Genomic DNA, 57,671 nt, shown 5'->3' with positions numbered 1-57,671 from the left:
CAGATGATATCCCTCGCGGTATCGCCGGCATGCCGGAGAATGTCAAAAAGTCCCGCCAGTATCCCTTTATGCTTGATACAGAAAGGAGCGTGCGTCATATTCCTCTGCTCGCTTCCCGTTTCCAGATAGTTGCGTACCGGATCCGTACCGCAATAGGCCTGATACACACAGAACGCGCAGGGAAACGTCGTTTCCAGGCATGCCCCCGCAGTCAGTTTCTTCAGGCGGGAACCGAAGATATCCTTGTACTTGTCGATCTTCACATTTCCCAGACAAAAATGCCGGTCTCCCATACGTGCAAGCATGCGCGCCTCGTCCGAAGGAAAGACCGATCCGTCGAAATCATAGATGACCCCGCTTATACCGGCCCCGGAAGGCGACTGAAGATCGACGAATCCCGTGGCAAAAGGCGACAGAATTCGCGAGAAAAGGAGTGTGGCAAAATGCTCCGGGAAAAATACCGTTTTATTGAGCTCCATGATATAGCGCAGCGCTTCCAGATAGTTTTCCACAAAACTTTCCATGGGATAACCAAGCGTCGCCGCATCCTCGGCGGCAAAACCGTAGGGATTGAGAGAACGAAGGAAAATTCCGTCCATGCCCAGCCGAACGTATTCATCCACAACGTCTTTCAAATGATGCAAGGAAAAGGAGGTGGTCGTCATCAACGCGCCCACTCTGTCCTTTCCCAGAATATCCCGGGCAAGCGTCAGCTTTTCCATAAATACATGGTAGGTCCCCCGCCCGTGCCTGTCTTTGCGGCATGCATCGTGGAGGAAAGCGTCTCCGTCCAGTGAGGTGGAAACGACAATGTCGTGATCCCGACAAAACTCAAGCTGTTCCCGAGTGGCGGCCGTAAGGTTGGTACACAGGACAAAGGAAACCTCTTTCCCCATCCGCCCGGCCATCTGTTCCGCATAAGCCACCGTAGATTCGACAACATCCCAGTGGAGAAGCGGCTCGCCCCCCTGAAATTCCAGCTTGGGATGCTTCGTCGGCGCTTGAAACATCATATCCACCGCTCTGAAGGCCGTTTCTCTGTCCATGTCATAACGAGAAGCCTCCTTTTCGGCGCAGGATACCTGACAGTAGGAACAGCGCTGATTACAGCGCAGCGTCGTTACCAGCATGTGCAACGTAGTGAAGTCGCGAAGAAAGGATTTCCGGGTACGGTACCGGGCTGCAATCTTCTGCAAAGCGGTATCAAGGTCCTCTTCCGCACAGAAAAGATGAGATTTCAACCTGCGGAAAAACTCATCTTCTTCCTGAAGCTCATGGTGAATGAAGCACTCAAAGACATGATCCGGAAGAAAAAGAAAATCGCCGCACTCGTTCACCAGAAGCATGTCATTCCGGTCCGTTCTGCAAAACTGAAAGGGAAGAAGCGTATATCGGGACATGACTACTTCACCGGAGAAAAGGCGTATTCGATAATCCTTTTCCTGAGATCGCCGAATTCTTTCTGCAGATCCAGCCTTACCTGATAATCGATGAGATCATTCATGAAGCTTCTCAGGATGTTTTCCTGCATGGGCTCTTCACGCTTGCCGCAGAGGGTGACGAGCACCTTGTCATCCTGATAAGGCACTACAGAAATATAATATTTTTCCGAATAGATATCAGATACCGTCAGGACACATTCACGGTTGAAGAAAAGCTTGTCCGCATACACGAACCCCTGACGCCCGTCTTCACTTACGGCAAACGGAATTTCCACGGTTGCCTCCCTCCGGCGTAGATTCCACAGCGAGTCGAAACGACAGAAAGCATCACACAGGCACACTTATTAACCTATCGCTTATTTTTCTAAGCTATAGGTTAATTTTTTTTTGAAGGCAATGGGCTAGCAAAGGTATATGAAGAAAAAGTCGGATGCCTTCGGGCCGGTGCTTCGCCGGATACGTCTGGAAAAACGCCTCACACAGGAAGAGCTGAGCGAAAGGCTCGGCGTTGCCGCGCCCTATGTCAGCATGCTTGAAAGCGGGCACAAATATCCCAATCTGGAAATGTTCTTCCGTATTGCTGAATCTCTCAGCGTGAGCCCATCCTCCATCATGGAGGAAATGGAAAGCCGAATCCGGCGCAACCTGTAAGACGGCACGACTGCAACATTTACCGTGAGTTCTTGGTGTACCTTTCCCGCCCGTTTCAACACCGGGAAATAAAAAGAATGTGTTCTCTTCCGCCACGGCGAGCCCCAACACCATTCTGCTCCAGATGAAAAAACAGCAGGGATAAGGGAACTGGCTCACCGACGGAACGTCAGAAGGTATTGCTTTCCCGATCCGCCGTCACAGGAAAACGTGAAGTCAGCCTATCGTATTCTGAGGAAGTCGCTTTCCGGTTCCGAAGCCGACTTTCTGGAGAAGCCCCGGCAGAACCGGAAACGGGTCGTCAAGTGAAAGGATTCTTTCTGCTTCCCGCAAAAAAATCAAAAAGACACGCCGCCCCGGAAAGCATTCCTCAGCAGGAGCCCCAGCCCTCATACCGGAGAACGGCACACGCGTAAAAACGCCGACTGCCCTCTGCCGCGGCTCCACCCGAACCCCATGTTCCGTAAAGCAGCCCCGCTTACGACGCCTTCTTTTCTCCTGTCTTTTCCGGCGCTTCCGCGAGGTCGGGGTGCAGTTCGCCCATGGTTTCATAAAGTCTTGCCAGGGCGATGAGGCAGTCGGCGCGGGTGGAGATTTCCGCAAGTTCCGCATCGGAAAGCGCGGACTGGGCGGTAAGCAGGTCGAGGTAGGAGCCGGACTGCAGCTCGTAACGCATTCTCGCATCGGCATAGGATTCCCGGGCGCTCGCCACGGCGCGCTGCGAAACCTTCACGGCGCGGTAGGCATCCTGCGTGGAGAGCAGGCTGGAACGCACGGCATAGGCGCAGTTGTTCACCGAGGAGCGTACCGCCGCCTCCAGCGCGGAAACCTGCCGTTTCGCCTGCTGGGTGAGGTACATGCGTCTGCCGCTGGAAAAGAGCGTCCAGTCGATGGAAAGGCCGATTTCCCCGTAGGAATAGTCCTTCTGCGTATAGCGGCTGCCCGCCGCGTCCAGGTGGCTGCCCGTGGTGGACCAGCCGAGCACGGCCGACACCTGCGGCCAGAACTGACTTTCGGTGATGCCCACGTCCTTCAGGGCGATTTCCACCGACTTTCTGGCCATGAGCAGGTCGGGCCGGTGATCCATGGCCTGCTGAAGGCACGCCTCCAGCGTGCGGCGGAAGGGGGCGACGTTGAGATCGCCCCTGTAGTCGGTGGGAGCGTCCGGCGGAAGGTCGAGCAGCGTATTCAGCCGCGTGAGCCACACGTCGCGCTCGTTTTCATACTGGATGAGCAGCGCCTCGGTCTGGGCAAGGTCGGTTTCGGCCTGAAGCACGTCCAGCCTCGGGCGCAGGCCGATATTCCACGCGGTCTTCGCCATGCTGAGCTGCATTTTCGCCCTTTCGAGAGAACGCTCGGTGCTGCGTATGCTCTCGATGGCCTTCAGATAGGTGACGAAGGCCTCCTGCACGTCGGCCGTGACGGCAAGGCGCTGCGCCTCGAGCTGCAGGGCCTGCTTCTCCTCCTCCAGCGCCGCCTTCTGATAGCTGTTCAGCAGATTGAAGCCCGTGAAAAGCGGCTGCGAGGCCGTCGCCGTCATGGTGGTCACGTTGGGCTCGTAGCGGGAGGGTCTGTCCTTGTTATACCGGGAATAACTGTAGGACACGCCGAGTTCCGGCCCGAAGGAACTGCGCGCCGCCTTGCGCGCGGATTCCGCGGCCTGCACGGTAAAACGGGCGTTCTCCACATCGGGGTTGTGCTCCAGGGCGCGCATCACCGCCCCTTCCATGGAGTAGCTTTCCCCGGCTTTGACGGACGGAGGCAAAAACAGTATAGAGACGAAAGCCGCACAGCATACGAAACGCCAGAACATGGGAGATCTCCTTGAAGGTTCCCTCCCTGTCTAGCCCAAAGGCGAGCGTCTGTCACTCCCCGGCCTGCCGAGGGCAGATTTTCGTTGCATGCGGGGCCGCTCGAGATTATGAACAGAGCGGCCCTCTTCCGCGTCGGCAGGGCATGTTTGCCGACAACTTCATCGGATATCCGGAGCACCCATGGATTACAACATTTTTTCCGTCTTCGCCAGCGCAAGCCTCATCGCCCAGATCATCATGATCATCCTCATTGCGCTCTCCATCCTGAGCTGGACCGTCATCATCAGCAAGATGGTCACCCTTTCCGCCGCCGAACGCAAGGCTACGGCGGGCATTTCCCGCTTCACCGACGCTCCCGACCTGCGCCAGGCCGTGCAGAGCCTCGGCGGCGATCCTTCCTCGCCCCTCTACGGCGTGGCTCAGCACGGCGTGCGCGAGTTCAACAACGGCAAGGAAGCCGGCGCCGACGAAGGCGTGGTGGTGGAAACCGTGCGCCGCGCCCTGAACCAGGGCGTGGGGCTGGAAATCGACCGCCTGCACAAGAACCTCTCCATCCTCGCCACGGCCGCCAACACCGCTCCCTTCATCGGTCTGTTCGGCACGGTGTGGGGCATCATGACCTCGTTCCACGCCATCGGCCAGATGAAGTCCGCCTCCCTCGCCACCGTGGCTCCCGGCATTTCCGAAGCCCTCATCGCCACGGCCATCGGTCTTGCCGTGGCCGTGCCCGCCACCATCGCCTACAACATGTTCCTCGGCAAGCTCGACAGCATCGAAACCCGCCTCATCAACTTCGCGGGCATCTTCCTGAACCGCGTGCAGCGCGAAGTCAACGTGCACCGCTCCCGCGGCAACGACAGGTAGGGCTGCGCCATGGCCAGAAAAAAAGGCTTTGTCTCGGAAATCAACGTGACGCCCTTCGTGGACGTCATGATGGTGCTGCTCATCATCTTCATGGTCACGGCGCCCATGATGGATTCCGGCCTCGACGTGGACCTCCCCCAGGCCAAGCAGGTGGATACGCTGCCCTCGGATTCCGAACACCTCGTGCTCACTGTGCGTGAGGACGGCACGCTCTTTCTGGACACCTATCAGGTGCAGCTCGAAGAGCTGGAAGAACGCCTTGCCGCCATCGTGAAGGAAAAAGACCGCGCCCGGAAAACGGAGCGGGGCGCATACAAAGCGGGGGAGCTCCCGCTCCCCCGGAAAGAAAACTACATCTGATCCGAGCTGTTCTTTTCTTCGGCTTCCAGATCGTCGGTATGCTTGAGTATCTCCNAACAGAAGAAATCCGAAGCCAAACAGCAGCCCAAGGCCGAGCCCAGGAAGGAAACGCCCAGGCGCGACAGCGGCAAGGACGCCCTGGCCGACGCTCTGGCCGATGTGCGCAAGCAGGCCCGTTCCAACAGCACGGGCAAGGGCGGCGGCACCGCGGCTTCCCGCGCGCTGGCCGATCTGGAAAAGCAGGTGGGCCGCACGGGCGTGGGCGGAGGCGGCGGCGAAGGCGACGGCCCGGGCGGCGGCGGCATCTACGACGTGTACGCCGCGCAGGTCATTCTTGCCGTACAGCCCAACTGGAGTATGCCCACCTACTCACGCAACAACATGGTGGTGCAGGTGCGCATCAAGCTCGACAAGCAGGGCCGCGTGCTCGACTGCCATATCGAACGCTCCTCCGGCAGGCCGGAATTCGACGCTTCGGCCATAAACGCCGTCATCCGCACCAAAACCCTGCCCCCGCCGCCTACTCCGGCACAGCAGGATCTGGTCATAAGCTTCAACTCCCAGCAGATGATGGGACGCTGAATACGGCAAAAGGCCTCTCCCGCCCTCTCCGGGCGGTGAGGCGCAACCATTCCGGGCAGCTTTCCGCTCATGCGGCAAACAGCCTTATGCCTCTTCTCGCGCCGGCTCCGGTCCTTCGACCGGGGCCGGCTCTGGAGTTTTCATGAACATGTCATCGCCCGTCTCTTCCCGCAGCGCATCCGCCGCCCCGGCGCGTCTTCCCCTTTTCCGTACCGCGGGGCTTGCGGCCGCGCTCGTTCTTCCGCTGTTCTCTGCCTCTCCCGCCTCCGCCACCGTCGCCACGGCAGACACCATAGGCGGCTATTCCACCCAGGTGCTTGCCCAGATTCTTCAGGTATGGCGGGAACCCATGGGAGCGCGCGGTACGGCCGTGCTTGAGCTGACCATCGATCCTTCCGGCTCTCTGGCCGGATGCGCGGTGAGCAAAAGCTCCGTCACCCCTGCGGCCGATGCGGCCCTCTGCGCCGCCGCCCAGAACGCCGCCCCCTACCCCTATGCGCCCTTCGGCGCGCAGGCCGTGGTGTCGCTGGCCGTATCCTACGGCGGCGGAAACGCCGCAGGCAGCGCGGAAGCTCCGCAGAACTATGCCGAAATGCTGCGCCAGTCCATTTCTCCGCGCATCATCATCCCTCAGGGGCTTTCCGGCACATGGACAACCGTGGTACGCATAGACGTATGGGCCGACGGCTCCATCAAGGACTGCCGCATCACCCGTTCTTCCGGCAATGCTCAGGCCGATGCTGCCGTGATGGCGGCGGTGCAGAGCCCCGGAGCCATTACGCCGCCCCCCACCCATGCGGAACAGAGCGTTTCCCTCTCCTTCACTCTCAGCGTGCGCTGAGTACCTCCCGCGAGGAAAAAACATGCGCAGGTCACCACGTTTCTCACTGTTTTTTGCAGCTCTTCTCTTCCTTTCCCTTCTGGCTGAGCCCTGCCTGAACCGGGCCGCCTTCGCCGCCGACAATGCCGTGCAGGAGCAGAACGCGCCCATGCCCGACGCCAAGGAGCAGAAGGAACAGGCGGAAGCCGCCGCCAAGGCCAGAGCCGAAAGCGAGGCCCAGGCTGCGGCCAAGGCCAAGCAGGAAGAAGAGGCCCGCGCCGCCGAAGCCGCAAAAAGCGTGCAGGAAGCGTGGGAAGCGCTGCTTGCCTCCCACAACGCCCAGCTTGCGGGCATCATCGAACATTCGCAGACGCTGAAGGACGGCCTCTCCGATCTTTCCGCGAGCACCAAGCAGAGCATTTCCCAACTGGAACAGGAATTCCAGAAGCTCGACGCCCTTTCCCAGGTGCAGGGCAGCATGCCTTCCGACCTCACGGTACTCACGGAACGGCTGCACCGCATCAAGGACCGCATCCAGTCGCTCATTCTGCCCCTGCAGAACACCCAGAAGGATCTGGAAAAGGAAAAGCAGTCCCTCGCGCTGCTCGACAAGTCCCTTTCCGGCCAGAGCGACCTGGACAGCAAGATTTCCTCGCGCCTCAAGGAGGCCGACAGGAACATCACAAGGCTGCAGAAAAGCTACGACACCATCATCGCCCCGGCCCTCGAACTCATAAACGAGGTGCAGGCGCGCGTCGACGAACTCATGAAGGACATGCCCACGCTCTGGAACAACTACTACTTCCAGACGTCCGGCCACCTCTACGATCTGGTGGGCCTCGGCAGAGACTTCCGCAACCTGGGTTCCCTGCGCGAACTGTATTCCCTGCGCCTCACCACGGAGCTGCCGAGCTCCATGGACGCCCTGATCACGGTGCTTCTGCGCTTCGGCACCTCGCTCTTCTTCTTCGCGCTGCTCGGCATGGCCTTCCTGCGCACCGCCCACAGAAGACTGCCCGAGCAGATGCACGGCGGGGTGAACCGCATCATGCGCAACAGCGCCATCTGGATAGCCCTCGGCATCTCCATACACCTTTCCGCATGGGGCGACGGCAGGCTTTACCAGATGGTGGCCACCCTCGGCACCATGTGCCTGTGCTGGGGCCAGATGCTGCTTGCCTGGGACCTGTATGAGTTCGAAACCCCGGAAAGACCGCGCCTTTCCCCGCTGTGGCCCATGTTCCCGCCGCTCATCATCGGTATGGTGCTGCTCAACTTCGACCCGTTCCCCCTGTTCATCTGCGTGGTGTGGTTCATCGTGCAGGCCGTGGATCTGTGGAAGACGCGCCGCCTTCCCCTGCCCGCCCAGCCCCTGCCCCGCGCCATCATGCGGCTCTATACGGTGCAGCTGTGGATCACGCTTACCATCAGCCTGCTGGGCTTCTCGCGCCTTTCCATTCTCATCAGCATGTGCTTCACCTCCATTACGGTGACCATCATGCTCTGCGTGTCCATCTTCAAGGTGGAACACCTCATTGAATCCTATCTGCCCAAGGAAGGCACCATCGCCGTCATGGCCAGCCTCGCCATGGCCCTCATCATGCCCGTGGTGCTGCTCGCCTCCGTCATGGCGGCCATGGTGTGGATACTGGCCTATCCCGGCGGCTACTTCCTGCTCCAGCACATGGCCACGCTGGGCTTCAACATCGGCGACGTTTCCCTGAACGCCATGCAGATACTCAGCATCTTCATCGCGTTCTACCTCACCCGCGCCCTGCTTGCGGTGGGCAACACCTTCATGGCCGGTATGCAGACGCAGATATCGCGCATCTCCGTTTCCCTGCTGGCCCCCATTCAGGCCGTGTACAAATGCCTGCTCTGGGCGCTGTTCGGCCTGTACGCCCTGAGGGCGCTGGGCTTCAATCTCTCCAGCCTCTCCATGATCGCCGGCGGCCTTTCCGTGGGTATCGGTATCGGCCTCCAGAACATGGTACAGAACTTCACGAGCGGCATTTCCGTCATCTTCGGCCAGACCATACGCGAAGGCGACGTGGTGGAAGTGGGCGCCGTCACCGGCGTGGTGAAGAAAATCAACATCCGTTCCACCATGGTGGAAACCTTCGACAACGCCATCATCTTCATTCCCAATTCCAGCTTCCTGAACGGCACCTTCACCAACTGGACGCACAACAACCGCCGCGTGCGCAAGGAAATAGCCGTGGGCGTGGCCTACGGTTCCGACGTGCGCCACTGCCTCGACCTCATGCTGAAGATCGCCCGGGAAAATCAGAAGGTGCTCTTCTACCCCGAACCCACGGCCTTCTTCACCAACTTCGGGGCAAGCTCGCTGGATCTCGTGCTGCGCTTCTGGGTGCGCGAGTACAACGACGCCACCTCCGTGACTTCCGACATCCGTGTGAAGGTCAACGAGGCCTTTGCCGCGGAAGGCATAGAAATATCCTTCCCGCAGCTCGACGTGCACCTGAAAACCGATGAAGATACTCCCCTTCCTCCCGTTCTTGCCGGAGAAGAACGGCGCAGGGACGAGGAAAATCCCGAAACCGGCGTGAAGGCATAACGCCGCAACACGTTCCGTACCGGCCATGAGCCGAAAGAAAGCCCCCGCCCGGAAAAGGACGGGGGCTTTCCGGGTTAAATCCCCGGGTCGCCTTCATGAATGCCCATCGGTTCCCGCAGGCAGCAAGGCATGTATGCCGGAAAAAGAGACTCCGCCGCGGATGCCCCTTTCCGGGAAGAAGGCGACGTATGAAAGCCCCGGGCTTTCCAGAGCAGAAAGAACGCTGAAGCCTTACGGCAAAGGCACCTGTACGGAAAGCGCCGCGAAGAGTGCTCCCCCCCCCAAAAAAAGCGGAGCGTGCACCTGAAGCAGAGGAAAAACGCCGGGTATTCCGCAAACAATGCCTGCCGCAGCATCGCCGTTCCGCCCGCACGGGCAAGAGCTGAACACCGTGGCCCGCGCCGACAGCAAGGCCGCCCCCGGCCTGCTGCTTCGGAGCGCCCCTGCAAAGCACCGCCAAAAAAGACGGCCCGTACCTTCTGCCGGCATGAACGAAGGCTCCGTCCGCACGGGAGACAGGGCAGCGCAGAAATCCTTTCCGGCGGGCGACATTCGCCGGCCGCGTTCATTCGGAAAACACGGTCACCCGGTCGCGTCCGTTTCTTTTGGAAGAATAAAGAGCCTTGTCCGCCTGCGCCATCAGCGCATCCAGCGTCGTCGTTTCCCCCAGGCAGCGGCAGGCCACGCCCACGCTGACGGTCAGCACTCCGCCCGGAGCGCCGGGATTGTCTATGCCCGCATCACGAATGCTCTCCCGGACTCTCCCGGCGATGAGCACGGCCGCTTCGGGATCAGCGCCGGGAACGAGCGCGACGAACTCCTCCCCACCGTAACGGAAAACGGCGTCGGAATGTCTGTGCAGGCTGCCTTTCGCAACCGACGCCACCTGTTGCAGGCATCGATCCCCTTCCAGATGCCCGAACGCATCGTTGTACTTCTTGAAAAAATCAATATCGAACATGATGACCGCCAGAGGAAGCCCGGGCATGTCGGACTTTTTTCTCTCCTCCAGCGCCCAGCGGTTTCCTATGCCGGTAAGCGCATCCTTCAGGGAAAGCCTGGCGTATTCGTCGCGCTCTTCCATAAGCAGGCTGGTACGCATACTGAGCCGTTCCATGGCGCTGCGCAGCAGCGGGAGCATGTCCATGATCTGCTGGATTTCCCTGATCCTCGCCGGAGACAGCTCCCCTGTTTTTCTTCCCTGCCGCAGGTCGCGCAGAAAATTCGCCATGCTGAGGAGGGGCTTCAGGATATTGTGCCTGATCAGAATGCAGATTCCCAGAAGCAGCCCGAAGGCGACGCCTCCTATCAGAACAAACTGCAGGCGGACACGGGAAACCGTCGCCCCCACATTCATCATGTCGGAAGAGATCTTCAGCATCTCTCTTGTTACCGCATAGTCCGACAGGGCGCTCAGACCGTCCTTCAGGCGTTCTTTGACGGCGAAGGCCCGCGCGTCCAGCTCGCGGATGTTCCGCCTGTTTGCCGACACCGACTCCTGATCTTCACGAAGCGCACGGCAGTCGGGTTCAAAGGATTCCGCACAGAGTCCGTCGAAAAACGGCCACTCCCCGTCTTCCGAAACGGCGCCGGAACGGGTGCTCCCGGACTCGGTCGGGGGAGGAAGGACAAGCTCCCGCCCCGCCCGTACCGAAAGCCGCCCCAGCGTTCTTTCCAGATGAAGTTCCGCCCGGTGCAGCTCCTTTTCGGCCTGAAGAATACCTTCCTTCAAATCGAGAAGAAGGAAAATATCGGGCTGGAGCTGAAGCACCTTCTCATGAAACTCGGCGCTCTGCTCAAAAACGGCCTCAGCCATGAGCGCCTGGGCCACGACCTGCGCCTTGCGCACCACGTCCGACCTGCCGGAAGTGTATATGAGTTCCAGCTGCTGGCGCAGCGTCTCGATATTGACAAGAATTCTCTGCTTGTCGATAAGCTGGGGAAGATATTGATTTTTCGTCAGTTCGGAAATGTTTTCTATGCGGTAGAACGCACCGTACACATACAGAAATGATACCGACAGAGAAAACACGATGACCAGGCATGCCAAAAATACGGCTCGATGCAGGCTTATTCTGCGATACTTCCCGGCCATGACGCTTTCAATAGATGCTGAAGGGGAAATACTTGCGCGCGATACGGCTGTATTCGCCGCTGAGCCTTATATCATTGAGGAAGGCATTGACGTCTCGCAGCAGCTGCGCGTCGTCCTTTCTCACTCCTATGCACGCATTGTTCGTCGGGCTGTCCAGCTCCAGCGGCAGGGCCTGCATGGAGTAGGTCGAACCTTCCCTGCTCAGAAGAAAGTCGTACGCCGCGAGCCCGTCGATGATGACGACATCCACTTCCCCCGCCTTCAGGGCGTCGATCATGCTCAGATGATCGGGATATTCACAGAGCACGGCCACATCTTTCCACATTTTTTCGGCAAGCGACCGCTGCGCGGTTCCGCTCTGCGTGCCGAGCTTCTTTCCCCGCATCCATTCCTTCGTCACCGACACCTCGCGTCCGGTAATGTATATGGAACGGGAATGATAGTAACTGTCGCTGAAGTTCATATAGCGCAGCCTGTCGGGCTTCACCGCCAGTCCGGCCACGGCGATATCCAGACGCCCCTGCTCCATGGCGTCAAGAATATCCTGAAAGGCCATAGGAAGAATGACGCATTCGCGCTTCATGTTCCTGCAGAGGGCGGTAGCGATATCGAAATCGAAGCCGGAAACATTTCCCTGTTCATCCACCATGCAGAACGGGGGATAATCACGCTCCATGCCCACTCTGAGCGGAGGACGCTCCGCGTTTTCCGCCCGGGCGGCCGTTCCCTCAAAGAAAAAAAACGATATGAGCACGACTGCCGCGACGACGCGAAACCCCTCGGCAATGCGCAACATGGTTCTCCTCCACGGACCATCTTCTTTCTGCTGCCGGCGCGGTCTTCCGGCACGACGGCATGAACCTGTACGGGCGCTCCCATGACGCCCGCCCCGTCTCCCGCAGAAAAACCGCGACTCCTGCACGGCCTGAACGCCGCCCCCGGCCTGCCCCGGCCGCGCTCTGAAAAGCGCACCGGCAGAGCCCGGGAAACGCCGCAACGTCGGCCGATTTCCCTCCGCCTTCCGCCGGGCATCGCAGAACGGCGACCGTCGCGGCCCGGAGCGCGGAAGAGCGCCGGGCGCATACCCGGAAAAGGCGCGCATATTTTCCCCATGACGGAAAGACTTGTCAAGCCGCTGCGACGCGGAAGCCTTGTCGTACCGCCCACATGCGGAGTACGCCGTTCTCCTCCCGGGCACGCGCCTCCCCTGCCCGGGTTGCCTGCCGCACGGGGCAGAAAGCGCATTCTCCCTCCCGGAAAGCCCTTCCCTGCCGCGCTCGCTCCCGCACGGGGGGGCAAAAGAGCCGGGCGCCCGAAATTCTTCCGGGCAGCCTTCGTCAGATGGGAAAACTCCGTGCCGGAAAAGGCCAAAAGCTACTTCTGCAGGAGGCTCCGTGCATAGGCATGTATGCCGTTGGCAAGGCCCTGGGCCAGCCTCTGCCGGTGCTTGCTGCTTTTCAGGCGCGAGGCCTCGCTCTTGTTGGTGCAGTAGCCAATTTCCACCAGCACGCTGGGCATGGAAGAGCCCACCAGCACGAAGAACGGCGCGCCCTTCACCCCGCCGTTGCGGGTGCTTACGCCGTTCTTTTTCAGGTAGCTCAGCGTGGACTTCTGAATATTCTCCGCAAGGCGGCGCGATTCGCTTGTGCGCGCACCGGTGAGAATTTCGGTAAGAATCTTGTCCATGTCGCCGAGGCGGCCACTGTCTGCGTTTTCCACCATGGCCAGGCGGCTGGCGGAACTTGTCCGCGCAAAGTCGAGGATATAGGTTTCCAGCCCGCTGATGGAGGTGTTTTCCGCCGCGTTCACATGGATGGATATGAACAGATCGCCCTTGTTGCGGCGGCTGAAGTTCACGCGGTCCGCCAGCGATATGCCCTTGTTGCCGCTGCGCGTGAGCAATACCTTGTAGCCCAGCTTTTCCAGAATCTTTTCCAGGCGCTGCGCCACGTCCAGATTCACGTCGCGTTCCACCACGCCGTTGTGCATGGCCCCGGGGTCGCGCCCGCCGTGCCCCGGATCGATGATGATGGTGCGAACCGAAAGCCCGAGCTGCGCGGCAAGCATGTGCGAACCAGCCTTGCCCGGCCTGGTCACCTTTGCAGGCGCTTTTCCGCCTGAAGAACTGCTTGAGACGGAAGCCTTTTTCCCGTCCATCTGCTCGCGGTATTCCGCCGCTATTTTGGCATGATCGGCCCGGGAGTAGCGGCGGGCGATGTGCTCGAGGTGTACGCGGGCCTTTTTCTGATCCTTCAAAAGCTCGTTGTACACCACGGCGGCGCGGAAGAGCGCGTCGTCGGCAAGGGCGCTGTAGGGAAACTTCCTGGCCGACTGTTCGTACACGGAAGCGGCCTTTTTCGCATCCACCGACGAACCGGTAACCTTGGCCTTCTCCTCCAGAGCCACGCCGCAGCGGAACAGCGCCGCCACGCGCAGGTTCCACTTGGGGTTGTTGTCGTACACCTCGCGGAAGGCATCGGCACAGGCCTGCCAGGAATTGGCCCCCGGGTTGCCTTCCTTCAAGCGGGCAAGCTGCGCCTTGGCCCTTTCATAGTCTGGCGGATTGGCGGCAGACGCCGGAGCCGACATACAGAAAAAAAGGCAGAAGACAAGACAGATCAGGGCGGGAAGGCTGTGTTTCTGAAGCATGATTCAATCCACGGTCGACCGCATCCGCCGGCCGACTCCACATCCGGCGGACAGGGACAAAAGCGCCCCGGGTTGAAAAAAAGGACTTCATCGGCCGAAAGGCCCGTCAGCGCCTGCGCCCTGCGGGAGGCTCAAACCATGACGAATGGCGGATGCAGCTTTGCCGGAATTTTTCCCATTGTTCAGCACACCCCCTCTCCTGTCAATGGAAAAACAGCTTTTGTAACAAAAAGCATGTTCCGCCCAAAAGGCGATACCGTTCCCTACTCCGCCCAGGCGCGAAAAAAGGCCGGAATGAAAAAAGGAACGGAAAAAACGCGCTTTTTTGCACAAAGTGGAACATTTTCGACATGTTGCCGGAAAAACCTTACGCCGCAGCTGTTTTCGGGAAAGGCTCTTTGGCGCTTCCGTTCCTTTCTATGATTTTTTTGATCCAAAAAGGTGATTTTTTTATGAATTAATTAAATGAATCCATATTTAAATAGATTTTACTTTAATTATTATTGACTTTTTGTTTTTAATTGTGAAAAAGTGAGCTAGCTGTTTCTACGCACATTCAACATGGAGGAGAATGCCATGCGTAAACTCGTCGCCTTTCTGGCCGGCACGGCCCTTGCTGCGGGCCTCTGTGCCGCTCCCGCCACGTCTTCGGCCTACGAAGCCATCTGCGGCCCCCTGGGCGTGCTTCACTACCAGAAGGAAAAGTCCTACGGCGGTTTTGTGCTCTACACCAACCACCTGGGCGGCACCAAAACCTACCTCATCGACCTTGAGGGCAACGTGGTGCACGAATGGAATCACGGCCGCCAGGCCTTCATGGCCGAGCTTCTGCCCAACGGGCACCTGCTGCGCGCCGAACAGGGCCCCGGCTCTCCGGTGACCTTCGGCGGCTGGCACGGCAGCCTGCGCGAATACGACTGGGACGGCAATGTGGTATGGGAATACACCATACGCGACGAGAACAAGGTCGCCCATCACGGCTTCGACCGCCTGCCCAACGGCAACACCGCCATGCTTGTATGGGAAAAGATGAGCTGGGATGAAATGATCGCCAAGGGCCGCGACCCCAAGGACCCGACCATCTACAAGGACGGCTTCAAGTACCCCGACGGCAAGGTGCTGGAAGGCGTGTGGCCCGACGCCATCATCGAAGTGGACCCCAGCGGCAAAGTCGTGTGGGAATTCCATGTGAAGGACAATATCGGCACGGGCAAGGACCAGTGGGACCCGAACTATCATCTGCCCTTCGGCTATATGCCCGCCTACTTCGCCGGGCCCGACTGGACGCACTGGAACTCCATCCGCTACAACCCCGAGACCGACCAGTATCTGGTGAACTCCCGCGACTGGGGTGAAATGTACATCATCGACAGAAAGACCAAGAAGATGGTCTGGCGCTGGGGCAACCCCTACGCCTACGGCGCGGGCACCAAGGAACAGGGCTACGCCCGCGACGGCGACCAGATTCTCTTCGGTTCCCACGACTGCAACTGGCTGCCCAACGGCAACCTGAGCATCTTCGACAACGGCACCATGCGCCCCAGCGGCAACCACAGCGCCGCCTATGAAATAGAACGCGACGGCACCTTCAACGGCGGCAAGATCGTGTGGTCGTTCAAGACCAAGGACCCGAACAGCTTCTATTCCGACTACCAGAGCGCCGCGCAGAAGCTCCCCAACGGCAACTGGCAGATCACGGCCACCAACAACGGCCATGTGTTCGAAGTGACGCCCGAGGGCGAAGTGGTGTGGGAATTCGTGAACCCCATGTCCGGCGACGAGCCCTACTGCGTGAGAAAGGACAACAATCCCTGGACGCAGATTCACCGCGCCTTCCGCTATGCGGCCGATTCCCCGCAGCTCAAGGGCCGCGACTTGAAGCCCATCCGCAAGCTCGCGCCTTCCTGCCCCGACTGGAAGAGCCTGCTTGAATACAAGCCTTCCCCCAACGGCGGCAGACCTCCGAAGGTGGAAAACGCTCCTACCTCCGACCAGAAGGGTTATGACTACGCTCTGCCCAAGAAGTAAGGCATAATCCCCTGCCGGGCGGCCGTGCGTGGCCGCCCCCTTCCCCGGCCGCTCCGCAAGGAGCGGCCTTATGTTTATCTCCAAAGCACACGCCCCGGAACGGCCTCTCCCGGAATAACCGGAAGCGTGCCCCTGCGAAATCTCCCTCCCCTGAGCCTACGCAGGCTCCCGCAGGAAAGCGATTTGCGCCCCGCGGCCTGCCCCTTCCGCGCCGGCCCGTGTGCGGGAGGCCCGCAGAATACGGCCGGGCAAAAGCAGGCATGGACGCAGCCGCACGGGGCCGTTCCCGGGGAATTTCGTATCGTCGGCAAAAGGCGATGCTGCGCCCTGCAGAAAAATTTTTATTTTTTGTAATTTTTTTGTTGACAGGGGCAGCCTTCTTTTATACAAGACGTCTGTTCCTACCGCGCGGGAGTAACTCAGTGGTAGAGTGCAACCTTGCCAAGGTTGAAGTCGCGGGTTCAAATCCCGTCTCCCGCTCCATATAGATATGAAGGCCCGTCATACGACGGGCCTTTTCTTTTTCTCTGCATACAACACATTTCCTGCGTGCAGGCGCAGCATGCCATGTTGCGTCTTATCCGGCGGCATTCTCCGCCCGCCCCTTCCTTCGCCGCTTCCCGGAGAAACGCTCCCCCTCTTCTCTCATTCATCTGCCGCTGCAGAAGAGTACCGCCGGAAGCGCTCCCTCTATGCTCCACGCCCTTCTGCCGCAGAATCTGTACGAAAAGGCCTTAAACAAAAAAAGCCGGAGGGAACTCCCCCCGGCTTCGGAAAAAAACGGATCAGTCGTCCTTCGCGCATTCGGAACGGAAGGAGGCCTCCTCCTGCTTCACCAGCTTGAAAAGCACGGGGCTGAGCAGCAGGATGGCGATAAGGTTGGGAATGGCCATGAGCGCGTTGCAGGTATCGGCCAGCAGCCATACCAGATCGAGCTTGATGAGTATGCCCACGGGAATGGCGATGCAGTACACCACACGGAAGGGAAGCTGCGCCCTGTCGCCGAAGAAGTAGATGGCGCAGCGTTCGCCGTACACGCACCAGCTCATGGCGGTGGTGAAGGCGAAGAGGGAAAGGCACACCGTCACCACGATGCCGCCTACGCCGGGCAGCACGCTTTCAAAGGCGGCGGAAGTCACGGCCGCGCCTTCCTGCCCGTTGCTCCACAGGCCCGTGACCAGCAGTGCGAAGGCCGTGAGGCTGCACACCACGATGGTGTCGATGAAGGTATCGAGCATGCCGATGGTGGCCTGCGTCATGGGGGAACGGGTGGAAGCCGCGGCATGAGCCATGGGGGCCGTGCCGAGACCGGCTTCGTTGGAGAAGATGCCGCGCGCCATGCCCATGCGTATGGCCATCATGATGGAAGCGCCCGCCGCGCCGCCCTGGGCCGCCGTGGGCGTGAATGCCTCGCGCAGAACCATGGCGAAAATGCCGGGCACTTCGCTTATATGCATGACGATGACCAGCAGCGCCATGGCCGCATAGCAAAGGGCCATGACGGGAACGATCTTGCCCGCCACGGCGGCGATGCGCTTCACCCCGCCGAGCAGCACCAGACCGGAAAGCAGAAGAAGAACCACGGCGGAAACTTCAAAGGGAATGCCGAAGCTCGCCTTCAGCACGCCGCCTATGGCGTTGCTCTGCACCATGGCGCCCGTGCCTATGCAGGCCACGATGCCGAAAAGCGCAAACGCGCTTCCCAACCACATCCAGCGGCGCCCCAGGCCGTTTTTAATGAAGAACATGGCTCCGCCCACCCAGTTGCCTGCCGGGGTACGTTCCCGGAAGTGCACGGCAAGCAGCACTTCGCTGAACTTGGTGGCCATACCCACAAGGGCCGTCATCCACATCCAGAACAGCGCGCCGGGGCCGCCCATGTAAATGGCCGTGGCCACGCCCACGATGTTGCCGGTGCCTATGTCGCCGGCAAGGGCCGTCATGAGCGCATTGAAGGGAGAAATCTCCCCGTGCTCCGAATCCTGCCTGCGTCCGGCCCAGGCATGGTGCAGCCCCCGGGCGAAGTTGCGTATGGTGAAGAAACGCAGCCCGATGGTGAGATACAGGCCGGTGCCGAAAAGGAGCACCAGCATACAGGGGCCCCAGACGAAGTTGTTGATGAGCGTGAGCCATTCCATGATGCGATACCTTTATGAAGAAAAGCTATAATTCCTTACGATACCGCATAACAATACAAACAGCAAGGCAAACAAAAAAAACCACAAGCGGGAGAAAGAAAGGAAAAACACAGAGCTCTTTCTCTACGACAGCCCCCTTGGACTGGAAAGTACCCCTCAGCCTCTTCCCGATGCCCGGAGATGTTCCGCCAGGGAAAGCCGCTCTCTCCATACAAAAACCGCCCCTTCCCGCCGAAGTAAGCGGGAAGGGGCGGTTTTGATGCCATTACGGCATATTGTTCAGCGAGGAAGGATCAATCTCTTTCAAACAGGTCACGGGTATAGACTTTATCCATGCAGTCCTTCACTTCCTCAGCCATGCGGTTGACCACGATCACATCGGACATGGACTTGAAGGCCTCGAGGTCGTGAATGACGGCGAAATCCTGAAAGACATCCTGACTCAGCGTAGGTTCGTAAATAACAACCTCCACGCCTTCATCGCGCAGCCTGTTCATAACATCCTGAATGGCCGACTGACGGAAATTGTCGCTGCCCGCCTTCATGGTCAGGCGGTAAATACCGACCTTGCGAGGCCTGCGGGCAAGAATCTGATGGGCGATAAAGTCCTTGCGCGTACTATTGGCTGCCACGATGGCGGCAATGATGTCGTTGGGAGTACCCTTATAGTTGGCCAGAAGCTGGCGCGTATCCTTGGGCAGACAGTAACCGCCGTAACCGAAGGAAGGGTTGTTGTAGTGGGAGCCTATGCGCGGGTCCAGCCCCACACCCCTGATGATCTGCCGCGTATCCAGACCATGCAGTTCGGCATAAGTATCAAGCTCGTTGAAGAACGCCACGCGCAGCGCAAGGTAGGTGTTGGCAAAGAGCTTGATGGATTCCGCCTCCGTGGCGTTCACCATGAGGGTGGGGATATCCTTGTCCATGGCCCCTTCCTGAAGCAGCGCGGCAAAGCGCTCCGCACGGGCACGAAGGTCGGCGGAGCATTCCCGGGGAGTCCCCACTATGATGCGGGAGGGGTGCAGATTATCGTAAAGCGCCCTGCCCTCACGCAGGAACTCCGGCGAGAAAATAAGGTTCGGCAGGCCGGGCCACGCCTTGCGCAGCCCTTCCAGATACCCTACAGGCACCGTGGACTTGATGACCACCGTGGCGGTGGGGTTGACCTTTTCCACCAGCCGGAGCACCGCGTCGATGGAAGATGTATCGAAATGGTTCTGCTCCACATCATAGTTGGTGGGCGTGGCAATGATGATGACTTCCGCATCGCGATAAGCGGATTCCCCATCCGTAGTGGCGGAAAGGTTCAGCGGCCTTTCCGCAAGGAATTCCTCAATTTCCTTATCCACGATGGGGGATTTCTTTCTGTTGATGAGTTCCACCTTGGAAGGAACGATATCCACGGCCTTCACACTGTTATGCTGAGCAAGCAGTACGGCCAAGCTCAAACCGACGTAGCCGGTTCCGGCAACAGCAATGTTCATACATTAACTCCAGATTCAAAAATTTCTATTCTGTCAATAGAAAGAACTCTATTTTGTGTTGCTCCATGAATTCCAGAAAAAATACAAAACTGAAGATCACTAGCCTCTCCCTTTATTTTTAAACAAATATCTATTATATTATTAATATTATAAATATCAGATATAATAAAATCATGTAATGTTGGAGAATAAACACCAATAGTTATTTCTTTATCTTTTGAATTTAAATTAATACCATGAATAGATATTTTATATTTTTTATTACACTTCAAAAGAACTTTATAACAACAATATTTATCAATACCTGAATCAATTTTAATATTATTAATAAACTGAGTTGATTGTGTAATAAAATTATCATCATTAATATATTCTATAGATAATACATTATCTGTTTGATATTTATAGTACCAAAATTCATTAAACAATAAAAATAGCGATTTATAATCTTCTATATTTGAATTACTATTTGCAAGCTTTATAATAAAGTCTATAACATAAAATAATACTCGATCTTCAAAACTAGTATGTGGAAATTTTCCATTTGCCTCATAAATATACATATAAATATTATTAAATTTAGATATTCCTAATCTAGGTTTAATATTCAATTTATCACATACATAACTAAGATGATCTCTGTAATCCCACTTTGATTTACAATTTTCAATAAATATATATTTTACAGTGTCATTTCCCAACATATTTAATATATTATTTCTATTAAATATATCATTTTTATGCAAATCTATACCAGTTTTTTCAAAAAAATCTTTTATATTATCATGATTATATTCAAAATTATATTGCCCATTGATAGATACAGCTGTACAATTTCCAAATTTTGTAGCAACATCTAAAGCAGCCGTACCACCACCAGACCCACCATAAAAAACAACATTCTCATGATTTATTTTTAATATATTAACTATTTTTTCTATTAATAATGATGTATAGTATCTAAAATCATTACTTTTATCTCCATAAAACCACCCCAAAAGAAGATCTTCATATTTAAAATACATAGGATCTTCTAATGAAATCCATGATGCATTTGTAAGATTATAAAATGACCATCTATTATATATAGGAATATCTCTTTTTTTACCCCCAGAACTAGTTCGTGCCCCATCTAAAACGACGAAAAGTTTTTTTTCTGAACCTTTATGAAAGAAAAATTGAAATTTAGCATTACATATCTCTGTTGTATAAATTCCAGTTTTTAAATCTTTAATATCTTCAAAATTAATATAAACACTTTTTTGATTAATAATATTTTTATCAACATAAGATCTTTTTAATCTTCTATTTACAACATGCCTTACAAATTTTGACGAGTATAATATATCTTTCTCATGTAAAAAAATTTCCCTAATTGTAATATTTCCATTCATAAAATTCCCTCATAACACATTATACAATTACATCATAAAAAAAATAACACTTTATTCACTAATAATATTATTTATTATTTTATTATTATAGTATCCAATTAAATTTTTAATATTAATATCGTTACCATATATTTTATTCCTTTCCCAAAGTGTATTATTTTCAATTTGTGTATTTTCAATATACTGTGGATTATTAAGACCAGGAGCACACCAGTGAATTTTTGTTCCTTTTATTACAGCCATTGCCCAGAACCATAAATCATCACCATCCGGACAAAGTTTAGTAAACAATTCCTTTTTACATATATCTTCATAAAACATATTCTTTGTATATAAACATCCACCTAATCCAGTCTGCAGTATTAAAAATGATGCTTTCGAATCATCTTTTATTAATCTAAACTTTGAATACTCACTAAATTTATTATTTTCAAAAACCATACGTCTAGCTCTCAAACATTGAACAGATAAAGGATCATTATAATATCCTGTTAATAATATTCTTATCCAATTTTTTGGATATATCACATCATCATCACCAGTTATTATAATATCATTGGGGAAATCTTTTAATGCAGGTATTAACTTTTTATATGATCTAATATCATCACACCATCTCACTTCAAATATATCATTAATTTTAGATATAAGTTTTTCAGGAAGAGACGCTTCTTTCATAGGAAATTGAGATTCTGCCAAATATAAAACTATCTTTTTTGGTGGAATATCTTGACTAAGAATCGAATCAATAGTTTGATATACAGTATTTATTCGCGCCGGATATGACGTTAATGACACAATTGGTCTATTGATATCATCAAGAACAATATTAGGAAACTGATTATAAACATAATTTATATAATTTATTTTCTCCAAATTTGTCTCAAATTTTGACAAATTAGACTTAGTATCTTTGTAAAATCTATTAATAACAGAATTAATCCATTTATTTTTTATTTCTTTATTTTTATCTGAATATAATATTCTTGTTATAATCCTACTATATACATCTGTTAATTTATAATATGACGCATCTTTTTTCTTATTAATAATAGAATTATGATTTTCTCTATAATAGTATATAGATTTATCAGTAGTAACTATATTTTTTGCAAAAAATAATGATAATACTGTAATATAATTATCTGTACCCATTGTATGTATTTCTGGAAATAATATAAGATATTTATTTAAAAATTCTCTTTTATATATCTTATTCCACGTTACTCCAGTTGTATTAATTATATTAATTTTTTGATCATCTCCAATTTTTTTATTTATTGAAAATCCCATATTTTTATGTTTTATACTTTTTGAAGGAAATCTAACTACATTATTAGTCATAGCAATATCTGCATCTTTTATTCTTGCAATTCTATACAATGAACCAAAGTAGTTATCTGAAATATAATCATCAGCATCAACAAATCCAATATATTTTCCTTTTGCTATAGAAATAGCTAAATTTCTTGTAGTTGCACATCCAAGATTTGCACTATTTTTCAAAATAATTATTCTATTATCTTGTTTTGCATACTTTTCAACAATAGATATAGAATTATCAGAAGAAAAATCATCAACAAAAATAAACTCTAAATTTTTATTTTTTTGATTAATTAAGCTTTTCAGACATGTTTCTATATATTTTGAAACATTAAAAACAGGAATAATTACAGAAACATCAATATTTACATCTTTTTTTATATTATTCATTATTTTATACTCCTCATACCCTTGCTTCTCTGTCACATTTTTTTTTCCTATATCTTTAAAAAAAAGATATGGATGTTTAAAAAGTTTTTTAACCTTACGATTCAACATAATCCCCTCCATAATTAATTGTTTTCTCACCTATACAAAAAAGCCTCTTCAATTTTATAAAAAATAAATTAACTAATACATTTATATTTTAAAATAATATACACCATCTTTAATATCTTTATATAAAATTTCACTCTATATATTTTAAATTTGTGTCTATATCTTTCTTGATTGATTATTTCAAAATTTATAGAATAATATATTTTTATAAATAATATAAATAAATCAAATCTGTTTATTTTATCAATAAAAAAATAAATATTTTTTACTAACTCATAATATAAATAATTATAACTATATTTTTTTGAAGTAATTAGCAGTTTATTAACACCGCATAAATGATCATGTAACTTACTATAATCCCATATTATATCTTTATGTCCTTTTCTATAAAAATAAACATTTTTACTTATAGCATAAAAGCTTTTAGCAAATGTCATACAACAAACAAAAAAAACCGAATCTTGAAATCTTTTATAATTACAAAAAATAATATTATTATCATTTAAAAATTTTCTATTATATATAAACCTATAAAATCCACCCTCATATTGATAATCTTTATACATATAAAGACTATCCCTATTAAACATCTGATAAGATATCTGTTTAATTCTTATAGAGCCATCAGAATTAATATATAAAAGTGAGCCACCACAAATATTAACATTTTGTTCCACAGCCTTACGGTACAGCGTTTCCAGTACATCATTCGAAGGATACAGATCGTCGCTGTCCATAAAGGCGATGTATTCCCCACGGGCTACAGCCATGGCCCGGTTTCTGGCAGGGCCTGCACCTGTGGATGAGGGTTGATGCATCACCGTGATTCTGGCATCGCGCGAGGCGTATTCTTCGGCTACAGCTCCGCTTCCGTCAGTGGAGGCGTCATCCACAATGAGCACTTCGATATTCCGCAGGCTCTGGGAAAGAACGCTGTCCAGGCATTCCCGGAAGTATTTCCCGCTGTTCCACACGGGAATAATCACGCTGACCGCTGGATGTTCCATGGCTACAGCCCCACAGCCACCTTGGTGGCCACGGCAATCTGGTAGAGTATCTGCGTGATGCCCTTGGCCAGTTCCAGATTCTTGGTATCCACACGGGGCATGACCAGAATGCGGTCCCCGGCATGCACGCCCAGTTCCGCAATGGGGCCCACCTCCCCGTTCATGCGCGCAACAAGAATGTTGTCCTCATCCGCACGGTCGGTAAGACCGCCCGCGCTCTTCACATAGTCTTCCGCCTTCATGGCGGCATCGAAGGTCACGGCCTTGGGCAGAAGCACCTCGCCGGATACCTGCACCACGTCGCTCTTCTGCGGAATGACCACTTCGTCGCCATCTTCCAGCAGAAGGTCGCGCACCTGTCCGCCCCGGCTCACCACCACCACGCCGTCGGGCGTGAGGCTTGCCGCACGGCGGATGAAGTCCTGCACCAGTTCCGCCTCGCGCACGCGGATCTCGGCTTCCTCCGCCGTGGCGGACGTGGCCGTCAGCGCGGAACGCTCCAGGCGGTGCAGGGAATCTTCCAGTATGGTCTTCTGCTGGCGCGCCACGCTCTGGCGGCGCACATACACGGCGGAAACGTCGGCAAGGGCCGGGTCCACCTCCACATAGGCAAGCAGGGCCCGCAGCGTGGTGCTGTTCTTTACCGGGAAGCGCGATGCCCCGCGTATGGCTCCGCTCACCGAGGCCATGATGGTGCGGCCACGCGTATCGGCCACGAATTCCACGCTGTCCCCGTCCGCAAGGCGCATGGAGGAAAATTCCTGCATGGTCATGTATTCATTGAAGGGCCTGCCGCCCCGGATGCCCGTAACGCTCACATGCGTGGCGCTGGAAAGCGGGCTGCCGTAGGCGATGAGCTGCGAACCCGTGGCCTGCCCCCTGAACTCATACCGGGCTTCCTGCCGCAGCATGCCGCAGGCCGCCACACTCACCCCGCGTTCTCCCACAAGGATGACGTCGCCTTCCTTCAACCGGATGTCGGGCATGTTGCCGTTGAGGGCGAAATCATAAAGATCAAGACTCGCCACCACCTTGTTGCCGCGCTTCACCTGCACGTTGCGGAAGGTGCCGCGGTTCGGCGTAATGCCCCCTGCCCTGTCGAGGTACGACATCACGGAATCCACGGGGCTGCCCGCATAGCGGCCCGGCTGGTTTACAAAGCCCGTCACATACACGGCCACGGGCTGGGAACTCTGGAGGTTGACGTAGATGTTCACGTTGTCGGTGAATACCGAGGCAAGGCGCGAGCGCACCGCCCCCTGCAAAGCGGACTGCTTGAGCCCGGCCACACGCACAGGCCCCACTTCCGGCAGAAAGATGTTGCCCTGCTGGTCCACGGGCAGCACGTCGTCATAGGTTTTCGCGCCCCATACGCGCACCATGATGCGGTCGCCGGGCAGGATGACATAGTCGCCGTTCATGCCGTCGCTGTAGGTGCCCGCAAAATTTCCCCGGAACAGATTGGCCCCGAAGGGAGCAAGCAGTGCGGAAGCCGAAGGCGCAAGCCCTCCCTGCGCCCAGGCGGGCGGCGCGTCCATCACCGTGGGGGTGGACTGCTTTTCCCGGTAAGGAGCCGAAGCGTCGAACACCGGATAGCCCCCGGGCGTGGACTGGGAAACCACATTCATGCCGTTTCTGGCCGAGGCAGGCAGCCCGCCCTGCATGGGCGTGCCCGATGCCATGGAAGAGCCGCCGTACTGCGCCGCCCCGCTGTAGTTCTGGAGCGGATTCTCCGCTGCAAAAACAGGCTGAGCACAGAGCGTGCAGAGCGAAAATAGTATGCCGGCGTGGTATATCGCTTTCATATTAAAATCCCGCATGTTCTCGGATGGACGCCCATACCAGCGACACGATGCCCAGAAGGAGCAGCAGCGCCGCAAACACATAGAGCGTGAAAAGGAAGGGCCGGGGGTACAGAGACTCGTCCGGCAGCGTGGGCTGCTGATACGCCACCACATAGCGCGACTGCGCCATCTGCTGGATGCGCGCCTGCTCCAGGGAGGTCATGGCAGAAACAAGCTGCTTCTGGGCAAATTCCGCCTCTATGGTCAGGTCTTCGTACTCGGCCACAAGGGAGTTCAGGTTGCCCTGCACGGTGCTCTGCCCGGCCACGCGCAGCTTTTCTTCCCCAAGCTGCTTTTCCACCGCAGCAAGGCGCTGGTTCAGCGACTTCAGAAGCGGAGCTTCCGCGTTCATGTACGATTTTGCTTCCGATATCTGGGTGCGGAGCGTCGTGGCCTCGGCTTCCAGCCGCGTCACCAGTTCCTGAAGACCGGCCGCCGTGCTCTTGGGGTCGATGAGATTGTGGGTATCGCGGAATTCCCGCATGGCGCTCTGCGCATGGCGCACACGCTCTTCCGCACGGCTCACTTCCTCGCGCGCAAGTTCCACCGCATCGTGGCGTGCCCGCTCGTTCATGGCGTTCACCAGCGCCTCGCTCCGCTTTAAAATGGCCTGCGTGAGCTTCTGCGCCATCTCCGGCGTGTAGGCCTTCACTTCCAGAGAAATGATGCCCGTATCCACATTGAGCTGCGGCAGTACCGCCCAGCGCCAGTAGCGGGTCAGTTCGTCCTGCGTGGGGTGCTGCCACAGGCGGGAAATCACATCGTATTCCCGATCGCTGTAATGGCTTACCAGCCCCAGTTCCCGGTCGATATCCTGAGCAAGGTCAAGGCTCTGAATATAGTCGTTGATGATGTAGGCATCGTTCCCCGTGGAGCCGGAAGTCCTCAAAAACATGGACGCTATATCCGCCCCTCCCGATACGGAAGCATCTGCGCTGCGTATGGCAAAGCTCGCATGCGACACATACATGGGCGAGGCCAGCATGAGAAAATAGAAAAAGGCCAGCACCGTAGGCAGCACCAGCGCCGTGATGAAGGCACGTTTCTTCATCCAGCGGCGCAGTCTGCGCCACAGCGTTTTGGCGTACTGCCGGGTAAGGGCCACATTATTTTTTTCCACGGCACATCCCTTCATAAACCGACAGCGCCTCGTCCAGCGTGTCGAAAAAAATCAGCTTGCCGCCCTTTAAAATGGCGGCGTTGTCGCAGTTCGCCCGTATGACGGAGGTGCTGTGCGCCACCACCAGCAGCGTGGAGTGGGCCTTTCTTTCCTGAAAAACCCTTTCGCTCTTGGCGCGGAAGGAGGCGTCGCCCACGGCGTAGCCTTCGTCGATAAGGTAGAAATCAAAACCGATGGCCATGCTCAGCCCGAAGGCCAGCTTTGCTTTCATGCCCGAGGAATAGGTGCGGATGGGCATGTCCATGTAGGGGCCGAGTTCGGAAAAATCCTCTACGAAATCAGTCACCTGTTTGATATTCGCCCCGTAGATGCGGCAGGTGAAGCGCATGTTCTCCCGCCCGGTGAGGCTGCCGTGGAAGCCCCCGGAAAAGCCTATGGGCCAGGAAACACGGCTGGTGCGCTTGACCCGCCCCTTGTCCGGCGATTCCGCCCCGCATATCACGCGCATGAGCGTGGACTTGCCCGCCCCGTTCAGGCCGAGAATGCCCATGTTCACACCTTCGCGGAAAATGTGGGACACATTGTCCAGTACCACCTTGCGGCCGTGCGGCAGGCCGTAGCTTTTGCACACGTGAGAAAGCTCGATCATACCAGCCGCCTCCGCACATAGCGTTCCATGAGAAAGCCGAGGCACAGGCATGTTACGGTCACGGACAACAGGTATTCAGGACTGTAGGAAATGGTGCTGTACCCGCGGGAAAGGCATACCCTGCCCCATTCGATGATCTGAATCAGAGGATTGTACCAGAGATACCGCAGCACATAGGAAGGCAGCATGGTGGCGGAATAGAACAGGCCAGAGGCAAAAAAGAGAATACGCATGACCATGGGCACGATTTTTTCCAGCGTGGGGTACAGCACTGCCAGAGAGGCACAGAGCATCCCCATACCGAGGCCCAGAAGCGGCGTAAGCAGAAGAAGAAACAGCAGACCCCCGAAATCGGTAAGGTAGAACGGCATGCCGCAGAGCATGCCGATGGTAATGAGGAGCAGTGCGGCCACCACTTCCGTGGCCCAGACGATGACGGCGCGGGAAAGCATGAGATCCACGGGCGTGACCTGCGGAAAGGTCAGCAGCGCCCTGTTTCCGGCTACGGCATTCATGCACTTGTTCAGAATCCCGCTGAACATATTAAAAAGACCGAACCCTACCAGCATGAACATGAGGATGTGCATGCCGTGCGGAGCCTTGGCCCCGGCAAGGTAGCGCATGCCCCAGAACATGCCTATTCCCCACATGGTCTGTATGAGCGCCCACAGGTAGCCCAGGCGGGATGTACCGTAGATGGTATGCACCTCGCGCATCATCAGGGCATAGATGACGCGACCCTGCACGGTAAGCGCGCTGTCCATGGCTTATCTCTGCACGTTTTCAAAAATCGGCTCGGCCGTTGTCCAGCCCGAAGCATCCCTGCATACGGCGATACGGTGGGTGATGCCCCCGGCGCGAACCGCCGCCCTTCTGCACGTCTGTCCGAGGCCGGACGTGTAGGAAGATTCCAGCATCACCCGGCTGTCCATGCCGAAAGGCGTGGGCATGAGCGCCTCTTCTCCCACCTGCATACGGGAAAGCGCCAGCGCAAAGGCATCCCCGGAAGGCGCCGCCGCTTCCGCGGGCGCAGAAGGCACGGAAGGCTGCTTCTGCACGCAGCCCGAAGCAAGGGCACAGACAAGAAACGACGCTGCAAGGCACGCAAAGACCTTTCCGCCTGCGCGGAGGCTGCCCGGAACAAGGCGAACAATCATTGGAAGGCCCCCTGCGAAGGATCGGCCTGACCGCCCTGCATCTGCGACTGAAGAAGAAAAGCCTCGGAGGAATAGTGCCCCAGGTGGCTGCGTACATCCTTGTATGTTGCCCCGTTCTGAAGCAGCGAGTGCACGAAGATATGACGAAGGTCGTTCAGGCGCAGGGTGGGACGCCCCAGCTCGCGGCGAAGCTTGTCCCAGAAGGCGAACACCGTGACCACCCTCTCCCCCGTGGCGGGGCGGAAGAAAAGCCACGGCACATCGGCACGCACGGGCAGTTCGGCAATGAGCCTCACCGCCGCCTCGCTGAGCGGCAGGCGGCGCACGACTTCGGAGCCCCGGCGTACGGCAAGGCTGCGCCCGGGAAGGTCCACATCTTCCCGGCGGGCATAGAGAATTTCCGACTTGGAAGCCCCGGTCAGAAGCAGAAGGTGAATGGCCCGCGCCGCAACATTGTTCCGGTACTGATTGAGAAGAGCGATGAGGCGCTGCTTTTCCGAAGCGGAAAGCACCTCCGGGCAGCGCGGCGCGCTGCGGCGGCACACGGCATGGCGGAATGCCTCGTCGCTTGCCAGCACATGCCAGCGTACGGCGCAGTTCAGAATATACTTCACCAGCCAGAACAGCCGGTAACAGGTATTATGCGAAAGCCCGGCGGCAAGGAGTTTCTCCTTCCAATGGTAGAGCTTCTCTTCATTAATATCCTCAAGCCGGCATTCCCCCAGGTAGGGCAGAATATGCCGGTGCACATACCTCACATCCGTCTGCCAGCTGCGCTTGTGTTCCCTGATGTAGGGAACATACCTGGTATGAATGAATTCGCTCAGCACCACACGCCCCGCTGTTTCGTGCAAGAATTGCAGTTTTTTTCAAGGGGAAACGTACAAGTCCCCCCTATTAACAGAAGATATGACAGCAGGGAGTGTTTTATTTATATATTTCAGCATATTATCTACATCAAACTTCCTGCTCTCCCGCTATAAACTGACAACACGAGAAAAATCTGCGCGGCCGCCTTGAATAGTATTATTTTTTTTATAAGAAAAAATAACATGTTAGTGATAGATCTCTCTTTTTCACCCTTGTCAGAATTCTGATATTTGCTATCGTACGTTCATATCTTCTGTTGTGAAAACAAAAGGATGTAGAAAAGGCGGTGCTCAAAGCTCTGAGCACCGCCTTTTTTGTTCGCCCATACCGGGAAGATAAACACTTTTTACTCTCGCAAACCGGGCATGACATTCTCTTCCTCATGGTTCATCTTCCGCCCCTGGAGAGAACGCTTTACCGCCATTCCGGTTCCGTCCGCTTTTGCTTCTCCTCACCGGAAGGAAAACATGCGCCGCGGCAGGCAGGGAAACAGGGTAAAAAAAAGCCCCCGCCGGAAAACGACGGGGGCCGGAATGCCGTGACGGGGCCTTACATGGCGGGCGTCATCTTATAGCGATAGATTTCATGCACTTCTTCCTTATAACCGGGATACATGCCCTTGGTCATGCCGAGCACGATGCGCGCGCCGCGGTTCTGATGCACCAGAAGGTCGCCGGTGGAAGGATCGACACAAAGGCCTTCGATTTCACCCTGCCGGATGGCCTCGGTAAAGGTCTTTTCCAAAATGACGGGAGCGTAGGTATTGGAGGAAATATCCACGCGATAGAGGTGGTCGGGTTCGTTGTCGTCGGCCGTGCCGTCATCCGCGGTAAGGAAGAGGGAGCCTTCGTAATAGAATATGCCCTGCACCCACTGAGGCACGGGCTGCAGATGCACCTTGCGCAGATAGTTGCCGTCCAGATCGTATTCATAGAGGTAACGGCCGGATTCCTCGCCCACCCAGGAGCACATCCACACGGAGCCCTTCACAGGGTCCACCGTGATGCCGGAAGTTTCCAGCTGGCCGGAAGCCTCGTTGAAGGGGAATGCGCGTTTGAACTTGAGGGTATTGGCGTCGTACACGGAAACCTGAATATCCTTGCCCACGCCGTCCATGAAGTTTTCCACACCGCAGTAAATTTCGCCGTTGTACACGTCGATGTCGCCGAGGTGGTTCACTGCCTTGGTGTAGCCGGTTTCAAAGGGCTTGTCGTTCTTCAGGACGAGCTTGCCGTCCATGTCGTATTTGTACAGCGCCTTGCTGCAGCTGACGTAAATGTACTTGCCGTCGCAGGCTACGCCCTGACGTCCGTCGACCTTCATCACGTCCTTCAGTTCATAGGTGTACTTGGGAGACATGTCGGGTTCGGGAAGAGCCTGGGCCTGTCCGCAAACTCCCAGCAACATGGCGCCTGCCGCCGCAAAAGCGAAGAACTTGTTCATATACCCTCCTCAGGGTTGACAACCGCCTCCGAAATGGAGACTTCAAGGCGACGTTAGAACAAAGCGCCCTCTTCCGCAACAGCGGAACGCCTGCGGGAAAGAAAATCGACACGCAAAACTGCATACTTTTTTCCGCCGATGCCTGCGGCACAACGAAAAAAGTTTTTTCCGTCCTCCCTCCATGCAGAAGGAAACTTTTCTCTTCCCTGCAAAAAGCCCCGAAACGGACGCTTCCATACTGCGGGGACCCGGCCTTCTCCATGCCGAAGGCCATTAACGAAAAAACGCCCTGTGACTGCTCACAAGGCGTTGATTTCTTTCTGGCGTCCCCAGGCGGATAAATTTTACATAATAACATACTGAAATAAAAATAGGTTATTATAAAAATCTTGTATAATACCTATAAAAGTACCCCCATTTTTAAAGATTGTAAAACTTCTCTTTAGCGAACATGGATAGGCTACTATTTATACTCCGTAAACCCGCCAAGCAGTGCCTTCATTGAGATTGGACGGTATTTCTTGAAGCTCTCCTCATCAACATAGACGAAGTCAAATCTGGTCTTGCTCTGTGCCACATTTATATCTTCACACCACTGTTTCAGGCGAGCCATTTTTTCCGGCACGTCCAAGTCTTCCCGACCCTTGGTTTCTACAATCACTATGTCTGTAGGCGACAGCTTGACAAAAAAATCTGGAATGTAGTTACTGATGCTACCGTCCGCCCGGACGTAATCCAGCCGAAAGTTTACCGCCAAATAGTTTTTGGCATAGGAGATAACATCTGGGCAGCTTTCCAAAAAGTCGGCAAAAAGAAGCTCAAGGTGACTGTCGCCTATTATGCGATTAAAGACGCTCTTTTGCGCTGGACGGTAATCCTGCTCCTTCACCATAAAAGGACGGGTATTGCGCAGCTTGATGGTATCCCGTATTTCGGCAGAACCTCTGTCGCGTACAGTAAGCGCGTTGATGGCTTTTTTGAAGGTATCAATAATGGTTCGGGAAGCTTCAATCTCTGATAGATTGCGCAGTGTGTTGGCGGATTCCAAGTCCACACTTTGGGTAAACAGTTCATCTCTCACAAATGCCTTGACCTTACCATAAAGCACGTCATAGCCGCTGAACAGACGCAACTCTCCCATAATCGTCTTAGCAAAGAAGCCGATGACACTACTGAAATCAGCTACTCCCGCGCTGTTCAGAATAGTTTTGTGCGTAATCTCACCTGTCGTTATATCCTTGAAAATAATTTCCCGTTGCTCTTCCTCGCTGAACTGTCTGTATTCCAGCTTGTTGTTACCCAAAGCCTTGATGTCCAGCTCTTCCAGATTTTTGTATTCCCGGTAAATTCTAGGCGTCAAAACAGGAATTTCCATATCTAGCGCGTCAATATCCTTTTTGAGATTTTCCCGATCAACTTCTATAACCAGCGGGGCCTTAGCTCCCGTACCGCCGCCCATTGGTTTTCGTTCAAGCTCAACACCTTCAAGCTGGATAGACTCCACAAAGTCCATGAACGCGTCCGTGCCGACAACGCTGACCTGTTCCCTCAGCCCACCAAAGTACATTTTGCGCAGGCCGCGCCCCAGAGTCTGCTCTGGCAAAATATTGCTTTTAGCGGAATAGGCGCGCAAGCCGACAATTGTGGTGACATTGCGCACGTCCCACCCCTCCTTGAGCATGAGGACGGAAACAATGGCTTTATAAGGACTGCTGGAGTCGTCAATTTCATTGGAAAGGCGACGCAGTCGCTCTAACTCTTCCTTTGCCCTGCCGGAACTAGCTTCGGAAATTTCTCCGTTGTTCTTGGTGTGAATGACCAGAACCGCGCCTTTCAATTCCAAATAGCGGCTTTCCAAATATTCTGCCACTTCATCGCAGTTTCTAGTGTCATCGGTCATCACAAAAAGGATGCCCTTCTTGCCAACCTTTTCGTGTTCTTTATACGCCTTACGCCATTCAACCACGCCAAGGTCGAGATAATCGGCATACTTCTCGGTAAACTTCGCACTTTGCTTTTCTTCCAGCTTAGCGCGGCTGGGAGCGTCCGGCAGAACAGGATGCTTAACTACATTTTGATAAATGGCTTCAACCAGTGGATAATCCACCACTGTCTGCACAAAGATTGCGCCGTTGTTGTGTTTGGGCGTAGCGGTCACATCCAGCTGCAAACTGAGCGCGGCCCCTTTCTGCAACAAATTGTTGTGAATATCCTGAATTGATTTGAACCAGGCCAGAGATGGGTCATGGATATGATGGGCCTCATCATTGATAATCATTAATTCGCCAATACTCCGGACAATGCCCCTTAGGTCGACCTTTGAGTCATTGGTTGCGCCTGTTGGTTTCCTGCCAAGAAAATAGTCCTTGCTATTCTCGTCGTTGGCGGACGGCAAGGAATCATTGCCGCAATACACGCGATGAATGTTGGTCAGGAAGATGTTGCCCACTGAATGAGTGATATTGACTTCATCCTGCTTGTGCAGGGTGAGCTGAAAATCGTCCCGCCAGTTATGCCCCTCATAGCCATTATCCGGCAATGTAGGGTCTTCAAAAAAAATGCGCAGTCCCTGAAAATCCTTGTAAATGCGATCCAGCACGATAATATTCGGCGCAATAATCAGAAAGTTGCGGGACAACCCGGAATCCAGCTCATACAGCTTGTGGAAAAAGCTCCAGACCAAAGCCAAGCTCATCACTTTGGTCTTGCCGCTGCCTGTGGCCATTTTGATAACCAGCCGCAGCCAGTTTTCGTCAAACATACCAGCCGAAACAAGGCCGGTGCTATCAAAACGCATCAGGTCGAACTTTTCCCGCACTCCCCGGACATCATACAGAAAAATAATGGTTTCCAGTGCTTCCCGCTGGGCGAAGAAATATTGAAACTCCGCCATATTGCCATCGCTGCGCGGCAGCAGATGCGGCGTGCAGAACCACCAATTAAGCAAACTGCGGCTAGTATCGCTGGCACCGACATAGCCGGAATCCCGAAAAGTCTTGACCTCGCGGCGCAGCTTGTCCACCAGAGGAGGAATGAGTTTTTCCATGCCGCAGGTTCGCAGGTTTTCATCTGCCGGAAACCAGCGCAACTCTGGCTCAAGAATGGCGTAGGGAGATTCCGGGAATTTTGGATGTAAGGCCATTAGTTCCCTCACTGAATGTTGACGGCGAGTATGGTCATGGTGTCATTGCCAAAAATATCCACAACCTTGACCGCAATCTTGTATTGACCTGGCTTTGCATACTGGTGCGGCGCACTGATCAGCTCTAGCGTCCTGTCCTTTGCTGTGCGGAAGGTCTGCCACTCGTTTTCAAAGATATAGTCGCCCGTCCAGATTTCCTCATTTTCTCCAGTCTCCGGGTTGAGTTGCTGGATAATTTCCCGCTTGCTTTCAAAATCAAAATCCACAGACCAGTAATCAATCCAGTCCGTCCATTTTTGGGTCAGCAGCTCCCGGCTGACGATGCCGTTCCTGTCTTTGCTGACCTTGATGATTTGTCCCTGTTCCATCACAATTTTGCTGGCGTTGTTCTTGAGAACGGTCTCTGCCTGCCGGGTGGAATCCTGCGAATAAAACACGGAAAAATCCGTCAGCTTGACCGCCACATCATTCTTGTTTTTTGCATTGTAAAGTACTTTAGCCTCAATAAAGGCTACATCATGGAAAATAACCTGATCCCTTTCCACGGCCCGCTTGTCAAACACTGTAGCTGGAATATACTTTGGCACAAGGTCAATGCCGTGGCTTCTGGCGTTATCCAGAATATTGGGGAACAGCCCCATTTCGAATTCAAAGCCCAGCACATCCACTTTGGTTATCTTCAGGGTACGGCATTCCAAGAAGACTTCCTCCACAAATAGCCGGGTAACCGGCATATTGACCGGGCCGACAACTACCATGCGCCCATTCTTTTTGCCGTGGAATGTATTGAAACCACTGACCCTCTCCGCATGGTAGGCATTGAGGATAAGTTCAAGAAAGGCGGTCTCCCTAGCCTTAAGCTGCTGCCGCTTTTCCTCTTCCCGCAGATTTTCATTGACGCCGATATAGTGCTGGCGTTCATACTTACCTAGGTTGAGTATTTCAAAGGCGCGATAATTTTTGCCGTCTTTCTTGAGCTGGCGCTGCACGCCGATCATTCTTTTACGGGTAGTGTGGATGGCGAATTTGCCGAGGTCCGCAGCAATCCACTTACGCCCCAATTTTTCCGCTACAGCGGCAGTTGTGCCTGAGCCACAGAAAAAATCCGCCACAAGGTCACCTTCGTTGGAAGAGGCTTTGATGATACGTTCAAGAAGGGCTTCAGGCTTTTGAGTAGGATAATTCACATTTTCTTGAGTATAACCTAGTGTATTTCCAGGAATATCTGTCCATATATTTGAAAGTTGAGCCCCAATTTTTTCTCTCTCTTTGAGATAATATTTTTCTCGTATACTTTTACCAAAGACTAAACGATTATCATTTTCTAATTCCTTCATCCTTTTTTGATTAAAACGCCATCCTTTTGTAGGTCTTTTCCATATTTTTCCATGATTATCAATATAATCATAATTTAACTCTGGACAAATTTTAGATGGATTTATTATAGGTTGAGTTGAATAAGGACCTCTACCATCATTATCATCTTTATTAAATGTTTCTATATATTGTGTAGATAATGGACCAAAACATCCATTAAAAATTATATTATCACTTTTTTGACTCCATAGAATATGATCTGAATTTTTAGGAAAATTTTCATAAGATGTTTTACCTGCAGTAGTTCTCTGCCAAATTATTTCATTTTTAAAATTATCTCTTCCAAATAATTCATATAAAATAAATTTTATATGACTATTTAATCTTTGATCACAATGTACATAAATACTTCCATCGTCAGCAAGTAAATCACGCATCAAAATTAATCGTTCATAAATCATGCTGATAAAACTATCAGCTCCAAGGCCCCAAGTATCGCGATATGCAATTTCCTCCAATATGCCAGGCTGCTTAGTAAAAGTATCCTCACCGATTTCTATGTCCATAGAAAAATCCGCGCCGACATCAAATGGCGGATCAATATAAATGAGCTTTAAGCCGCCCTGTTTTTCTATTTCTTGCCGCAATGGGCCATTTTTCAGGGAAGAGAGAATGAGCTTGTTATCGCCCCAGATCAGTTTGTTGGTCCAGCCTTTGAGCTGACGCCCCCTCATATCAAATAAGGGATTATCAACGAATTTCAGCCTCTGCGTTGAAGTTCCCTGCTCAAGCGCATGCTCATCCGATCTTGGCTCGTCCACCTGTTCAATGGTCTGGAATGGCAACACAACATTGCAAACCTCGTTGGTCTTACCGTTCCAAACAAGCTCAACCTGCCGGTTATCTTCAAAAAGCAAAAAACGATATTTTTCGGGTAAGGGCTTATCCGCTTCAAGATAGCGATTAATTTCCTGTCGTTCCTGCGAAGTCAGTCGGGGCATAGGATATTCCTTGCAAAAAGTAGCTTGCAAGGGTGGCGATAAAGTGTACTTGGCCGCCAAGGAAACTTCTGCTGTCTGTGACAGTCCAAAATAACGTTGACTAAGCTGTTTTTACCGTCTAAAAAAGAGTGCTAGAAGTAAAAAAAACGGGTGGCGGCCAAGTACACTTTATCGACATATTATGGACATTTTTTTTTGAATGACTCTGCACGAATGCGGAATGTGGAACGAGCCATGCCGGAACGTTTTGCCGCTTCCGATGTCGAGATGGCCCCCTCTGTCCATAAGGTATATGTTTCCGGAAAATTTGGGGGAAGCGGTCGTGGCGCGTGCCCGAACCGCACGCCGCTTTGCTTGGCTGCCGCAATTCCCTGAGCCTGTCTGCTGCGAATATTCTCCCGTTCATTTTGAGCCACAAAGGAAAGTACTTGCAAAACAAGGTCGGCAATGAAGGTGCCGAGCAGATTTTTGTCGCGCCGTGTGTCCAGCAGTGGCATATCCAGCACAAAGATGTCTACGCGCTTTTCCTTGGTAATTATCCGCCACTGTTCCAGAATCTCCTCGTAATTTCTGCCAAGCCTGTCAATGCTTGTAATACATAGCTGGTCACCCGGCCTGAACTTTTTTAGCATAGCCTGATATTGTGGACGCTGAAAATCCTTGCCCGACAGTTTATCCATGAAAATGCGGTCTGACGGGATGGCTTGCCGCTCAAGGGCGATGCGCTGACGGCTCTCGTTCTGATCTGTACTGGATACGCGAATATATCCGTAAGTTTCTGCCATAAGATTTTCTCCTTTCAGTGGATTTATGTTCATAGTTCATCATCGGGTATATCAGGAGCAATGAAGCTGGAGCGTTGTTCGCGTTTCGGAGGATGCGGGGGTGTGTCTTGCATCTTTGACTTTCGCCCTTCCCGTTGCCGTCTGGCTTCGGTCAGATACTTGGTCAGAGTTTGGGGCTTCACATCAATGCCTTTTTCGTGCAGACGTTCGACAATCTCCTGTGTGTCGAAGCCACGCTTTCTCATCCGCTCCAGTGTCGGGGCCAGAACGAAGACGGCTTCTTTGACGGACATGACTCTGTTCCCCTCCAGTGTGACGGAAGCGGGTTTGAGAGTGGCGAATTCCTGTCTGATTTCCTTCAACTGAGTCGCGGTAATGGTCATGGTGCTTTTCCTGTGGTTCGCCGGGGCCATGCCCCGGATTGGTGTTTTGTCTTTCCGGTCGAGCGGGACGCTCGCCCACGCTTCACGCAAGTGAAGCATAGTGGGCTATATCTTCGGCCTGTGCGAAGATTTCTCCCCGACGCCTTACCTCATCCTCATGCCGCGAGCGGTCATCGCCTGCCGACGCTCCCTGTCCCGCGCCTCCTGCTCCTGCCGCTGCCGCTCATCTTCCTGCTGCCGCTGAAGCTGTTCGGCCCGCCTGCGTTCCACGAACTCGATATGCAGCGGCCGGATTTCCGGCAGACGCAGAAATTCCCGATAGCCTGCCATAATTCTCCTCATTTTCTTCAACTGTTTCTCCAGCTCCTCTTTTTCCTCACTGCTTTGTTTTCTGTGGGCCGTGTATCCCGCTTCAAGCCGCGTCAGCTTTCCGCGAAGGGTATCCACTTCCCGTTGCAGAATTTCCTTCTCTGTCTGGACAAGGTGTTTGACGGCAAGCGCCTTTTTCAGTTCTTCAATGAGGGAAGAGGCTTTTTTCAGCACGGACGGATAATTGAAAAGTGAGGCTTTCGGCAGGGAATGCTCATCCCGAAGGACTTTTTCCGCCTCCTCGGCCTGCCGCTCATATGCTTCGATGCTCTTTTTCAATTCCTCTTCGCGTTGCCCCAGAATCCCAAGTGACTGCAAGGAATCACGCATCAAGGCAGCAGCTTCCTGCGCCAGCCGTGCCAGTTCCTCTTTCTGCTGTTTGAACTCGCGGGTATTCAGATGCTTTTTGGCGGAATCGGGCGTCTGCTCCACGCCTCGTTCAATGGCAAAACCTCGGCTTTGCAGATAGGCGGGAAGTTCTGATTGCAGTTTCCGCAGACTCTGGCGCGTATAGATTTTGTTGGCGTTGAGTCTCCCGTCCTGCGTGACCGGCACATGGAAAAAGTGCATATGCGGTGTCTTTTCATCCATGTGAACCATTGCGGAAACGACATTCTCCGCGCCCACAAACTCCGTGAGAAAGGCTTTGCTCTCCTCAAAGAAACGCCTTGTTTCCTCCGGCGTGAGGCCATCAAAAAACGCCTTGTCCGAGGTAACGATAAGCCCGCACATGCGCACGGCGTCCTTTCTTACAGCCTTGACCAGCAGAAGGTCGTCAATGCGATTCTGAATGGCCTCGGCATAGTTCGACGAGGCGGCTTCGTGCAGCTCGTAGTTCGCCGCGCTTCTGTCGTAGTCAATATCGGGGTTGCTGTGGCTCTCCCGCTCCCGTCGGTTGTGGCTCTGGATGCCGCGTATGGCCTCCTTCTTGAATTTGTCCATGTGGAGTACGAGATAGGACATGGCAATACTTCCTTGTATCAATGGATGTCCCGTTCTTTCTGTGACAGGAATGCGGGACACTTTTTCAGTTTACGCGGGACAAGAATTGAAAATCTGTTCGGATTTGGCTGGACTTCATGGGATGACAGATATGATGAATATTGCAGGTGTCCCGCTGTACCGCTGCCTAAGCACCGGTACAGCGGGACACCAGGAAAATGGTCAAGCGAGACCTTCCAGTTTTCTTTTCAATCTGTGGACAGACGATTTTGATTTTCCCATTTCCTCGGCGCAGTCACGAATGCTGTATCCCTCGCCGAGCAGCCTTTTCAATTCCTCCAGTTCCACATCTTCAATGTCCCGAACCCGCCAATGCAGGGCATTGCCTTCGGTAATCAGGTTGGCCTCAAAGGGTTTGGCGTCATCGCCCAATATGCCCCGCGCCTTGGTCAGGTGAACTTCAAAACGTGCGCCTTCGGCCATGCTGTATTCCCTGGGCCTGCGCAGACTGATCACCGTGTCCATAATGTCTTCTCTGGCGCTGGTGCCGCGCTGGTCGCCGGATTTTCCGGCATGATGGATAAGCAGGACGGTCATCCCTCTGCGGCGTAATTCCAGCAACCACGCCTGCATGGTCTGCCAGGACTGAGACTCGTTTTCCTTTCCGGTGCGGCACAGGGTTGCGATGTTGTCCAGCACAACCATGTCCACGTCTTTCAGAAAAGGCTCAATCATAGTCTGCCCACTGGCGGTAGACAAATCCGGCATGGGACAGGGTTGCAGGTCCGGTGTGATGAGCGCCATGTTTTTCAACGTATGCGGAGGAACGGACATCCCGCTGACAAGCGCTGCAAGACGACTCTGCATGGATGTGGCAGGCATTTCCCCGTCCACATACAGCGTTCGTTTAGGCATCGGCGCACGCCAGTTGAACACCGCACCGCCGGAAGCCACGGCAACGGCTATGCTCAGGGCCGCAAACGTCTTGCCGATGCCGCGCGGAGCATACAGGATGCCTATCCCTTGAACCGGAAGAATGGGGGATAAAAGATACCCCCGTTCAGGTATGGACATGGAAAGAAACTCCCCCATGTCCAGAGAAATCAGAGACGGACGGGCAGCTGTATGCATGGCCTCTTCCACCTGACGGAGAACTTCCTCCAGCCCCTCACTTTGATGCAGGTCGTTGAAGTCTTTCCCCTCGCCGGTGGTAAACTTGGGCAGGGCCAATCGAGCCTGTGCTGCTTGAGCAGCTTCCTGCCCTTTACTGCGGCCTGCTTCATCATTGTCGCCACAAATGAGGATGGAAGCCTCCGGGAATCTGTGTCTCACAAGATTGGCCACGACAGGCAGGTTATTGGCTGAGAACGTCACATATACGGTACAGTTGACGGCTAGATGGATGCTTGCTCCCGTAGCATAACCTTCGCAAAAGGCTAGAGGCTTTTCCGACTTGCCGGGAATAATGAAATGTCCTCCCTGTACTTTGCCGCCCATGAGAAAGCGCTTTGTCCCGTCCGGGGCGATATATTGCAGGCTTTGTAAGGTTCCCGATATATCCCTGACGGGAAGGAGCAGCAGACCGCTCCGGGTCTGACGTATGTCCCCAAGCGCGGGAACGCCTTTACGCCGTAAATATGTGTGTTCCGACGAGCAGGGAAAAGATGCATCCAAAACGCCCTGGGCCTGCTTCGCTGCCGTTTCATACCGGCGGGCACATTCTTCCTCTCGTTGATAACGAATGTTGCGTTGCCGTTTCTGCCATGCTTCCTTTTCAGCCGGGGAGAACGTTCTCTGATCCATTTCAGTAAACGTCCCCTGGTCTCCGCTCTCCCAGTTGCACCACCAGAGCGTGGCAGGAGGGTCAACATGCGCGATGTATGCGCCGTTCTGTTTATGCGGCCTGGTCCGGGTGGGACAACGATGCAGTTTTCCGTCCGCTTCGATGTCGGACGGAATCAAGCCCTTGTCGGTCAGGATGTCCCGAAAATTTTGCAGGGGATTACTCATGCTCTTCCCCCTGCCTGCCAAGACTTTCGATGAACGCGGCAATATCTTCTGCTCTCCAAACCGTGGTTCTGGGACCAAGTTTCACGGGTTTGGGATAACGCCCGGTCCGACAGCCTTCCCACCAGGCGCTCTTGCTTATGGGTATCATGCTGAGAACCTGAGGAAGACGCAAAAGGCCGTGAGCGGGGATGGACGGTTGATGCTGTTTCATAAAAATCTCCTGAACCTGTTTGGATTTCAGGAGACTCTGGCATACGTCCAAAGATTCCCGTGAGGGAATCGGACGGGAAAAGAACGGGAACTTCTCAAAAAGACGGGAAAACAGCAGACTGGTCACGCCTTGATTATGGTGTATGTCTCCGCTTCCCTGAGGAGCATATCCATCAAATTGCGATAGGATTTGTCGTCCCTGTACTCTTTGCCCGCAAGCAAACGTCCCACATGAGTCTTTCTGCCCTGCGGAGTTTTGTGACTGGTCTCGGATTTTTGGGGACCACACCAGTACAGGAGAACATAAGCGATGACTGAAAGAGGATACTTTTCTTTCATGGCGTCACGGACGGCGGCGTCCGGCCTTCCTTCCCAGAAGGCTCCGGGAATACGGAAAATAAGTTTTTCATCCTGCGGTGACCTTTCACACAGGGGAACTGCCGCCCCTTTGTCGGCAACGGACGATTCCGGCGAAGCTGTCTGTAAAACGGCCTCCACAAGGGCACGGGTGATGCCTTTCACTTCCTGGCGTAAGGGATAATAACGGAGATATCTGATAGCAACGTCCCTATCCACCATTATGGTATCGGCAAAGATATGCGCGATGAAGTGATAACTTGAGGCAGGAATGGAGAATATCGGCTTCTCAAAGAGAGGCGAGTCCGGTGAATACTGCGCGAAGAAGTCTTCTGTTTTCAGTCTCTCCAGACTGCTGAACAGAAATTCTCGTGCCTCGGGAAAGACAGACGCCGTATCTTCAAAGGATTCTTCAAGAATAACATTCAGTCCATATCGCAGGGAGTTAAGAGGAACAAGTGTTGATATCTCTCTGAAAAATTCCATCACATCAAAGCCAAGCAGATATGTCTGAATGCCCATATCCGGTTCCGGCACTGAAGGAAATTCCGGTATCTGCGTTCCATATGCGGCGTGATTGCCAGCAATAAATGCCTGCCAGCAGGATTCATACGTTGTACGCCATAATTCCAGTGGCTGAACGGCGTCAGGCCAGAGTGCCTGAACAAGCATTTCACCTTCTCTGGCTGTCAGGCCATACGCCTGCCGTACTCTGCCTATGGTAATGTTCTGCCGGTCTGTCATGGAGGAAAGGATACCCTGTCGCCCAAAAATGGACAATAAAAAACAGCGGCAGGGATAGTCATGTACCTTCCGTGCCGCTGTTGACTGGAAACAGGCGTTATCAGCTATACCACGCCCGGATTATATCCATGTCGTCATAGCCGTATTGTCTCATACGTTCCTTTTCTTCCTCGCTCCAGCCGGTGTCGTTGCTCGTCACCTGCGTCTCGTCTTCTATTTTCCCGATGGAGATACAAACATCACGGTCGGTCATGGTGTCCTCTTTCATGCTTCCTCCCTGATTCTTTTCTGTTGTGTGTTGCGTAATCCGTCCAGGTAGTCAGCCCATGCCTGCATCATCTTTCGACGCTCAGGCAGATATTCCGCGTAATTGTATGCCGCCCGCACTTCGTCCTGCTCGCCGTGAGCAAGCTGCCGCTCAATCCAGTCCCGGTTATAGCCGAGTTCATTGAGCAGTGTGGAAGCGATGGAACGGAAACCATGTACGCTCATCTCGTGTTTCTGATAACCCATACGCCGGAGCGCATTGAGCATGGTCGCATCGGAAATGGACCGTGCTTCTGTGCGGATAGAAGGGAAGAGGTATTTCCCTTCCCCGGAGCATTTCTGAAGTTCCCGAAGAATGGACATCGCCTGCCGGGACAGGGGCACAAGATGCTGACGGCGCATTTTCATGCGTTCCGCAGGGATGCGCCATTCCCCGGCCTCAAGGTCGAATTCTTTCCATTGAGCGGCCCGCAATTCCGTGGGACGGGTGAAGACCAGCGGAGCCAGCTTCAAGGCACAGACCAGAGGGAAATAGCCTTCATAGGCGTCGATATCCCGCAGAAGCTGACCGACTTTCTCCGGTTCCAGCACTGCCGCCCGGTGAACAGTTTTTCGCGGTCGCAAGGCTCCCCGGAGATCGGCTGCGACATTGTGTTTCGCCCGGCCCGTGATGACCGCATAGCGGAACACCTGACTGATGATTTGCAATACTCTCCGGGAAGTCTCGTAGTTTCCCCTCCGTTCCAGAGGCTTGACGACCTCCATAACGTCCCGTGTCTCAAGTTTGGCGATATGCGTCTTGCCGATGGCCGGAAAAATGTAGGTCTCCAGCCGGTACATGACAGTTCCCTGATGCTTTTCGGAAAACTCTGCCATACGGGTTTCGTGCCATTCTCTGGCGATATTCTGGAAGCTGTCGCGTTCCGCGATGGCTCTGGCCTGCCGTAACTGCCGTTTATGGTCTGAGGGATCGATTCCCTTGGACAACATGCGTTTCGCCTCTTCGCGGCGTTCTCTGGCGTCTTTGAGCGATATGGTGGGATATTCCCCGAAACTGAGCAGCTTGCTCTTGCCGTCAAAACGGTAGGCCATCCTCCAGAGCTTGCTTCCGTTGGCGGGAACGAAAAGAAACAGACCGCCGCCATCGAAATATTTACGAGGCTTCACGTCGGGTTTCAGACTGCGGATGTGGGTATCGGTAAGAGGCATGGGCACTCCTTGGCTGTCGTTGGACGAAGAGATACCCACATGGATAAAAATATTTTTGATTCCGCGCAGTTATTCATGTAGGTATCAGAAATGTCATACCACATTTCTACCTACGGATATACCCATAAAATGTTTGGATGCAAGCGGACGAGGCTGGACTTCGGGAAACCATACCGGAAAGAAAAAACAAAGAATGCCAAGGTCTTTTGGACCTTGGCATTCTTCTTTGTACCTAAATTTGGCATCCCCAGGCGGATTTGAACCGCCGTTGACGGCGTGAAAGCCGTTTTACATGCGCCTACCGCCATTATATTTCAATGAGTTATAGCACATTGAGGGACATAAAATGTCACCAAAAACCTCTGTGCTTGTAACCCGCTTTTGTAACCCATGCTCTCGGTGCGCCGTCCTGTTTTTGCCCGCTGAAAGCAATCCTTCTCACACCGTCCTTCCTCTTCCTGTCTTCTCTCACGGCTCCGTCTTCTCTTCCTGGAGTCGTCTTCTTCGCCCTCTGCTCCCTCAAAAAATCTGCCCTGTTCCCGTGCTGAAAACGCACCGCTGGAGGCTTCTTCCGCATCTGAAGCGGCCCAGGATTCTGCCGCGTCTCATGTGCGAAGAGGTCTTCTGTTGAAGCCTCTGCCATCCCCCCGGCAAACAGCACTCTGCCTGCTCAGGTTCCTCAGATCCCTTCAGACCGATCGGCGATTCCTCAAGCGCCGCTTTGTCAGGGCACCACCAGCAATCCTTTGCAGGTCATGCGACAGGCGCAGTTCAGCGCAACCTGCCTCAAGGTTTTGAGGATGAAAAAGGCTTCGGAAAAACAAAAAGCCGTCAGGTGGCACCCCAACGGCTTCTTGCAGAACATTTGTTCTTTCTCAAAAGAATCTGAAAGAACAATAACTGAATTACCGGTTGTTGTCAATATTCAGCTCTGCAAAAGTATCTTTTTCCTTGGCCTGGAGAAAGACATATGGAGACATTTTCGCCTAAAGGAAAAATTTTTGGTCCTATTCTTCCACAATTTATTTTGGAAAAGCGCATCACACTTGGAGCAAAGGTCATGTATGCCTTACTGTGCAACTATGCTTCTGAAAAAGATCATTGTTGGCCGTCCCATGCCACTCTTGCTTCTCGCCTGTCATGCAGCATCAGCAGTGTAAAAAATTATCTTGCTGAACTGGTGCGTGAAAATCTCATTGCCATACGAAAGGAACATTACCGCTCTTCTGTGTATTACCTTATAAGACCTGAACATAATGATAACGCTGACGAGTCAAATTCTGAAAGAAGTGAACGAGTTTTTACCTGCAACAAGTCAAGTTCTGGCTACATAAATAATTTTAACAAACAAAAACAAGAAAAACACACCCCCTTTCCCCCAAAAACGACAGAAGAGACTCCGCAGCCTACGGCTCTCTCTACGCCTTCGGCGAGGTGTGGGATTTCTTCTGAACAGGATTTTGAGAACGTATGGAATCTCTATCCCAAAAAAGAGGCAAAAGGCTTCGCCCGGCTTGCCTGGTTCCGTCTGGCCCGTTGCGGTCAGCTTCCTCCCGTATCTGAACTTCACGCCGCTCTTCAGCATTGCATGGCTCAGGAAAGCTGGCACCGGGAACAGGGACGATTCATCCCCCAGCTTGGAAACTGGCTTCGCGGGCAGCGATGGCTCGATGCTCTTTCTTCCGGCTCTCCTTCGGGACGGCGGCCTGATCCCGGCGTGCAAAAGGCCATGCAGGAAAGAGAGGAACAAGAAAAACGCATCCAGGAACGGCAGAAAGCGGAAAAAGAAAGACTGCGTCCTCTCTTCCGGGCATTTGCGGAAAAATTTGACGCTCCCTTCAACGAGGCCATGGCTTTCGGCATCTGGCTGCATTTGCACTCCATTCACAGCGCTCCCGCTGCCGAAGATGTTCCTGCGGACAACACCAGGAGCATTGTAGCCTTTCTTCTTGAGTACCGTCGGAAAGTACAGGAACGACGATATACACCCACCGCTGCCAAAGTGCAGACGCCGATTTCCTATTTTCACCGCCCGGAACTGCTGTTCGGCAGAAATTCCGAATCCCCAGTCATACCGACATACGCATAAGGAGCTACCGTGAATCAACTGATTTCTTTAGGAATACTGGCTCTGCTTTCGCTGCCGTGGGACGCCCAGGCAGAGACTTCCGCCGCATCTCGGACGCCTCTTTCCCCCGCAACAATGGCGACCGTTCACGGGCAATCCGCCGACTCGGCCTCCTTGCCCGAAGAATCGGCACAGAAAACGCCCGCCCCCTCAGGTTCGGACCTGAAAAAGGCCCAGGAAGCGCAGGCGCTTTTTGAGGAAAGCCTGAGGCAGATGATGCCGCTGGATAAGGAACACATACAGGAATACCGGAAACGGTCGGATCAGCGTGAACGAGCGCTTTTGCCCGTTTCCCCCGACCTGCGGACCCGAACGGTGCGCGTCACGCTGGAACCAGGTCGTGCGCCGGTCAAGGTATTTACCACGGCCAACATCGCCACATCGCTGGTTTTTCATGACTCCACAGGTCAGCCGTGGCCCATTACTTCCGTGACCAACGGAGGGCCTTCCTCGTTTCAGGTTCTCCGCCCGGAACTGCCGGAAGGCAATCTGCTCAATGTCATGCCCATACAGGGCTATGCCACGTCAACCCTCGTGGTCACTCTGGAAAATCGGGACATTCCGCTGGTCATCAGGCTTGAGTCGGATTCCGTCCGCGCTCCTGAACGCAAAGCCGACGCGCTGGTGCTGATTCAGCTCGCCCACCATGGTCCGAAGGCTGCGATTCCCCTGACCAGCACCATCAAGGAAACCGCCAGCTCCGCCATGCTGTCCTTTCTTGACCGCGTTCCCCCGGATGATGCCGTGCGTCTTCGTTCCGAACCGGATTCGGATGCCGTGATGGCCTGGAAATACAACGGAAAACACTACGTCAGAACCACGCACAGCCTGATGTGGCCGGCATGGACTGCCGTCGTCAACGGGGCAGGCTCCACCAAATGTTATGAGCTGCCCGTCACGACAAGAATCATGCTTTCCCGTGAAGGAAGCGTGCAGACCATCCTTCTGAAAAATACTCTCAAATAAGGCGGACACATGGCTATCACCAGCACGGAAAAAAAGCGGCGATTCATACTCTTCAGCCTGTTGGGACTGGCTGCCGCCGTTGTCATTGTTCTTGCCTCGTTTCTGCTGTTCACGCCGGAAAAGCCGTCCGGCACCTCAAAAATGGCATCGGCAAGAACGGAAGCCGTAAGCGGGCAGGCGGGCGGCGTCGGCTCTGAGGAATACAACCAGAAGTTGAAGGAACACGACGCGCAACAGGCCAACGCGGCGCTTCAAAGCGGTGCGAGTTTCATTCCCACGCCGATAGGAGAAAAAAAGTCCGTTGTCGTCAAGAAGCAGGATACCCCTCCGTCGCCTCCGCCGGTTGCTCAGGTACGCACCGTGCCTGTTCAGACGCCGCGCACGGACAACGCCATGCTCAAAAGGATGATGGATGACCTGGCCGAACTGGACACCAGGCTGGCCAGCGCTTCCGTGGGTCAGGGACAAATCGCCTATGTCCGGGAGTTCCAGGATGAGACCGGCCAGCAGGAGTCCGAAAAACAGCCTGCCTCCGGGACGCCGTCGGTCGCTGCATCCTCCAGACCTGCGGTGAAACCGGGCGACCTGTTGTACGCCATCATAGATGTGGGAGTGAACTCCGATGTTCCGTCCGCCGTGCTGGCGACCGTCACCTCAGGCACATACAGAAATGCCCGCCTCACAGGCTCTTTCCAGCGCCATGATGAACGCCTTGTGCTGGCCTTCAATCGGATCATTCTGCCCTCCGGCGAAACCATCCAGGTGGAATCCTATGCCGTTGATCCCACCACCTCGGAAGCCTCGGTCGCCAGTTCCGTGGACACTCATTTCTTCAGCCGATGGGGCGGTCTGGTCGCCTCGGCGTTTCTGGAAGGACTGGGTACGGCCAAACGCTACAGCGGTGCCCAGAGTACCATCTACGGCTACGGCAACGACGTAACCGACCAGATGGTCTGGAACACCTACAGCGTCAGCGATCAGGCATGGATTGCCGCCGGAAAGGTCGGCGAGAAGGCCGGAAAAATCTTTGAAAGAAACTTCGACCGACCGCCCACCGTCAGGCTCGAAAGCGGCACGCCCGTGGGCGTTCTGGTCATGAACGTCAAGGACAGGTGACGCCATGGAAAATTACGTTGCCAACGTCATTCCGCATTTGCAGCAATGGTGGCCCGTCATCATCCGGCTTGCCTATCTCATCGGCATTGTCTTTGCCGTTGTCTCCCTTGTTCAGGCCGTCAGCCGGAAACAACGCTTCAACCGCTCCACGGCGGTCTGGAGCTTCATCTGTGCCGTTCTGCTGCTGAATCTTCCCGAGCTCATGGATTCTCTGTCCATGACTGTTTTCAACCAAAGCTCAGAACAGGCCCTGAGCTACAGCCCGCCTTCGTCCCCCGGTTCCATCTACATCCAGTTCGCCGTGTACGCCATTGCCTCCATCGGCGTCATCGGCATTGCGCGGGGGCTGTGTCTCATACGCGACACGCCGAATCAGAGCATGAATTTCAGCCGGGGCCTTGTCCATCTGTTCGGAGGCATTCTCGCGGTCAACCTTGTCACTTTCCTGCGCGGCCTGGGGGCCACGGTAGGCGGTGACGTGCAAACATACATCGCCAACATCATTGGCTGAGAACGGAGGACTCTATGAACTTCATCAATCATCAGCTCTCCATTTCCCCGCTGCGCTGGACTGCCGCCGTTATCGGTGTCGCCGCCGTATGGCTCCTCATGCCTGAGATTGTCCAGGCTGCCGTCACCTTCGGAGAAATCGGCGAAAATGTGGCGGAAAACGCCAAAGGCGTCGCCAAGGGCGTCACCCTTGCCGGATACGCCTCCGGTGCAGGCATGGGCGTCTGGGGTTGCGTGGACATGTACAAAGCCTCATAGTGTCAAATATCATCCAAATTTGTACAAAACATATTGTTATTATTTGATAAAATACCATGTTATCGTCCAACCAAATTTGAGAAGGCACATGGACATACCCCATTTTTTGGGGTATATCCGGGGGTAAACAAACCTGAAAAGGAGGACTACCCCATGTCGTTGACCGATACCGCAATCCGCGCCGCCAAACCGGCTGAAAAGCAACAGAAACTCTTTGACGCCAAAGGGCTGTACCTGCTCATCACGCCGGGCGGCACAAAAAGCTGGAGGCTAAAATACCATTTTCAGGGCAAGGAAAAGCTGATTTCCCTCGGCACCTATCCCGCAACATCCCTGAAAGAGGCAAGGGAAAAAGCCGCCGATGCCAGAAAAGCCATTGAGAACGGTATCGACCCGTCCGCTCAACGGAAACTGAACAAGCAGCTTGCACAGAACACCTTTGAGCTGGTGGCGATGGAATGGATTGAACGCCAAAAGACCAAATGGTCGCCGAGCTATGCGGACACGACCTACCGGCGGCTGAAACGAAACCTTTTCCCGTTCATCGGCTCCAAACCTGTAAATACCATAACCGCCCCTGAACTTCTGGCCTTGCTGCGGAAAGTCGAGGCGCGAGGCATCATAGGCACAGCGCACGCGCTCAAAAATCACTGTTCCTGCATCATGCGCTATGCCATTGCCACCGGCCGTGCGGAACGTGACCCGGCGGCGGATTTGCGCGGCGCTCTCATGCCTCATGTAAAAAAACACCGGCCCGCCCTGACGACACCGGAGAAGGTGGGACGGCTGATGCACGCCATCTACAACTATCAGGGGTCGCTGGTCGTCAGGAGCGCCTTGCAGATTATGGCCTTTACCTTTTGCCGGACAACCGAAATCCGTTGCGCCGAATGGCAAGAATTCGATTTTGAGGACAACATCTGGCGTATCCCGGCGGAGCGCATGAAAATGCGGCGCGACCATCTTGTTCCCCTCAGCAGGCAGACACTGACCGTTCTGGAAAAACTGCGGGCGTATTCCGGCGGCAATCAGTATGTCTTTCCAAGCTACCGGTCCGAAACCATTCCTTTTGGAAGAAGCGCCCTGCAAAGGGCCATACGCCGCATGGGTTTTGAAGAGGATGAAATGTGCCCGCACGGTTTTCGCGCTATGGCATCCACCCTTCTCAACGAACTCGGCTATAACCGTGACTGGATTGAACGCCAGCTTGCCCACGCCCCTACGGAGCAGATACGCGGAATTTACAACCGGGCTGAATACCTGCCGGAACGCCGCCGTATGCTTCAAGATTGGGCCAACTATCTCGACGGTCTGAGAGCCAAAGCCCGTCAGGAGGTTGACCTTGAATAAAACATGAGGAGACACCCTATGAAAAAACTGACGGAGGATTCCTTTCTGCGTCTGCCGCAGGTTCTTGAGCTGATCCCCATAAGCAAAAGCGCATGGTGGCAAGGCTGCAAGGAAGGCCGTTTTCCCAAACCGATAAAGCTGGGGCCGCGCACTTCGGTATGGCGATCTTCCGACATCGCCGCTCTCATCAAACAGCTTTCCCTGCAATCTGTTCAGGAGGAAAAAGCCGAGGCACGGAAATAAGATGAATAAGCCATCCGACCCATTCCCAAAAGGCGGCGCGACCAGGGCATGAACCTTGGCCGCGCCGCTTCTTTTTGTGTCATATCCCGTCCGCGCTTCCCCATTCCCTGCTGCTGTTGCCTTCATGGGGCGGAGGCGTGTCTTTTTCGGCAGCATCCGAGTTCTTTATCGGCTCCACGGCGGAAGCCTTGTCAAACAGAGCTTGCAGTTTGGTAAGCGGAACAGATACCCCGCTTTCCGCAAGCAAGTCCCGTATGTCTCGCAGCGTGTAGCCCTGCCGCATGGCCTTTCTGATGTCGTTGACCAGAAATTCCGCGACTTCCCCGCGCGTCTTCCCGGCCTCTTTCACCGGGAGACTTCGGAGTTTTTTCCGGGCGGCCTCTATCTGCTCCATCGTATATCGTCGTGCTGTTGCCATACGCATCACCTTCCTTGTCAAAATTTACTTTTCCTTTCCCTATACTATAGTGGAAACTTTATTGACAACTTTTATTGTCGGATAAATGTGTACAAAGCTGGATAAATACGGACGCTATTCTACAAATAAGGACAAGAATATTTTTACTCTATCCAATTTTCAAATTTATATTTCTATCTGAATATATTGTTCAAAGAAAAACAATACAGTATTTTTACTTTTTTCTCTGGCCTTCAAGGCAATTTTTCATCTATACTTTCACCAAAAGCGGAAGCACAGCGCGGGCAATGCTTCCCCCGAAGCAACAAAAGGCAGTCCCCAAGACCGCCGGGGTTCTTCCTTACAGGATGGTAGCTGTCTGACGCCAGCTAACATCCTGCCAAAGGCTTCGCCTCTGGACACCCTCAGAGCGTTCGGCGCTACGCTTCTCACGCTCTTAAAAAGGCAGGAAAGGCAGATGGAAAAACGGAAGGCGACAACCAGATTTCAGAAACGGCGGACACTCAGACTTACCACCGAAGAAGATGAAAGAATAACCCGGCAGGCCGTCACCGCCGGAATCTCTGTTTCCGAGTACATGCGGCGGCTTTTCTTCGGCGGCAGGCCCATTATCGCCAGAACGGACGACCAGACCATCCGGGAACTGCGGCGGCTTGGGGGATTGCTCAAGCATCATTTCGAGATGGTAAAGCGGACTGCAAATCCGGCCACCCTTTCGGAACTGGACGCTGCATTGCGGGAAATCCGGCACGCCATCGAAGCCCTGAGCGAAAGACGATGATTATCAAGAAGCTCAAGCGTACCAGCTTCAAAAAGTCCAAGGCCGTCATGATTGGCGGTCTGGTGGACTATATCCTTGCCGAACACGATGACGGGGGCAAGGACAAGCTCGCCTATGCCGGAAGCAAAAACTTTCTGACAACGACTGTTGCCGCCCAGAAAAGGGAGATGGTTTCCCTTGCAGAGGAATCTATCCAGAGCAGGATGCCGGTCACGCACTGGATTCTGTCGTGGCAGGAAAACGAGCAGCCTTCCCGTGAACAGGTGGATGAAGCGGTCAATCTCTTTCTCCGGGGAATGGGGCTTGCCGAGCACCAGACGCTCTATGCCCTGCACAAGAATACGGGTAACTACCATCTTCATATTGTCGTGAACCGGACGCATCCCTACACACAGAAAGTCATTCAGCCGCACAGGGGATTCGACATCAACGAGGCACATAAGATAGTGGCGGAAATCGAACACAGGCAGGGATGGGCACCGCAGGAGAATGCCCGCTATCGTGTCAATGAACAGGGGCATGTGGTCAAGAATCTCCAGCGGCGGGAACGGGTAAAACCCAGGCCCAAGGCAGAGGACTTTGAAAGCGCCACGGGCGAAAAATCCGCGCAGCGTATCGCGCAGGAACGCGGCCATACCGTCATCCAGAGCGCCTCATGTTGGGAAGAGCTTCATGCCGGACTGGATGCGGTCGGTCTGCGTTTCGTCCGCAAAGGTTCCGGCGCTGTGATTTTCGTGGGAGACACGGCAATCAAAGCGTCCAGCGTGGACAGGAATTTCGGCATGTCCAAACTCTGCAAACGGCTTGGAGAGTTCAAACCCGGCTTCTATTCTGAGCGGACATTCCATAAGCCCGCCCCGGAAGCGGTCAGCCATGTATGCCGGGAGGAGTGGCTGGAGTATCAGAAGGAACGGCAAAATCTGGCCGAAGAGAATCATTACGCCAGAAAGAAACGGGAGGAAGAGCGGCACGAACTGGAACAGCGGCAGCGGGAACGTCGTGAGGCGGCTACAGTCCATCTTGCTCGGCACGGGTTTTCCGTGCTGAACATTGCCCGGCATTTCCTGAAAGAACAGGAGCGGGAGGAGTACGCGGCGTTGCGGGAGAAACAGGTTCAGTCGGAACAGACGAAACGGCTCCCTCGCTTCAAGCACTGGCTGGGCAAGCGCAGTCCGCACCTTGGCAATCTCTGGCGTTTCCGCAAACGGATAGCTCCCGGCATAGAGGTCAGGCAACGCGAGTTTCCCAAGATTGGTACACTGGCTTCCCCGTATACCGCCTATCGTAACATGGTAAAAAAACATTTTCCCGAAAAGATGGATGAATCACGGCTGGATGCGGCCATTGCCCTGTACATGCGCTGTGCCGGATACACAGTGCAGGAGGTAGCCAACGAGCTGTACAGACACACCCCCGCCCGCCCCCACGGGCAGAACCGCGATGAAAGGATAGACTACGGGCGCAGGGTAGTCTGGTATGCCTTCGGCACGGCGGGAGATATTGATATTGCAAATGTGCGGCCTACGGAGGAAGATATTCAAAAGTTTGTTGCCGAGGCGGAGCAGCCTGAACGAAAAAAGCAGGACATTCCACGCCCTACGTTCAGGCTGCGTTGAGTTTCCCGGAATCTGTTGCTTTGTTTGGGGCAGTTCATTGCTGTCCAGCGTCGGGAGTCGCTTTTACCATTGGGGCTGAAAGTGGAACTCCCCAAAAGCTCCATCGCGATTTTTGACAAGGGGTGTATCAACTATTCCGTTTCCGCATCCTTGGGGTGCAAGGCGTTTTCTTTGTGACCCGACTGAAACGAGACGCTGTTCACAGGCTATTGGTGCGGCGTCCGGTCAGTCGCAGGGATGGCATAACGCCTGGGCATGTCATCGTGGTCAGCCACAAGGGGGAAGGGATCAGCCTACGCAGGATAGGCTATCGAAATCCGGAAAGCGGCAGACGTTACGAATTTCTGACCAATCACTTCCGTCTTGCGCCCAGGACTATCGCCGAGATTTACAAAGATCGCAGGCAAATTGAGATATTCTTCAGGGAAATCAAGCAAAACCCGCGAATCAGGTCTTTTGCCGGGAACACGGAAAATGCCGTGCTGATTCAAATCTACACGGCCCTGACGGTCTATTTGCTCCTCGCTTACCAAAAATTTCTGAGCCGTATCCGACTCTCCATCCAGCAGCTTTGTCAACTCATCCAAGTTAGCCTGCTCGGTTCGATTTCCCTAGAAACTTCTGAATCCACCACGACAAAAACCGGGAAATCCATATGACTTCAGCAGGTTGAATTTAATTTCCTAACCAAACAGAAATGGATCCTTCCGTGCCATGGACCATGATGCAACTTTTATGTAGTCTTCGTAGGAAAGAGGTCGATACATGCAAAACAATACAAGTGCTTTCGATGTGGGACGTGACATAATGAACCAGCTGTACCCCGCCTATCCGTCCATCGCGCAGGCTTACGGGGTGGTGGCGGAGTTTCTTTTCCAGAATCCCGGTATGCAGTCATCCCGGATTCCGGAACGCATAACTGCGGAATTTCTTATGAAACACGCTCAGAGCTTTTTCAACGGAAGGCAGAGCAACGGGCCGGTTATACCAAGAACTATACCGGACGAGCGAATAAGGGATGTGCTTGAAGCGGCCTATTCCGTGCCTCCGGACAGACTTGACGAGGCCATCCGCTATCACATGGAGGCGATGGGTGCGGAGAATTTTATTGGGTGGATACTTGAATCCTATATAGCGTGGCAAGCCGAGCAGATTGGCTGGGCGTGGTGCAGCGGAGCCATAATTAGGGCGGTTGACTTCATAAAGCCGACGGGACAGGGCAAGTGGGAGCTTTTGCAGGTAAAGAACCGGAGCAACTCGGAAAATTCGTCATCCTCGAGAGTACGCCTTGGAACCGATATAAGGAAATGGTTCAGGGTGTACGCGAACAACGGCAGGACGAACTGGGAGTCCTTTCCGGACGCAGCACTACGGACAAGGCTGTCGGAGGAAGGGTTTAGGAATTACATTGTCAGCTGGATACAGCAAAATTTCCGGCAGTGACGATGCGTTCGTAATCCTTTTTGCTTATGATTTTTGCCCCCCTCTGCATAACACAGCCCCATTTTGGGTTGTTTTTCGGGACGAACTCAAGCTCATCCTTGATATCGGCTATTTTCGGACTTTCAGGAAACACGGCTATATCTTCCAGCATAAGTGCGGAGATAGGCGGCTCGCCGTACAGCCCTGAAAGGGATTTGGGATCGCTTGTAATGCCCTGTACTTTCGCCGTTGCGAGAAAGGCTCTTCCGCCTTCGGAAGTGCCAGCCAGATAGATTATAACCGAGTCGCCCGCCTTTATGAGCTTCTTGTGGGGTGTGTTTGAATATATGTTCCACAATCCTCGTGAAAGCCTGTGCTGGGCGACATTTTTCGCTGATATTTTATTTCCTCTGTCATCCCAGCAGTCATTTACTATAAGGAGATAATAGTTCATATTGCCTCACCTGAAAAAGTAAGCTGGACAGCAACCGAACGCTTTTGTACAAGTTGTCTGTCGGTCGTGTTGAGATAGCGCGAATATTTAAATCCCTCGTATTCCTGTATGGGAAGGTTATTGAGCAGGGACATGATCAAGCTCCCAACAGCCCGGCCAAGGCTAATGGGGACGGCGTTTCCAATCTGCCTGTACTGGTCGGATAGCGATCCGCAGAGAATCCATTCATCGGGGAATTCCTGTATGCGCTTGTATTCCTGTATGCTGAGCGGCCTGTCCTTTTCTGGATGAGCAAGGTCGGTCGCGGGCATGGCTGGAAAAGTGACAAGTGTCGGCGAAGGCTTTTCCCATGCAAGTCTGCGCAGAAAACCGGTCTTTCCACCGCCAGCCTCGTAGGACTTGCCGAGCGCCTCCTTTTGAAGGTTCTCGGGGAGGTTGCGCCAATTCTGCCCCTCTTTCAGCATTCTGTACCAGCGGAGCCGCTTTTCGGGGAAGCTCGCATACGTCTGCTCTTCTTCCTTCAGATCGCCTATGGCGTCGCGGAGGGTTTTCCAGCGCGGCAGCCCGTGCTCACCGTGCTCGGAATGAGTGGGCACGAGCCAAGGCGCTTTGCGTCCGTCTCTTGAGCAGATGAAAATGACCCGCTCGCGTATCTCCGGCGAACCGAAATTGGCCGAGTTGTAAAGGTTGAAGGTGACGCCGTACCCTGCCTTTCCCAGCCTTTCAAGGATATAGGCAAGTGCACCGCCTTTCATGTTGCGTTTGCCCAGTTTCCTGTCGCCGCGATCCTTCCAAGGAATATGCTCAAGCGGGGCGGAAAGAATGCCACGAACGTTCTCAATGACGGCGAATTTTGGGCGTATTTCCTCAATTATATCTATGTAGCGCAGGAACACATTTCCGCGTTCGTCCTCAAATCCACGCCTTTTGCCTGCCGTGCTGAACGCCTGGCAGGGCGGGCCACCGGCAATCAGATCAACCTCATCTCCAGCTCGCAAGCCAGCCATTTCCATTATTTCGGAAGCCGTGTAATCCCGTATGTCACCTATCAGCCCGATTTCCGGCCTGTTGGCGGTTATCGTCTCGCGGCAACGTCGATCAACCTCACAGGCAAGAAGCGGATGAATCCCAGCTTTTTCTAGGCCAAGATCCAGTCCAAGCGCCCCAGAAAAGAAACTTAGGCATTTTATACCTGTCCTTTCAACCCTTGATTTCCTGTCCTGTATTTCATTTTGTGTCATCTTCTTTCTCTATCCCTTAATCACCCGTATTAGCGTAATCGCCGCTGAAACGCGCTCCGGCACCGAACCGGCCGTTGAAGCCGCCCTCCATGCCTACTTCTGTCACATGGATCATGTCCGTGTCAAACTCAATCCTTATGCCGTATTCGATCTTTTTCTCATCCTAATTTGACGACACTATTTAGGCATCTCCTTTTCCGTTTGCGCCGCGCCGACACATAAACCAGAGTGTAACCATGCGAAACGGCTGATTGTCTGTTTCATTGATGGCGCAATATTTGTGGCCTTTCCCCTTGCCTACGCTCTCCCCCAGCCCGAGTCGTGTCCAAAGCAATCCAGCAACGCCCGGTAATATCCCATTCCTTTTGGGGTAATTGCCGGGGTATTTTTTTATAAAAATATTTTTCTTCACAATATATCAATGGATTGCATTTCAAAATCCATTGACATGTACAAGGCCACAAAGCGCCAGGGCGAATCGACCTATCCCGGCGGCCTTATCAAGATTCTGGTCGGAGCCGTGCTGCTCGGTCTGGGAGAAACCCTCGGTTCCGGCTCGGCCACGCTTTTCGGAGCCGATCAGACCTCCGGCATGAGTGATCTCGGCCTGTAACCTCAAAGGAGACGAGGCATGAGCATGTTCAAAAAAAAGGAAACATCTTCCCTGCCGGAAGCTCCGGGGCAGGCTCTGAGCATGGAACCTCATGCCTCGTCTCCGGCCCCGGACGCGTCTGCCGTTATCGGAGGTCTCGGCTGGTACAGAACCCAGTTTCATCGCGCCATGAAACTGGCGCTGGGACTGAGCCTGGCGCTGATGGTCAGCCTGGCCGTCATTGCGCTGCTTCTGCTGAATCAGCCGAAACCCCGATATTTCGCCGCCACGCCTGATTTGCGCCTCGCGCCTCTGGTTCCTCTCGACCAGCCGCTGCTTACCCAGAGCGGGCTGCTGACGTGGGTGTCGGACACCATTACCGGGGCCATGTCGCTCAACTTTCTGGAGTGGCGCGAAAAACTCGAAGCCGTCAGACCGAATTTCGACGACGACACGTTCAAATCCTTCCTTTCCTCTCTGGAAAGTTCCGGGATTCTGAACATGATTCAGGAAAAACGGCTTTCCGCCTCATCCGTTGCCACCGGTGCCCCGGTCATCATCGCCTCCGGGCTGGTCAGCGGGAAGGCCACATGGCGCATCGAGTTTCCCCTGATCGTTTCCTACGAATCAAGCCAGGGGGTGGAAAGCACCCAGCGTCTTATCGCCACTGTTCTTGTCTGCCGTGCCTCCACGGCCACCACCCCGCGCGGGGTGGTGATTCAACAGGTCGTTCTGAAGAGGGAATCCTGATGCTGGATAAACTTGTCAATGGCATAGACTGCGGCATACGCGCCATCTCTGAAGTCTTCGCCGGACCGGTGTACGGTTACTGCCGACTGGAAACGGTTGATGACGACGTTCTGGTGGCGGACGACGGAAGTCTCGTGAGTCTTCTGCGTCTTGAGGGTTCCCTGAAGCATGTGGGCGTAGAAGAATACGGGAGCATTGTTTCCGGTCTGACGGAAAAATTCCAGTCTTCCTTTTCCAAGCCGGGGCACCTGCTTCAGGTCGTTTTTGAGTACGACCC

At 53.4% G+C, this 57,671-nt stretch carries 53 protein-coding genes and 1 tRNA gene (2 of these 54 only partly in view); 23 read left to right on the top strand and 31 right to left on the bottom strand.

Annotated elements, in window-relative coordinates:
* Together hxsB and CZ345_RS10690 are read right to left on the bottom strand one after the other, a co-directional pair.
* Nucleotides 1-1,400, bottom strand: partial view of a His-Xaa-Ser system radical SAM maturase HxsB gene (gene hxsB / locus CZ345_RS10695; protein ID WP_077073142.1) — the 5' portion only. Its footprint begins 46 nt before the window's first position; only the first 1,400 of its 1,446 coding nucleotides appear in the window; the start codon lies at nt 1,398-1,400; its stop codon lies beyond the left edge, outside the window.
* A gap of 2 nt (nt 1,401-1,402) precedes the next feature.
* Complete coding sequence (locus CZ345_RS10690; RefSeq protein WP_077073141.1) at nt 1,403-1,717, bottom strand: hypothetical protein; 315 nt, start codon at nt 1,715-1,717, stop codon at nt 1,403-1,405.
* Nucleotides 1,718-1,856: 139 nt separating this feature from the next.
* Here CZ345_RS10690 and CZ345_RS10685 point away from each other — a divergent pair, with 139 nt between their 5' ends.
* Nucleotides 1,857-2,093: a helix-turn-helix domain-containing protein gene (locus CZ345_RS10685; RefSeq protein WP_077073140.1), complete on the top strand. Its 237-nt coding sequence runs from the start codon at nt 1,857-1,859 to the stop codon at nt 2,091-2,093.
* Nucleotides 2,094-2,571: 478 nt separating this feature from the next.
* Here the strand turns inward: CZ345_RS10685 and CZ345_RS10680 are convergent, their stop codons facing one another.
* On the bottom strand, nt 2,572-3,906 hold the full coding sequence (locus CZ345_RS10680) for a TolC family protein (protein WP_077073139.1): 1,335 nt from the start codon (nt 3,904-3,906) through the stop codon (nt 2,572-2,574).
* A 181-nt stretch (nt 3,907-4,087) separates the two neighbouring features.
* Between CZ345_RS10680 and tolQ the strand changes: the two genes are divergently transcribed.
* From tolQ to CZ345_RS10655, 5 genes are all read left to right on the top strand, one after another.
* Nucleotides 4,088-4,771 carry a protein TolQ gene (gene tolQ / locus CZ345_RS10675; RefSeq protein WP_077073138.1) on the top strand — a complete coding sequence of 228 codons (684 nt, stop codon included), beginning with the start codon at nt 4,088-4,090 and terminating at the stop codon, nt 4,769-4,771.
* Between the two features lie 9 nt (nt 4,772-4,780).
* Complete coding sequence (locus tag CZ345_RS10670; RefSeq protein WP_077073137.1) at nt 4,781-5,131, top strand: biopolymer transporter ExbD; 351 nt, start codon at nt 4,781-4,783, stop codon at nt 5,129-5,131.
* A 42-nt stretch (nt 5,132-5,173) separates the two neighbouring features.
* On the top strand, nt 5,174-5,713 hold the full coding sequence (gene tolA, locus CZ345_RS10665; RefSeq protein ID WP_077073136.1) for a cell envelope integrity protein TolA: 540 nt from the start codon (nt 5,174-5,176) through the stop codon (nt 5,711-5,713).
* Between the two features lie 142 nt (nt 5,714-5,855).
* A complete protein-coding gene (locus CZ345_RS10660; protein WP_077073135.1) occupies nt 5,856-6,554 on the top strand; it encodes a TonB family protein in 699 nt (232 codons plus the stop codon).
* Between the two features lie 22 nt (nt 6,555-6,576).
* Nucleotides 6,577-9,111, top strand: a complete 2,535-nt coding sequence (locus CZ345_RS10655) for a mechanosensitive ion channel domain-containing protein (RefSeq protein ID WP_077073134.1) — start codon at nt 6,577-6,579, stop codon at nt 9,109-9,111.
* A gap of 565 nt (nt 9,112-9,676) precedes the next feature.
* On the opposite strand, the gene CZ345_RS10650 is transcribed toward CZ345_RS10655, so the two are convergent.
* From CZ345_RS10650 to CZ345_RS10635, 3 genes are all read right to left on the bottom strand, one after another.
* Nucleotides 9,677-11,206: a GGDEF domain-containing protein gene (locus CZ345_RS10650; protein WP_083717370.1), complete on the bottom strand. Its 1,530-nt coding sequence runs from the start codon at nt 11,204-11,206 to the stop codon at nt 9,677-9,679.
* 7 nt (nt 11,207-11,213) lie between these two features.
* A complete protein-coding gene (locus tag CZ345_RS10645; protein ID WP_077073132.1) occupies nt 11,214-12,002 on the bottom strand; it encodes a substrate-binding periplasmic protein in 789 nt (262 codons plus the stop codon).
* 578 nt (nt 12,003-12,580) lie between these two features.
* Nucleotides 12,581-13,855 (bottom strand): N-acetylmuramoyl-L-alanine amidase, encoded by a 1,275-nt coding sequence (locus CZ345_RS10635; protein WP_077073130.1) that lies wholly within the window; start codon nt 13,853-13,855, stop codon nt 12,581-12,583.
* 138 nt (nt 13,856-13,993) lie between these two features.
* Between CZ345_RS10635 and CZ345_RS16675 the strand changes: the two genes are divergently transcribed.
* From CZ345_RS16675 to CZ345_RS10625, 3 genes are all read left to right on the top strand, one after another.
* Nucleotides 13,994-14,278 (top strand): hypothetical protein, encoded by a 285-nt coding sequence (locus CZ345_RS16675; protein ID WP_144277334.1) that lies wholly within the window; start codon nt 13,994-13,996, stop codon nt 14,276-14,278.
* A gap of 153 nt (nt 14,279-14,431) precedes the next feature.
* Complete coding sequence (locus CZ345_RS10630; protein WP_204224287.1) at nt 14,432-15,883, top strand: aryl-sulfate sulfotransferase; 1,452 nt, start codon at nt 14,432-14,434, stop codon at nt 15,881-15,883.
* A gap of 408 nt (nt 15,884-16,291) precedes the next feature.
* Nucleotides 16,292-16,366 (top strand) — tRNA-Gly (locus CZ345_RS10625).
* A gap of 302 nt (nt 16,367-16,668) precedes the next feature.
* Here the strand turns inward: CZ345_RS10625 and CZ345_RS10620 are convergent.
* From CZ345_RS10620 to CZ345_RS10520, 22 genes are all read right to left on the bottom strand, one after another.
* Entirely contained in the window at nt 16,669-18,021 is a 1,353-nt protein-coding gene (locus tag CZ345_RS10620) for an alanine/glycine:cation symporter family protein (RefSeq protein ID WP_077073128.1), read from the bottom strand.
* A gap of 293 nt (nt 18,022-18,314) precedes the next feature.
* A complete protein-coding gene (locus CZ345_RS10615; protein ID WP_077073127.1) occupies nt 18,315-19,505 on the bottom strand; it encodes a nucleotide sugar dehydrogenase in 1,191 nt (396 codons plus the stop codon).
* Complete coding sequence (locus CZ345_RS16670; protein WP_144277333.1) at nt 19,502-20,899, bottom strand: hypothetical protein; 1,398 nt, start codon at nt 20,897-20,899, stop codon at nt 19,502-19,504. The genes CZ345_RS10615 and CZ345_RS16670 overlap by 4 nt, the downstream gene beginning before the upstream one ends.
* Before the next feature lie 51 nt (nt 20,900-20,950).
* Nucleotides 20,951-22,720: a glycosyltransferase family 2 protein gene (locus tag CZ345_RS16285; protein ID WP_162274965.1), complete on the bottom strand. Its 1,770-nt coding sequence runs from the start codon at nt 22,718-22,720 to the stop codon at nt 20,951-20,953.
* A 68-nt stretch (nt 22,721-22,788) separates the two neighbouring features.
* Nucleotides 22,789-23,730: a glycosyltransferase family 2 protein gene (locus CZ345_RS10600; RefSeq protein ID WP_077073126.1), complete on the bottom strand. Its 942-nt coding sequence runs from the start codon at nt 23,728-23,730 to the stop codon at nt 22,789-22,791.
* 2 nt (nt 23,731-23,732) lie between these two features.
* Complete coding sequence (locus CZ345_RS10595) at nt 23,733-25,535, bottom strand: polysaccharide biosynthesis/export family protein (protein WP_077073125.1); 1,803 nt, start codon at nt 25,533-25,535, stop codon at nt 23,733-23,735.
* 1 nt (nt 25,536) lies between these two features.
* A complete protein-coding gene (locus CZ345_RS10590; protein ID WP_239446676.1) occupies nt 25,537-26,694 on the bottom strand; it encodes a KpsE/RkpR family capsule polysaccharide export protein in 1,158 nt (385 codons plus the stop codon).
* Nucleotides 26,681-27,343: an ABC transporter ATP-binding protein gene (locus CZ345_RS10585; RefSeq protein ID WP_077073124.1), complete on the bottom strand. Its 663-nt coding sequence runs from the start codon at nt 27,341-27,343 to the stop codon at nt 26,681-26,683. Before CZ345_RS10585 ends, CZ345_RS10590 begins: the two co-directional genes overlap by 14 nt.
* Nucleotides 27,340-28,107, bottom strand: a complete 768-nt coding sequence (locus CZ345_RS10580) for an ABC transporter permease (protein ID WP_077073123.1) — start codon at nt 28,105-28,107, stop codon at nt 27,340-27,342. Before CZ345_RS10580 ends, CZ345_RS10585 begins: the two co-directional genes overlap by 4 nt.
* A 3-nt stretch (nt 28,108-28,110) precedes the next feature.
* Entirely contained in the window at nt 28,111-28,500 is a 390-nt protein-coding gene (locus tag CZ345_RS10575; RefSeq protein ID WP_077073122.1) for a DVU3141 family protein, read from the bottom strand.
* The gene (locus CZ345_RS10570; protein WP_083717362.1) at nt 28,497-29,354 is read right to left on the bottom strand and encodes a tyrosine-type recombinase/integrase; all 858 of its coding nucleotides are present in this window, start codon (nt 29,352-29,354) and stop codon (nt 28,497-28,499) included. Before CZ345_RS10570 ends, CZ345_RS10575 begins: the two co-directional genes overlap by 4 nt.
* Nucleotides 29,355-29,919: 565 nt before the next feature.
* Nucleotides 29,920-30,813, bottom strand: coding sequence for an esterase-like activity of phytase family protein (locus tag CZ345_RS10565; RefSeq protein ID WP_144277331.1), 894 nt, complete (start codon nt 30,811-30,813; stop codon nt 29,920-29,922).
* Between the two features lie 463 nt (nt 30,814-31,276).
* Complete coding sequence (locus CZ345_RS10560; RefSeq protein ID WP_077073120.1) at nt 31,277-33,955, bottom strand: DEAD/DEAH box helicase; 2,679 nt, start codon at nt 33,953-33,955, stop codon at nt 31,277-31,279.
* 8 nt (nt 33,956-33,963) lie between these two features.
* Nucleotides 33,964-36,273 carry a site-specific DNA-methyltransferase gene (locus tag CZ345_RS10555; RefSeq protein ID WP_077073119.1) on the bottom strand — a complete coding sequence of 770 codons (2,310 nt, stop codon included), beginning with the start codon at nt 36,271-36,273 and terminating at the stop codon, nt 33,964-33,966.
* Nucleotides 36,274-36,452: 179 nt separating this feature from the next.
* On the bottom strand, nt 36,453-37,058 hold the full coding sequence (locus CZ345_RS10550) for a recombinase family protein (RefSeq protein ID WP_077073118.1): 606 nt from the start codon (nt 37,056-37,058) through the stop codon (nt 36,453-36,455).
* A 29-nt stretch (nt 37,059-37,087) separates the two neighbouring features.
* A complete protein-coding gene (locus CZ345_RS10545; RefSeq protein ID WP_077073117.1) occupies nt 37,088-37,441 on the bottom strand; it encodes a protein MobC in 354 nt (117 codons plus the stop codon).
* 144 nt (nt 37,442-37,585) lie between these two features.
* The gene (gene mobV / locus CZ345_RS10540) at nt 37,586-38,773 is read right to left on the bottom strand and encodes a MobV family relaxase (protein WP_077073116.1); all 1,188 of its coding nucleotides are present in this window, start codon (nt 38,771-38,773) and stop codon (nt 37,586-37,588) included.
* A gap of 201 nt (nt 38,774-38,974) precedes the next feature.
* Nucleotides 38,975-40,762, bottom strand: a complete 1,788-nt coding sequence (locus CZ345_RS10535; RefSeq protein WP_077073115.1) for an AAA family ATPase — start codon at nt 40,760-40,762, stop codon at nt 38,975-38,977.
* On the bottom strand, nt 40,755-40,973 hold the full coding sequence (locus CZ345_RS10530; protein ID WP_077073114.1) for a helix-turn-helix transcriptional regulator: 219 nt from the start codon (nt 40,971-40,973) through the stop codon (nt 40,755-40,757). Before CZ345_RS10530 ends, CZ345_RS10535 begins: the two co-directional genes overlap by 8 nt.
* 122 nt (nt 40,974-41,095) lie before the next feature.
* Nucleotides 41,096-42,001, bottom strand: a complete 906-nt coding sequence (locus CZ345_RS10525; RefSeq protein ID WP_077073113.1) for a hypothetical protein — start codon at nt 41,999-42,001, stop codon at nt 41,096-41,098.
* A 172-nt stretch (nt 42,002-42,173) separates the two neighbouring features.
* Nucleotides 42,174-42,341, bottom strand: a complete 168-nt coding sequence (locus tag CZ345_RS17205) for a hypothetical protein (RefSeq protein ID WP_005027660.1) — start codon at nt 42,339-42,341, stop codon at nt 42,174-42,176.
* A complete protein-coding gene (locus tag CZ345_RS10520; protein ID WP_077073112.1) occupies nt 42,338-43,549 on the bottom strand; it encodes a tyrosine-type recombinase/integrase in 1,212 nt (403 codons plus the stop codon). The genes CZ345_RS17205 and CZ345_RS10520 overlap by 4 nt, the downstream gene beginning before the upstream one ends.
* Before the next feature lie 970 nt (nt 43,550-44,519).
* Between CZ345_RS10520 and CZ345_RS10510 the strand changes: the two genes are divergently transcribed.
* From CZ345_RS10510 to CZ345_RS10480, 7 genes are all read left to right on the top strand, one after another.
* On the top strand, nt 44,520-45,638 hold the full coding sequence (locus CZ345_RS10510) for a helix-turn-helix domain-containing protein (RefSeq protein ID WP_077073110.1): 1,119 nt from the start codon (nt 44,520-44,522) through the stop codon (nt 45,636-45,638).
* Nucleotides 45,639-45,647: 9 nt separating this feature from the next.
* A complete protein-coding gene (locus tag CZ345_RS10505; protein WP_083717360.1) occupies nt 45,648-46,643 on the top strand; it encodes a DotH/IcmK family type IV secretion protein in 996 nt (331 codons plus the stop codon).
* Nucleotides 46,644-46,652: 9 nt separating this feature from the next.
* Entirely contained in the window at nt 46,653-47,759 is a 1,107-nt protein-coding gene (locus CZ345_RS10500) for a DotG/IcmE/VirB10 family type IV secretion system protein (protein WP_077073108.1), read from the top strand.
* 4 nt (nt 47,760-47,763) lie between these two features.
* Entirely contained in the window at nt 47,764-48,270 is a 507-nt protein-coding gene (locus CZ345_RS10495; protein WP_077073107.1) for a hypothetical protein, read from the top strand.
* Nucleotides 48,271-48,284: 14 nt separating this feature from the next.
* Entirely contained in the window at nt 48,285-48,527 is a 243-nt protein-coding gene (locus CZ345_RS10490; protein ID WP_077073106.1) for a hypothetical protein, read from the top strand.
* A 153-nt stretch (nt 48,528-48,680) separates the two neighbouring features.
* On the top strand, nt 48,681-49,877 hold the full coding sequence (locus CZ345_RS10485; protein ID WP_077073105.1) for a tyrosine-type recombinase/integrase: 1,197 nt from the start codon (nt 48,681-48,683) through the stop codon (nt 49,875-49,877).
* An 18-nt stretch (nt 49,878-49,895) separates the two neighbouring features.
* On the top strand, nt 49,896-50,120 hold the full coding sequence (locus CZ345_RS10480; protein WP_144277330.1) for a helix-turn-helix transcriptional regulator: 225 nt from the start codon (nt 49,896-49,898) through the stop codon (nt 50,118-50,120).
* A gap of 79 nt (nt 50,121-50,199) precedes the next feature.
* Here the strand turns inward: CZ345_RS10480 and CZ345_RS10475 are convergent, their stop codons facing one another.
* On the bottom strand, nt 50,200-50,538 hold the full coding sequence (locus CZ345_RS10475; protein ID WP_144277329.1) for a hypothetical protein: 339 nt from the start codon (nt 50,536-50,538) through the stop codon (nt 50,200-50,202).
* A 457-nt stretch (nt 50,539-50,995) separates the two neighbouring features.
* Here CZ345_RS10475 and CZ345_RS10470 point away from each other — a divergent pair, with 457 nt between their 5' ends.
* The 4 genes from CZ345_RS10470 to CZ345_RS10455 all read left to right on the top strand — a co-directional run bounded on the left by CZ345_RS10470 (nt 50,996) and on the right by CZ345_RS10455 (nt 54,378).
* Nucleotides 50,996-51,319: a plasmid mobilization protein gene (locus CZ345_RS10470; RefSeq protein WP_077073102.1), complete on the top strand. Its 324-nt coding sequence runs from the start codon at nt 50,996-50,998 to the stop codon at nt 51,317-51,319.
* On the top strand, nt 51,316-52,935 hold the full coding sequence (locus tag CZ345_RS10465) for a relaxase/mobilization nuclease domain-containing protein (protein ID WP_077073101.1): 1,620 nt from the start codon (nt 51,316-51,318) through the stop codon (nt 52,933-52,935). The genes CZ345_RS10470 and CZ345_RS10465 overlap by 4 nt, the downstream gene beginning before the upstream one ends.
* 122 nt (nt 52,936-53,057) lie before the next feature.
* Nucleotides 53,058-53,594 (top strand): transposase, encoded by a 537-nt coding sequence (locus CZ345_RS17730; protein WP_083717358.1) that lies wholly within the window; start codon nt 53,058-53,060, stop codon nt 53,592-53,594.
* A 148-nt stretch (nt 53,595-53,742) separates the two neighbouring features.
* Nucleotides 53,743-54,378, top strand: a complete 636-nt coding sequence (locus CZ345_RS10455) for a SinI family restriction endonuclease (RefSeq protein ID WP_162274964.1) — start codon at nt 53,743-53,745, stop codon at nt 54,376-54,378.
* Here the strand turns inward: CZ345_RS10455 and CZ345_RS10450 are convergent.
* Together CZ345_RS10450 and CZ345_RS10445 are read right to left on the bottom strand one after the other, a co-directional pair.
* On the bottom strand, nt 54,347-54,811 hold the full coding sequence (locus CZ345_RS10450; RefSeq protein ID WP_077073098.1) for an EVE domain-containing protein: 465 nt from the start codon (nt 54,809-54,811) through the stop codon (nt 54,347-54,349). The genes CZ345_RS10455 and CZ345_RS10450 overlap by 32 nt on opposite strands.
* Nucleotides 54,808-56,052 (bottom strand): DNA cytosine methyltransferase, encoded by a 1,245-nt coding sequence (locus CZ345_RS10445; protein WP_077073097.1) that lies wholly within the window; start codon nt 56,050-56,052, stop codon nt 54,808-54,810. The genes CZ345_RS10450 and CZ345_RS10445 overlap by 4 nt, the downstream gene beginning before the upstream one ends.
* Before the next feature lie 421 nt (nt 56,053-56,473).
* Here CZ345_RS10445 and CZ345_RS16665 point away from each other — a divergent pair, with 421 nt between their 5' ends.
* The 3 genes in view from CZ345_RS16665 to CZ345_RS10435 are tightly spaced (at most 18 nt apart) and all read left to right on the top strand, a layout consistent with a single transcriptional unit that may run on beyond the window.
* On the top strand, nt 56,474-56,665 hold the full coding sequence (locus CZ345_RS16665; RefSeq protein ID WP_144277328.1) for a hypothetical protein: 192 nt from the start codon (nt 56,474-56,476) through the stop codon (nt 56,663-56,665).
* 18 nt (nt 56,666-56,683) lie between these two features.
* A complete protein-coding gene (locus CZ345_RS10440; protein WP_077073096.1) occupies nt 56,684-57,394 on the top strand; it encodes a DotI/IcmL/TraM family protein in 711 nt (236 codons plus the stop codon).
* On the top strand, nt 57,394-57,671 hold the 5' portion of the coding sequence (locus CZ345_RS10435) for a hypothetical protein (protein WP_077073095.1). It continues 2,701 nt past the right edge of the window; only the first 278 of its 2,979 coding nucleotides appear in the window; its start codon is at nt 57,394-57,396; the stop codon falls past the right edge of the window. Before CZ345_RS10440 ends, CZ345_RS10435 begins: the two co-directional genes overlap by 1 nt.

Source organism: Mailhella massiliensis, from assembly GCF_900155525.1.
Lineage (GTDB): Bacteria > Desulfobacterota > Desulfovibrionia > Desulfovibrionales > Desulfovibrionaceae > Mailhella > Mailhella massiliensis.
Note: the sequence above shows the minus strand (reverse complement) of the source record. Positions and strands in the feature narration are given on the sequence as shown.

What these genes read in the sequence shown, in the direction of transcription:
- CZ345_RS10685 (WP_077073140.1), top strand. Translation starts at nt 1,857, where the DNA reads ATGAAGAAAAAGTCGGATGCCTTCGGGCCGGTGCTTCGCCGGATACGT.
- CZ345_RS10680 (WP_077073139.1), bottom strand. Translation starts at nt 3,906, where the DNA reads ATGTTCTGGCGTTTCGTATGCTGTGCGGCTTTCGTCTCTATACTGTTT.
- tolQ (WP_077073138.1), top strand. Translation starts at nt 4,088, where the DNA reads ATGGATTACAACATTTTTTCCGTCTTCGCCAGCGCAAGCCTCATCGCC.
- CZ345_RS10670 (WP_077073137.1), top strand. Translation starts at nt 4,781, where the DNA reads ATGGCCAGAAAAAAAGGCTTTGTCTCGGAAATCAACGTGACGCCCTTC.
- CZ345_RS10660 (WP_077073135.1), top strand. Translation starts at nt 5,856, where the DNA reads ATGAACATGTCATCGCCCGTCTCTTCCCGCAGCGCATCCGCCGCCCCG.
- CZ345_RS10655 (WP_077073134.1), top strand. Translation starts at nt 6,577, where the DNA reads ATGCGCAGGTCACCACGTTTCTCACTGTTTTTTGCAGCTCTTCTCTTC.
- CZ345_RS10650 (WP_083717370.1), bottom strand. Translation starts at nt 11,206, where the DNA reads ATGGCCGGGAAGTATCGCAGAATAAGCCTGCATCGAGCCGTATTTTTG.
- CZ345_RS10645 (WP_077073132.1), bottom strand. Translation starts at nt 12,002, where the DNA reads ATGTTGCGCATTGCCGAGGGGTTTCGCGTCGTCGCGGCAGTCGTGCTC.
- CZ345_RS10635 (WP_077073130.1), bottom strand. Translation starts at nt 13,855, where the DNA reads ATGCTTCAGAAACACAGCCTTCCCGCCCTGATCTGTCTTGTCTTCTGC.
- CZ345_RS16675 (WP_144277334.1), top strand. Translation starts at nt 13,994, where the DNA reads ATGACGAATGGCGGATGCAGCTTTGCCGGAATTTTTCCCATTGTTCAG.
- CZ345_RS10630 (WP_204224287.1), top strand. Translation starts at nt 14,432, where the DNA reads ATGCGTAAACTCGTCGCCTTTCTGGCCGGCACGGCCCTTGCTGCGGGC.
- CZ345_RS10620 (WP_077073128.1), bottom strand. Translation starts at nt 18,021, where the DNA reads ATGGAATGGCTCACGCTCATCAACAACTTCGTCTGGGGCCCCTGTATG.
- CZ345_RS10615 (WP_077073127.1), bottom strand. Translation starts at nt 19,505, where the DNA reads ATGAACATTGCTGTTGCCGGAACCGGCTACGTCGGTTTGAGCTTGGCC.
- CZ345_RS16670 (WP_144277333.1), bottom strand. Translation starts at nt 20,899, where the DNA reads ATGAATGGAAATATTACAATTAGGGAAATTTTTTTACATGAGAAAGAT.
- CZ345_RS16285 (WP_162274965.1), bottom strand. Translation starts at nt 22,720, where the DNA reads ATGTTGAATCGTAAGGTTAAAAAACTTTTTAAACATCCATATCTTTTT.
- CZ345_RS10600 (WP_077073126.1), bottom strand. Translation starts at nt 23,730, where the DNA reads ATGGAACATCCAGCGGTCAGCGTGATTATTCCCGTGTGGAACAGCGGG.
- CZ345_RS10595 (WP_077073125.1), bottom strand. Translation starts at nt 25,535, where the DNA reads ATGAAAGCGATATACCACGCCGGCATACTATTTTCGCTCTGCACGCTC.
- CZ345_RS10585 (WP_077073124.1), bottom strand. Translation starts at nt 27,343, where the DNA reads ATGATCGAGCTTTCTCACGTGTGCAAAAGCTACGGCCTGCCGCACGGC.
- CZ345_RS10580 (WP_077073123.1), bottom strand. Translation starts at nt 28,107, where the DNA reads ATGGACAGCGCGCTTACCGTGCAGGGTCGCGTCATCTATGCCCTGATG.
- CZ345_RS10575 (WP_077073122.1), bottom strand. Translation starts at nt 28,500, where the DNA reads ATGATTGTTCGCCTTGTTCCGGGCAGCCTCCGCGCAGGCGGAAAGGTC.
- CZ345_RS10565 (WP_144277331.1), bottom strand. Translation starts at nt 30,813, where the DNA reads ATGAACAAGTTCTTCGCTTTTGCGGCGGCAGGCGCCATGTTGCTGGGA.
- CZ345_RS10560 (WP_077073120.1), bottom strand. Translation starts at nt 33,955, where the DNA reads ATGGCCTTACATCCAAAATTCCCGGAATCTCCCTACGCCATTCTTGAG.
- CZ345_RS10555 (WP_077073119.1), bottom strand. Translation starts at nt 36,273, where the DNA reads ATGCCCCGACTGACTTCGCAGGAACGACAGGAAATTAATCGCTATCTT.
- CZ345_RS10550 (WP_077073118.1), bottom strand. Translation starts at nt 37,058, where the DNA reads ATGGCAGAAACTTACGGATATATTCGCGTATCCAGTACAGATCAGAAC.
- CZ345_RS10545 (WP_077073117.1), bottom strand. Translation starts at nt 37,441, where the DNA reads ATGACCATTACCGCGACTCAGTTGAAGGAAATCAGACAGGAATTCGCC.
- mobV (WP_077073116.1), bottom strand. Translation starts at nt 38,773, where the DNA reads ATGTCCTATCTCGTACTCCACATGGACAAATTCAAGAAGGAGGCCATA.
- CZ345_RS10535 (WP_077073115.1), bottom strand. Translation starts at nt 40,762, where the DNA reads ATGAGTAATCCCCTGCAAAATTTTCGGGACATCCTGACCGACAAGGGC.
- CZ345_RS10530 (WP_077073114.1), bottom strand. Translation starts at nt 40,973, where the DNA reads ATGAAACAGCATCAACCGTCCATCCCCGCTCACGGCCTTTTGCGTCTT.
- CZ345_RS10525 (WP_077073113.1), bottom strand. Translation starts at nt 42,001, where the DNA reads ATGCTTGTTCAGGCACTCTGGCCTGACGCCGTTCAGCCACTGGAATTA.
- CZ345_RS17205 (WP_005027660.1), bottom strand. Translation starts at nt 42,341, where the DNA reads ATGAAAGAGGACACCATGACCGACCGTGATGTTTGTATCTCCATCGGG.
- CZ345_RS10520 (WP_077073112.1), bottom strand. Translation starts at nt 43,549, where the DNA reads ATGCCTCTTACCGATACCCACATCCGCAGTCTGAAACCCGACGTGAAG.
- CZ345_RS10510 (WP_077073110.1), top strand. Translation starts at nt 44,520, where the DNA reads ATGGAGACATTTTCGCCTAAAGGAAAAATTTTTGGTCCTATTCTTCCA.
- CZ345_RS10500 (WP_077073108.1), top strand. Translation starts at nt 46,653, where the DNA reads ATGGCTATCACCAGCACGGAAAAAAAGCGGCGATTCATACTCTTCAGC.
- CZ345_RS10495 (WP_077073107.1), top strand. Translation starts at nt 47,764, where the DNA reads ATGGAAAATTACGTTGCCAACGTCATTCCGCATTTGCAGCAATGGTGG.
- CZ345_RS10490 (WP_077073106.1), top strand. Translation starts at nt 48,285, where the DNA reads ATGAACTTCATCAATCATCAGCTCTCCATTTCCCCGCTGCGCTGGACT.
- CZ345_RS10485 (WP_077073105.1), top strand. Translation starts at nt 48,681, where the DNA reads ATGTCGTTGACCGATACCGCAATCCGCGCCGCCAAACCGGCTGAAAAG.
- CZ345_RS10480 (WP_144277330.1), top strand. Translation starts at nt 49,896, where the DNA reads ATGAAAAAACTGACGGAGGATTCCTTTCTGCGTCTGCCGCAGGTTCTT.
- CZ345_RS10475 (WP_144277329.1), bottom strand. Translation starts at nt 50,538, where the DNA reads ATGGCAACAGCACGACGATATACGATGGAGCAGATAGAGGCCGCCCGG.
- CZ345_RS10470 (WP_077073102.1), top strand. Translation starts at nt 50,996, where the DNA reads ATGGAAAAACGGAAGGCGACAACCAGATTTCAGAAACGGCGGACACTC.
- CZ345_RS10465 (WP_077073101.1), top strand. Translation starts at nt 51,316, where the DNA reads ATGATTATCAAGAAGCTCAAGCGTACCAGCTTCAAAAAGTCCAAGGCC.
- CZ345_RS10455 (WP_162274964.1), top strand. Translation starts at nt 53,743, where the DNA reads ATGAACCAGCTGTACCCCGCCTATCCGTCCATCGCGCAGGCTTACGGG.
- CZ345_RS10450 (WP_077073098.1), bottom strand. Translation starts at nt 54,811, where the DNA reads ATGAACTATTATCTCCTTATAGTAAATGACTGCTGGGATGACAGAGGA.
- CZ345_RS10445 (WP_077073097.1), bottom strand. Translation starts at nt 56,052, where the DNA reads ATGACACAAAATGAAATACAGGACAGGAAATCAAGGGTTGAAAGGACA.
- CZ345_RS16665 (WP_144277328.1), top strand. Translation starts at nt 56,474, where the DNA reads ATGGATTGCATTTCAAAATCCATTGACATGTACAAGGCCACAAAGCGC.
- CZ345_RS10440 (WP_077073096.1), top strand. Translation starts at nt 56,684, where the DNA reads ATGAGCATGTTCAAAAAAAAGGAAACATCTTCCCTGCCGGAAGCTCCG.